This window comes from Ruegeria sp. C10, assembly GCF_056537805.1.
The window spans coordinates 1,364,484-1,420,077 of sequence record NZ_JBQFSC010000001.1 but is presented as its reverse complement, the minus strand read 5'-3'; the positions used below and the strand labels follow the sequence as shown (position 1 = coordinate 1,420,077).

Annotated in this window: 60 protein-coding genes (2 of these 60 only partly in view); 26 read left to right on the top strand and 34 right to left on the bottom strand. The window is 56.9% G+C overall.

Going from position 1 to position 55,594, the window contains the following annotated elements; all coding sequences use genetic code 11:
• The 3 genes in view from ACR0DE_RS06785 to ACR0DE_RS06775 are tightly spaced (at most 10 nt apart) and all read right to left on the bottom strand, a layout consistent with a single transcriptional unit that may run on beyond the window.
• Positions 1-955 carry the beginning of an efflux RND transporter permease subunit gene (locus ACR0DE_RS06785; RefSeq protein WP_480752375.1) on the bottom strand. It extends 2,087 nt beyond the left edge of the window, so 955 of the gene's 3,042 nt are visible here — the first part of the coding sequence; the start codon lies at positions 953-955; the stop codon falls past the left edge of the window.
• 10 nt (positions 956-965) lie between these two features.
• Positions 966-2,003, bottom strand: coding sequence for an efflux RND transporter periplasmic adaptor subunit (locus tag ACR0DE_RS06780; RefSeq protein ID WP_170564087.1), 1,038 nt, complete (start codon positions 2,001-2,003; stop codon positions 966-968).
• The gene (locus ACR0DE_RS06775; RefSeq protein WP_170564090.1) at positions 2,000-2,467 is read right to left on the bottom strand and encodes a MarR family transcriptional regulator; all 468 of its coding nucleotides are present in this window, start codon (positions 2,465-2,467) and stop codon (positions 2,000-2,002) included. The genes ACR0DE_RS06780 and ACR0DE_RS06775 overlap by 4 nt, the downstream gene beginning before the upstream one ends.
• A gap of 154 nt (positions 2,468-2,621) precedes the next feature.
• On the opposite strand from ACR0DE_RS06775, the gene ACR0DE_RS06770 reads away from it, so the two are divergent.
• Positions 2,622-3,746 carry a beta-ketoacyl-ACP synthase III gene (locus tag ACR0DE_RS06770; protein ID WP_480752374.1) on the top strand — a complete coding sequence of 375 codons (1,125 nt, stop codon included), beginning with the start codon at positions 2,622-2,624 and terminating at the stop codon, positions 3,744-3,746.
• 157 nt (positions 3,747-3,903) lie between these two features.
• The gene (locus ACR0DE_RS06765) at positions 3,904-4,638 is read left to right on the top strand and encodes a hypothetical protein (RefSeq protein ID WP_480752373.1); all 735 of its coding nucleotides are present in this window, start codon (positions 3,904-3,906) and stop codon (positions 4,636-4,638) included.
• 94 nt (positions 4,639-4,732) lie between these two features.
• On the opposite strand, the gene ACR0DE_RS06760 is transcribed toward ACR0DE_RS06765, so the two are convergent.
• A complete protein-coding gene (locus ACR0DE_RS06760; protein ID WP_170392365.1) occupies positions 4,733-5,194 on the bottom strand; it encodes a hypothetical protein in 462 nt (153 codons plus the stop codon).
• Positions 5,195-5,549: 355 nt separating this feature from the next.
• Between ACR0DE_RS06760 and ACR0DE_RS06755 the strand changes: the two genes are divergently transcribed.
• Positions 5,550-6,128 carry a thymidine kinase gene (locus ACR0DE_RS06755; protein WP_170401790.1) on the top strand — a complete coding sequence of 193 codons (579 nt, stop codon included), beginning with the start codon at positions 5,550-5,552 and terminating at the stop codon, positions 6,126-6,128.
• Here ACR0DE_RS06755 and ACR0DE_RS06750 read toward each other — a convergent pair.
• From ACR0DE_RS06750 to ACR0DE_RS06730, 5 genes are all read right to left on the bottom strand, one after another.
• Positions 6,125-7,075, bottom strand: a complete 951-nt coding sequence (locus tag ACR0DE_RS06750) for a 2-hydroxyacid dehydrogenase (RefSeq protein WP_480752372.1) — start codon at positions 7,073-7,075, stop codon at positions 6,125-6,127. The two genes, ACR0DE_RS06755 and ACR0DE_RS06750, sit on opposite strands and share 4 nt — an antisense overlap.
• Positions 7,075-7,413: a tRNA-binding protein gene (locus ACR0DE_RS06745; protein ID WP_170661813.1), complete on the bottom strand. Its 339-nt coding sequence runs from the start codon at positions 7,411-7,413 to the stop codon at positions 7,075-7,077. The genes ACR0DE_RS06750 and ACR0DE_RS06745 overlap by 1 nt, the downstream gene beginning before the upstream one ends.
• Positions 7,406-8,221, bottom strand: coding sequence for a pyrroline-5-carboxylate reductase (gene proC / locus ACR0DE_RS06740; protein WP_480752371.1), 816 nt, complete (start codon positions 8,219-8,221; stop codon positions 7,406-7,408). The genes ACR0DE_RS06745 and proC overlap by 8 nt, the downstream gene beginning before the upstream one ends.
• 33 nt (positions 8,222-8,254) lie before the next feature.
• Entirely contained in the window at positions 8,255-8,755 is a 501-nt protein-coding gene (locus ACR0DE_RS06735; protein WP_010441802.1) for a type III secretion system chaperone family protein, read from the bottom strand.
• Positions 8,756-9,069: 314 nt separating this feature from the next.
• Positions 9,070-9,318, bottom strand: coding sequence for an accessory factor UbiK family protein (locus ACR0DE_RS06730; protein WP_170512483.1), 249 nt, complete (start codon positions 9,316-9,318; stop codon positions 9,070-9,072).
• Between the two features lie 97 nt (positions 9,319-9,415).
• Between ACR0DE_RS06730 and lgt the strand changes: the two genes are divergently transcribed.
• The 4 genes from lgt to ACR0DE_RS06710 all read left to right on the top strand — a co-directional run bounded on the left by lgt (position 9,416) and on the right by ACR0DE_RS06710 (position 13,628).
• A complete protein-coding gene (lgt, locus tag ACR0DE_RS06725; protein WP_480752370.1) occupies positions 9,416-10,303 on the top strand; it encodes a prolipoprotein diacylglyceryl transferase in 888 nt (295 codons plus the stop codon).
• Complete coding sequence (locus ACR0DE_RS06720) at positions 10,300-11,367, top strand: class I SAM-dependent methyltransferase (RefSeq protein ID WP_480752369.1); 1,068 nt, start codon at positions 10,300-10,302, stop codon at positions 11,365-11,367. The genes lgt and ACR0DE_RS06720 overlap by 4 nt, the downstream gene beginning before the upstream one ends.
• Positions 11,364-12,122 (top strand): peptidoglycan editing factor PgeF, encoded by a 759-nt coding sequence (gene pgeF, locus ACR0DE_RS06715; RefSeq protein WP_170636063.1) that lies wholly within the window; start codon positions 11,364-11,366, stop codon positions 12,120-12,122. Before ACR0DE_RS06720 ends, pgeF begins: the two co-directional genes overlap by 4 nt.
• A gap of 723 nt (positions 12,123-12,845) precedes the next feature.
• The gene (locus ACR0DE_RS06710) at positions 12,846-13,628 is read left to right on the top strand and encodes a Hint domain-containing protein (protein WP_170392383.1); all 783 of its coding nucleotides are present in this window, start codon (positions 12,846-12,848) and stop codon (positions 13,626-13,628) included.
• 118 nt (positions 13,629-13,746) lie between these two features.
• Here ACR0DE_RS06710 and ACR0DE_RS06705 read toward each other — a convergent pair whose 3' ends face one another.
• Positions 13,747-14,247 (bottom strand): Lrp/AsnC family transcriptional regulator, encoded by a 501-nt coding sequence (locus ACR0DE_RS06705; protein WP_170392385.1) that lies wholly within the window; start codon positions 14,245-14,247, stop codon positions 13,747-13,749.
• 227 nt (positions 14,248-14,474) lie between these two features.
• On the opposite strand from ACR0DE_RS06705, the gene trxB reads away from it, so the two are divergent.
• From trxB to ACR0DE_RS06685, 4 genes are all read left to right on the top strand, one after another.
• Positions 14,475-15,416: a thioredoxin-disulfide reductase gene (trxB, locus tag ACR0DE_RS06700; RefSeq protein WP_170564108.1), complete on the top strand. Its 942-nt coding sequence runs from the start codon at positions 14,475-14,477 to the stop codon at positions 15,414-15,416.
• 1 nt (position 15,417) lies between these two features.
• Positions 15,418-15,876, top strand: coding sequence for an RES family NAD+ phosphorylase (locus tag ACR0DE_RS06695; protein WP_480752368.1), 459 nt, complete (start codon positions 15,418-15,420; stop codon positions 15,874-15,876).
• 102 nt (positions 15,877-15,978) lie between these two features.
• Entirely contained in the window at positions 15,979-17,634 is a 1,656-nt protein-coding gene (locus ACR0DE_RS06690; protein ID WP_480439142.1) for an adenylate/guanylate cyclase domain-containing protein, read from the top strand.
• A 200-nt stretch (positions 17,635-17,834) separates the two neighbouring features.
• A complete protein-coding gene (locus ACR0DE_RS06685; RefSeq protein WP_170801983.1) occupies positions 17,835-19,553 on the top strand; it encodes a bifunctional sulfate adenylyltransferase/adenylylsulfate kinase in 1,719 nt (572 codons plus the stop codon).
• Between the two features lie 72 nt (positions 19,554-19,625).
• On the opposite strand, the gene ACR0DE_RS06680 is transcribed toward ACR0DE_RS06685, so the two are convergent.
• The 3 genes from ACR0DE_RS06680 to ACR0DE_RS06670 all read right to left on the bottom strand — a co-directional run bounded on the left by ACR0DE_RS06680 (position 19,626) and on the right by ACR0DE_RS06670 (position 21,231).
• Positions 19,626-20,504, bottom strand: a complete 879-nt coding sequence (locus ACR0DE_RS06680) for a PhzF family phenazine biosynthesis protein (RefSeq protein WP_480752367.1) — start codon at positions 20,502-20,504, stop codon at positions 19,626-19,628.
• An 83-nt stretch (positions 20,505-20,587) separates the two neighbouring features.
• Entirely contained in the window at positions 20,588-20,812 is a 225-nt protein-coding gene (locus ACR0DE_RS06675) for a DUF1150 family protein (protein WP_170392397.1), read from the bottom strand.
• Between the two features lie 5 nt (positions 20,813-20,817).
• On the bottom strand, positions 20,818-21,231 hold the full coding sequence (locus ACR0DE_RS06670; protein ID WP_010441788.1) for an Hsp20 family protein: 414 nt from the start codon (positions 21,229-21,231) through the stop codon (positions 20,818-20,820).
• 165 nt (positions 21,232-21,396) lie between these two features.
• Between ACR0DE_RS06670 and ACR0DE_RS06665 the strand changes: the two genes are divergently transcribed.
• The 4 genes from ACR0DE_RS06665 (at position 21,397) to ACR0DE_RS06650 (ending at position 24,005) form a co-directional block, all read left to right on the top strand.
• A complete protein-coding gene (locus ACR0DE_RS06665; protein ID WP_010441787.1) occupies positions 21,397-21,621 on the top strand; it encodes a YdcH family protein in 225 nt (74 codons plus the stop codon).
• Positions 21,622-21,697: 76 nt separating this feature from the next.
• The gene (purE, locus tag ACR0DE_RS06660) at positions 21,698-22,183 is read left to right on the top strand and encodes a 5-(carboxyamino)imidazole ribonucleotide mutase (RefSeq protein ID WP_170420576.1); all 486 of its coding nucleotides are present in this window, start codon (positions 21,698-21,700) and stop codon (positions 22,181-22,183) included.
• On the top strand, positions 22,180-22,935 hold the full coding sequence (locus ACR0DE_RS06655; protein ID WP_170564123.1) for an NAD(P)-binding domain-containing protein: 756 nt from the start codon (positions 22,180-22,182) through the stop codon (positions 22,933-22,935). The genes purE and ACR0DE_RS06655 overlap by 4 nt, the downstream gene beginning before the upstream one ends.
• A gap of 2 nt (positions 22,936-22,937) precedes the next feature.
• Positions 22,938-24,005 (top strand): 5-(carboxyamino)imidazole ribonucleotide synthase, encoded by a 1,068-nt coding sequence (locus ACR0DE_RS06650; protein WP_480752366.1) that lies wholly within the window; start codon positions 22,938-22,940, stop codon positions 24,003-24,005.
• Positions 24,006-24,066: 61 nt separating this feature from the next.
• On the opposite strand, the gene ACR0DE_RS06645 is transcribed toward ACR0DE_RS06650, so the two are convergent.
• The 6 genes from ACR0DE_RS06645 to ACR0DE_RS06620 all read right to left on the bottom strand — a co-directional run bounded on the left by ACR0DE_RS06645 (position 24,067) and on the right by ACR0DE_RS06620 (position 29,887).
• Complete coding sequence (locus ACR0DE_RS06645; protein WP_480752365.1) at positions 24,067-25,218, bottom strand: alpha-D-ribose 1-methylphosphonate 5-triphosphate diphosphatase; 1,152 nt, start codon at positions 25,216-25,218, stop codon at positions 24,067-24,069.
• Positions 25,215-25,988, bottom strand: coding sequence for an alpha/beta fold hydrolase (locus ACR0DE_RS06640; RefSeq protein WP_170512508.1), 774 nt, complete (start codon positions 25,986-25,988; stop codon positions 25,215-25,217). Before ACR0DE_RS06640 ends, ACR0DE_RS06645 begins: the two co-directional genes overlap by 4 nt.
• Before the next feature lie 38 nt (positions 25,989-26,026).
• Positions 26,027-26,869 carry a DMT family transporter gene (locus tag ACR0DE_RS06635; protein WP_480752364.1) on the bottom strand — a complete coding sequence of 281 codons (843 nt, stop codon included), beginning with the start codon at positions 26,867-26,869 and terminating at the stop codon, positions 26,027-26,029.
• 182 nt (positions 26,870-27,051) lie between these two features.
• Positions 27,052-28,695 (bottom strand): chaperonin GroEL, encoded by a 1,644-nt coding sequence (gene groL, locus ACR0DE_RS06630; RefSeq protein ID WP_170392413.1) that lies wholly within the window; start codon positions 28,693-28,695, stop codon positions 27,052-27,054.
• A gap of 55 nt (positions 28,696-28,750) precedes the next feature.
• Positions 28,751-29,038: a co-chaperone GroES gene (gene groES / locus ACR0DE_RS06625; protein ID WP_010441779.1), complete on the bottom strand. Its 288-nt coding sequence runs from the start codon at positions 29,036-29,038 to the stop codon at positions 28,751-28,753.
• A gap of 174 nt (positions 29,039-29,212) precedes the next feature.
• The gene (locus tag ACR0DE_RS06620; RefSeq protein ID WP_480752362.1) at positions 29,213-29,887 is read right to left on the bottom strand and encodes a DUF2161 domain-containing phosphodiesterase; all 675 of its coding nucleotides are present in this window, start codon (positions 29,885-29,887) and stop codon (positions 29,213-29,215) included.
• Between the two features lie 121 nt (positions 29,888-30,008).
• On the opposite strand from ACR0DE_RS06620, the gene ACR0DE_RS06615 reads away from it, so the two are divergent.
• From ACR0DE_RS06615 to ACR0DE_RS06585, 7 genes are all read left to right on the top strand, one after another.
• Positions 30,009-30,989 carry a TraB/GumN family protein gene (locus tag ACR0DE_RS06615; protein ID WP_480752361.1) on the top strand — a complete coding sequence of 327 codons (981 nt, stop codon included), beginning with the start codon at positions 30,009-30,011 and terminating at the stop codon, positions 30,987-30,989.
• A 99-nt stretch (positions 30,990-31,088) separates the two neighbouring features.
• On the top strand, positions 31,089-32,009 hold the full coding sequence (locus tag ACR0DE_RS06610; protein WP_480752360.1) for a manganese-dependent inorganic pyrophosphatase: 921 nt from the start codon (positions 31,089-31,091) through the stop codon (positions 32,007-32,009).
• Positions 32,010-32,206: 197 nt separating this feature from the next.
• Entirely contained in the window at positions 32,207-33,082 is an 876-nt protein-coding gene (locus ACR0DE_RS06605) for a TIGR01459 family HAD-type hydrolase (RefSeq protein WP_170392423.1), read from the top strand.
• A 100-nt stretch (positions 33,083-33,182) separates the two neighbouring features.
• Positions 33,183-33,626: a MaoC family dehydratase gene (locus ACR0DE_RS06600; protein WP_074736482.1), complete on the top strand. Its 444-nt coding sequence runs from the start codon at positions 33,183-33,185 to the stop codon at positions 33,624-33,626.
• Between the two features lie 60 nt (positions 33,627-33,686).
• Positions 33,687-34,619, top strand: coding sequence for a bifunctional riboflavin kinase/FAD synthetase (locus ACR0DE_RS06595; RefSeq protein WP_480752358.1), 933 nt, complete (start codon positions 33,687-33,689; stop codon positions 34,617-34,619).
• Positions 34,616-35,089, top strand: a complete 474-nt coding sequence (locus tag ACR0DE_RS06590; protein WP_170609497.1) for a YcgN family cysteine cluster protein — start codon at positions 34,616-34,618, stop codon at positions 35,087-35,089. The genes ACR0DE_RS06595 and ACR0DE_RS06590 overlap by 4 nt, the downstream gene beginning before the upstream one ends.
• A complete protein-coding gene (locus ACR0DE_RS06585; RefSeq protein WP_480752357.1) occupies positions 35,089-36,123 on the top strand; it encodes a threonine aldolase family protein in 1,035 nt (344 codons plus the stop codon). The genes ACR0DE_RS06590 and ACR0DE_RS06585 overlap by 1 nt, the downstream gene beginning before the upstream one ends.
• A gap of 19 nt (positions 36,124-36,142) precedes the next feature.
• On the opposite strand, the gene ACR0DE_RS06580 is transcribed toward ACR0DE_RS06585, so the two are convergent.
• A complete protein-coding gene (locus ACR0DE_RS06580; protein ID WP_480752356.1) occupies positions 36,143-36,742 on the bottom strand; it encodes a DsbA family protein in 600 nt (199 codons plus the stop codon).
• A gap of 108 nt (positions 36,743-36,850) precedes the next feature.
• On the opposite strand from ACR0DE_RS06580, the gene ACR0DE_RS06575 reads away from it, so the two are divergent.
• Complete coding sequence (locus ACR0DE_RS06575) at positions 36,851-37,870, top strand: ribose-phosphate pyrophosphokinase (protein WP_170392433.1); 1,020 nt, start codon at positions 36,851-36,853, stop codon at positions 37,868-37,870.
• Positions 37,871-37,917: 47 nt separating this feature from the next.
• Here the strand turns inward: ACR0DE_RS06575 and ACR0DE_RS06570 are convergent, their stop codons facing one another.
• The 8 genes from ACR0DE_RS06570 to ACR0DE_RS06535 form a co-directional block, all read right to left on the bottom strand.
• Positions 37,918-38,610: a nitroreductase family protein gene (locus tag ACR0DE_RS06570; RefSeq protein ID WP_480752354.1), complete on the bottom strand. Its 693-nt coding sequence runs from the start codon at positions 38,608-38,610 to the stop codon at positions 37,918-37,920.
• A 103-nt stretch (positions 38,611-38,713) separates the two neighbouring features.
• Positions 38,714-39,064, bottom strand: coding sequence for an H-type lectin domain-containing protein (locus tag ACR0DE_RS06565; protein WP_170401869.1), 351 nt, complete (start codon positions 39,062-39,064; stop codon positions 38,714-38,716).
• Positions 39,065-39,181: 117 nt separating this feature from the next.
• Entirely contained in the window at positions 39,182-39,592 is a 411-nt protein-coding gene (locus ACR0DE_RS06560; RefSeq protein WP_170609502.1) for a F0F1 ATP synthase subunit epsilon, read from the bottom strand.
• 12 nt (positions 39,593-39,604) lie between these two features.
• Positions 39,605-41,029, bottom strand: coding sequence for a F0F1 ATP synthase subunit beta (gene atpD, locus ACR0DE_RS06555; protein ID WP_480752353.1), 1,425 nt, complete (start codon positions 41,027-41,029; stop codon positions 39,605-39,607).
• A 20-nt stretch (positions 41,030-41,049) separates the two neighbouring features.
• Positions 41,050-41,928 (bottom strand): F0F1 ATP synthase subunit gamma, encoded by an 879-nt coding sequence (locus ACR0DE_RS06550; protein WP_480752352.1) that lies wholly within the window; start codon positions 41,926-41,928, stop codon positions 41,050-41,052.
• A gap of 15 nt (positions 41,929-41,943) precedes the next feature.
• A complete protein-coding gene (atpA, locus tag ACR0DE_RS06545) occupies positions 41,944-43,482 on the bottom strand; it encodes a F0F1 ATP synthase subunit alpha (RefSeq protein ID WP_170392443.1) in 1,539 nt (512 codons plus the stop codon).
• Complete coding sequence (locus tag ACR0DE_RS06540) at positions 43,483-44,043, bottom strand: F0F1 ATP synthase subunit delta (RefSeq protein WP_170564161.1); 561 nt, start codon at positions 44,041-44,043, stop codon at positions 43,483-43,485.
• Between the two features lie 302 nt (positions 44,044-44,345).
• Positions 44,346-45,080: a methyltransferase domain-containing protein gene (locus ACR0DE_RS06535; RefSeq protein ID WP_170401881.1), complete on the bottom strand. Its 735-nt coding sequence runs from the start codon at positions 45,078-45,080 to the stop codon at positions 44,346-44,348.
• A gap of 61 nt (positions 45,081-45,141) precedes the next feature.
• Between ACR0DE_RS06535 and gloB the strand changes: the two genes are divergently transcribed.
• Both gloB and clpA read left to right on the top strand, forming a co-directional pair.
• Positions 45,142-45,909: a hydroxyacylglutathione hydrolase gene (gene gloB, locus ACR0DE_RS06530; RefSeq protein WP_480752351.1), complete on the top strand. Its 768-nt coding sequence runs from the start codon at positions 45,142-45,144 to the stop codon at positions 45,907-45,909.
• A 174-nt stretch (positions 45,910-46,083) separates the two neighbouring features.
• A complete protein-coding gene (gene clpA, locus ACR0DE_RS06525; RefSeq protein WP_170401887.1) occupies positions 46,084-48,408 on the top strand; it encodes an ATP-dependent Clp protease ATP-binding subunit ClpA in 2,325 nt (774 codons plus the stop codon).
• A gap of 87 nt (positions 48,409-48,495) precedes the next feature.
• Here clpA and ACR0DE_RS06520 read toward each other — a convergent pair whose 3' ends face one another.
• The 3 genes from ACR0DE_RS06520 to ACR0DE_RS06510 all read right to left on the bottom strand — a co-directional run bounded on the left by ACR0DE_RS06520 (position 48,496) and on the right by ACR0DE_RS06510 (position 51,956).
• Positions 48,496-50,175: a peptidoglycan -binding protein gene (locus ACR0DE_RS06520; protein WP_480752350.1), complete on the bottom strand. Its 1,680-nt coding sequence runs from the start codon at positions 50,173-50,175 to the stop codon at positions 48,496-48,498.
• Positions 50,176-50,178: 3 nt separating this feature from the next.
• Entirely contained in the window at positions 50,179-51,357 is a 1,179-nt protein-coding gene (locus tag ACR0DE_RS06515) for a biopolymer transporter ExbB (protein WP_170392455.1), read from the bottom strand.
• A gap of 68 nt (positions 51,358-51,425) precedes the next feature.
• On the bottom strand, positions 51,426-51,956 hold the full coding sequence (locus ACR0DE_RS06510; protein ID WP_170392457.1) for a gamma-glutamylcyclotransferase: 531 nt from the start codon (positions 51,954-51,956) through the stop codon (positions 51,426-51,428).
• A gap of 67 nt (positions 51,957-52,023) precedes the next feature.
• On the opposite strand from ACR0DE_RS06510, the gene ACR0DE_RS06505 reads away from it, so the two are divergent.
• Positions 52,024-53,025, top strand: a complete 1,002-nt coding sequence (locus ACR0DE_RS06505) for a DUF2125 domain-containing protein (RefSeq protein WP_480752348.1) — start codon at positions 52,024-52,026, stop codon at positions 53,023-53,025.
• On the opposite strand, the gene ACR0DE_RS06500 is transcribed toward ACR0DE_RS06505, so the two are convergent.
• The 3 genes in view from ACR0DE_RS06500 to hisC are tightly spaced (each overlapping or abutting the next) and all read right to left on the bottom strand, a layout consistent with a single transcriptional unit that may run on beyond the window.
• A complete protein-coding gene (locus tag ACR0DE_RS06500) occupies positions 53,022-53,843 on the bottom strand; it encodes an extensin family protein (protein WP_170801999.1) in 822 nt (273 codons plus the stop codon). The genes ACR0DE_RS06505 and ACR0DE_RS06500 overlap by 4 nt on opposite strands.
• Positions 53,840-54,760 (bottom strand): prephenate/arogenate dehydrogenase family protein, encoded by a 921-nt coding sequence (locus tag ACR0DE_RS06495; protein ID WP_480752347.1) that lies wholly within the window; start codon positions 54,758-54,760, stop codon positions 53,840-53,842. Before ACR0DE_RS06495 ends, ACR0DE_RS06500 begins: the two co-directional genes overlap by 4 nt.
• Positions 54,757-55,594: the 3' portion of a histidinol-phosphate transaminase gene (gene hisC, locus ACR0DE_RS06490; protein ID WP_170392463.1), read on the bottom strand. It continues 248 nt past the right edge of the window; 838 of the gene's 1,086 nt are visible here — the last part of the coding sequence; the start codon falls outside the window, past its right edge; its stop codon occupies positions 54,757-54,759. The genes ACR0DE_RS06495 and hisC overlap by 4 nt, the downstream gene beginning before the upstream one ends.

The window sequence follows — 55,594 nt, the reverse complement described above, 5'->3', positions numbered from 1 at the left end:
GCAGGATTTCGACACCAAAGGGGATTTCGGAATCCAGTTCGGCCAGTTTGGCATCTGCACGCTGCCCGACTTCGACGATGTTTTCAGTGGCCAGCCCAGCGATACCCAGCGTGAAAGCTTCAGCGCCGTTGAATCGGATCATGATATCGGGATCATTCTGCCGCCCGCGATAGACATCTGACATATCAAACAGGTTGATCACCTGCCCCTGCGATCCAACCGACAGGCCGGCGATCGCCGACACGCTGTCCGAGCCCTCGGCCGTCAAGATCGTGGTGCGGTCACTATTGGATCGCAGCGAACCCGAGGCGTTGACCGAGTCCGCGTTTGCGATAGCTTCGTTGATCGCCTGCAGCGGGACGTTCTGATTGACCGAGATCGACAGGTCCGGCTCAATAAAGATCGCCTCATCCGGCAAGCCCTGAACCTCGACATCTGCAACACCGCTTACCGTCAGCAATTCGCGGCGAAGGAAGGTCGCCAGTTCGTGCTTCTCGGCGTCAGAAAACCCGTCTGCCGTAACGGCATAGAACAGGCCAAACACATCCCCGAACCCGTCATTCACATAAGGCGCACCCACGCCCGAAGGCAGACCGCGTGCTGCATCGCGCACCTTGGCGCGCAGACGGGTCCAGATGTCGGGCAACTCACTGCCGTCATAGGTGGATTTAATCTCAACCTCGATCAGCGACTGTCCTGGCTGGTTGACCGAGGTGATGACATCCACCTCGCCCATCTGCTGAATGGCAGATTCCAACGGTTCTGACACCTCCAGCGCCACCTGTTCGGCAGTCGCACCGGGATATTGCGTGGCGATCACCGCCTGTTTGATGGTGAAGGCCGGGTCTTCAAGGCGACCTAGCGACGTGAAACCCCAAATGCCGCCGAACAGGGCAATCAGGATGAACAGCCACGTATAGAGAGGCCGGTCGATCGAAGCGCGTGCGATGCTCATGAAACCGCCCTCAGTTCGAGAAGCCGACAAAGCGGCGGACAGTTTGACCATCGGACAATGCACCCCCACCGGCAACGACGATTTCGTCTCCATCCGTCAAGCCGGTGAGTACGCGGACATCGCCGCTCTGCGTAGGTTCAACAGTCACGGGAACCCGGCGGACGGTGCCTTCGTCGGCGCCAGCCGGCGAGAAGACCAAAACGCCCAGCGCGCCGCTGGCATCAGCAACTACAGCCGTTGGCGGGATGATGATCCCGGTGCGTTCATCCTGCACCTGCACCGTGACGGTCACGGAGGAACCGGGAAGAATCTGCAATCCCTCGGGCGGTGTCAAACCGAACTGGATGCGAAAGGTCTGCCCCACGCTTGAGGATTCAGCATCGAATTCCCTTATTTCCAGCGGAAAGATCTCATCGCTGACAGGGAACTTGGCAGTAATCGTGATGTCGTCCTGCTGTCCGGACCGCTGAAATAGGATTTCGGGCACATCCACCTCGATACGCAGTTCAGACATATCGTGAATCCGCACGATCGGAGTACCCGCAGAAACAGTTGTAAACGCCTCAACTGCACGGCTTGAAACCAGCGCGTCGAACGGAGCGGTCAGCGTCGCATGCTCCAGTTCATATTCTGCATCTCGAACAGCAATCGCAGCCAATTGCGCAGCTGTTTCCGCATCATCGACGGCAACCTGGCTGGCTGCGGTTCCACGCAGACGCGACAGGCGGGCGAGTGTTCGATCCGCCTGATCTTTTTGCAAGCGCGTCCGGTCGCGCTGCAGTTCGAACGGTTCCTGATCGAGGCGGGCAATCAACTCACCCTTTGGGATTACAAAGCCTTCGGTCACAGGCATCTCAACGATCTGCCCTGCGACCTGAAACGCCAGATCAACGGTCTGACGAGCGGCGATCCGACCAAAGAATTGGCGCGAAAAGCCGGGAGAGGTTTCGCTTACCTGCATCAGTTTCACAGGCTTGGCAGGCTCTTGCGCCATGGCAGGCGCAGTCAACAAGGACAGTGCGAGGCAAACAGAGGTCAGGAGTTTCATTTCGTCAATCCCTCGGGAATTCCGGTTTTCAGAATGTTGTCACGGATTTTGTGAGCCAGCCGTGCGAACTCGGCGGTTTCTTCGGTGTTCAGACCCGATGCGTTGTGGAAAAGCTCACCTGCCACGGCCACCAGCATATTGCGGGCCTCTTCGCCCTGTTCGGTCAGCACCAAAAGCCAGGCGCGACGGTCTTCGGGATCACGCTGTCGGGTCAGGTGCCCCGCCAGTTCAAGTGCATCGGCGGTCGCCGTAATCGTTGACGGCACTGTCAACATATCTGCGGCCAGCACTCCCATACGTTTGGGCACATCGAGCTTGATTAGCATGTGGCATTCCTGATGGCTCAGGTCTGTTTCGATGCTGTCAAAGCTCTCTTCCAGTTTCCAATAAAGCGCGTAGACCCCCATCATCGCCTGAATCTCAGGGCTGAGGCGTCCTAACCGCATGCTGATATCGTCTGACATGAATCTTTTCCGTGCGAGTCGCGGCGAAATATACTTCGAATTTTGAACTATTCAAGTTATGAAGCGAGGGGCGATGCATTCCCTTGGGTCAACACATCTTGATCAATACTAATGGGGACTGCATTTTGTGCAGATCATGAACTCAGGGCCAGCCATGTACACTCCTGCCATCACCGGGACCGGTGTCTATACACCAGAAAACATCATCACCAACGCTGAACTGGTGGAAGCGTTCAATGCCTATGCCGACCGGATGAACGTCGAAAACGCGGATGCGATTGCAGCGGGCGACATAGAACCGATGCAGCATTCCTCGGAAGAGTTCATCCTGAAGGCCTCAGGGATCGAGAACCGGTATGTGATGGACAAGACCGGTGTTTTGAACCCCGAGATCATGCATCCCGCGCTGCGCCAGCGTAGCGACGACGAGCCTGGGATCATGACCGAGATGGCGGTGGATGCGTGCCTTAAGGCGCTAGCACAAGCGGGGCGCAGCGCCGAGGATGTCGATTTGGTGATCTGCGCCGCTTCGAACCATGAACGTGCCTATCCTGCAATTGCCATCGAGATTCAGCAGGCATTGGGGATCAGCGGATTCGGGTTTGACATGAACGTGGCCTGTTCCTCGGCCACATTCGGCATTCAGGCGGCGGCGGATATGGTGCGCTCGGGCTCGGTCCGAGCGGCGCTGGTCGTCAACCCCGAGATCTGCTCGGGTCATCTTGAGTGGCGCGACCGGGATTGCCATTTCATATTTGGCGATGTCGCGACCGCTACTCTGATCGAGCGGATCGAAGACGCCCAAGGCCCACATTTCGAGATAGTATCGACCCGGTGCGCAACTGCGTTTTCCAACAATATCCGCAACAACAACGGCTTCCTCCGCCGTTCGCGCCCCGATGGTCTGGTGGATCGCCGCGACATGCAGTTCATGCAGAATGGTCGCAAGGTGTTCAAAGAGGTCCTGCCCATGGTCAGCAAACATATCAGCGACCACATGGAGGCAGAGGGCATCAGTAGTGATGATCTAAAACGCCTCTGGCTGCATCAGGCCAACAAGACGATGAACGACTTCATCGGTAAGAAGGTTCTGGGGCGTGAGCCAGAACCGGGTGAGCAACCCAACATTCTGCAAGACTACGCCAATACCTCATCCGCCGGGTCGATTATCGCCTTCTCAAAGCATTCCGATGATCTGGATGCGGGCGATGTGGGCCTGATTTGCTCGTTCGGGGCCGGGTATTCGGTGGGTTCTGTGATCGTCAAACGGTATCAATAAGCGCGCGCCTTAACTGCGCTGCTGGAATCGCTGCAAGACCAAACCGCTTTCTCAAGAATTATTCAGACGGGCTCAACCGCTCCTTCATCTCTGACCGACACATCGAAACCCGGATGCCCTGTGCATCCGAGTGATGTAGTTATGGGAGCCCGCTGTTATGGGAAATAATACTCGCGTTGGACTGGCCGCCTTGGTCGCCGCACCTTTCATTGGGGTCATGGCGACCGGCGCGGCAATCGCAGAACCGCAAACCTGTACAGTCAACACCGCGCGTGTTGCCGCCAATGAAGGCGATTTTGACACGCTCTGCAGCTGTTCGCAGGTAACGCGAGGGTTTGTATCACATCTGCAAAATCGTTCTGATTTTGCTTCGATCCTGCAGAACACTTCGGCGCAATGCCCCGGTCTGACTCAGTTGTTGAGCGATCTGCCCACTGCGTCGATTTCCAACACCAATGCCGGTGAAGAGCGCAGCAGAGATCCATCCTCCAATTCCGTTGGCTCGAGTGAAAACCGAAGCTCGGGCAACGGCGGCGGTAGCTCAGGCAACAGCGACGGGAGTTCCGGCGGCAACGGTGATCCGGGTGATGGTGGAAGCAGTCCTGGCGATGGCGGCGGTAAGGGCGGTGGCAAAGGTGGCCACGGCGGAGGTGACAAACCCGGCAAAGGCGGCGGCAAAGGCGGTCACGGCGGTGGTGACAAGCCCGGCAAAGGCGGTGGTAAAGGCGGTCACGGCGGTGGTGACAAGCCCGGCAAAGGCGGTGGTAAAGGTGGCCACGACGGTGGTGACAAGCCAGGCAAAGGCGGTGCCAAAGGCAATAACGGTGGCGGCAACGGACCAGAGGGGGCAAGCCCCGGGCGCGGCAAGAACGCCAACAATGATGAACGCTGAATATTAATCTGCCCGGCAGACAAACAAAAAAGGCGGCACATGGGCCGCCTTTATTTTGCGCATTCACAACAATTCAGTACAGGGACATGACACCTTAACTGACGCTTTCCTCTTCCAGATGCAGCTTCATTTCGATCAGAACCTGTTGCAGCATACTGGTTTCTTTCAGCAGCCGCTTCGCCTCGTTCACCGTGATGATGCCATCTTCTATCGCCGACTGGTATTCCGTCATCAGCATGGCAAAACGTTGGCTCAGCGCAATGACATCGGAATTTACCCCGCCCGTACGTGGGCTGTCCGAGTTTCGTCCATCGTAAGAAAGCGTGATATTCTTCAAATCCGCCAATGCCGCAGTCACGTGCGGATAGGCAGCCGCGTTTTCCAACCGGGCAACAGCATCCACCGGCATGAACCGGTCAGAATGTTCTGCGTTGTCTGAATAGTACCTGCCAAGCGTGGCTTTGGATTTCCCGGTGATCTCGCACGCTGCTTCGATTCCGACATCCTTAACCAATGCTTCGGTATGCTTTTTCAGATAGGCCCCGATATCTGCCATTTTGCTACCCTTGTTACCTGCGCCCTGCCCCCTCTGCCTGTCCATGCTGGGGGAAAGGGTAGGGAAATTTCCCATATTCGATTCATAATTGAAATGGCAATAATTGACTATCCCTCAGATATGCAGGGATTTTGTGAGTGAGTGGCGGCCGTTCGAGCCGGTAAAGAGTGTATGCGGGGCAGGATTTTAGCCTTGCATTGTATAGGCCACTTGTAGGCCGACGACGCCACTGTCGCGAAGGCGAGGTAATCCATCCCCAAGAGCATTTGCTCAACCTCAGCTGTAGCGATGGTGGCGTCGATTTACCCCCATGAGACGGCTTGCCCAGGCATCACATGCGAATTAGACCCACGGCATGGCAAAGCTCTATTTCAACTATTCGACTATGAACGCGGGCAAATCGACCGTGTTGCTGCAGGCCTCGCATAACTATCGCGAACGCGGCATGGATACCTACCTGATGACAGCCGCCATTGACGGACGCGCCGGTGAGGGGCGGATCGCATCAAGAATCGGAATCTCGGAACGAGCGGACATGTTTCGTCCCGACGACAATGTGTTTGCCATGATCGAAAACCGCCTGACACAAGGGGGCATCGCCTGCGTATTCATTGATGAAGCCCAGTTTCTTTCGGAAGAGCAGGTCTGGCAACTTGCGCGCGCCGTAGATGATCTGAAGGTCCCAGTGTTGACCTACGGGTTGCGGGTGGATTTTCAGGGTAAACTGTTCCCCGGGTCGGCAGCATTGTTGGCTCTGGCCGATGAGATGCGCGAAGTACGCACCATCTGCGAATGCGGGCGCAAGGCGACGATGGTGATTCGTCAGGATGAAAACGGAAACGCCATCACTGAAGGTGCGCAGGTCCAGATTGGCGGGAACGAGACTTATGTCTCGCTCTGCCGCAAACACTGGCGCGAGGCGGTGGGTTCCTAAACCGGGTTGGGTAACGTTCGCCCGGCCACGAACGCCGCGACATTGTCCAACGCCATGTGACCCATATCGGTGCGCACCTCTTCGATCGCGGTGCCGAGGTGGGGCAGCAGAGTCACATTTTCCATGTCACACAAGGCCTGCGGCACCTTGGGCTCGAACTCGTAGACATCCAGCCCAGCGCCAGCAATCTGACCCGCATGAAGCGCTTGGATTAAGGCGGCTTCGTCCACAACTTCACCGCGCGCAATGTTTATCACAATGCCCGAGGGCTTCATCGAGGCCAAAATCTGCGCGTTGACCAAGTGTCGTGTTTCAGCTCCTCCGGGGACGGCTATGACAAGAAAATCCACTGCCGCAGCCAATGCATTGAGTTCAGGGATGTACTCTGCTTGGAATTCCAGCTGTTTTGGACTGCGCGATTGATAGGCAACGGTCATGTCGAATCCGAAATGACACCTCCGGGCAATGGCCTGACCTATGCGGCCCATTCCGATGATGCCCACCTTTTTGCCGGTCACATGTTGGCCCAGCATTTGTGTAGGATGCCACCCCTGCCACTGGCCTGACCTGACCAACCTTTCCCCCTCACCTGAACGGCGGGCCGTCGTGAGCAAAAGTGTCATGGCAATATCGGCGGTGGCATCGGTGACGGCACCCGGCGTGTTGGTAACCGCGACTCCGGCAGCATGTGCGGCGTCCACGTCGATATGATTGTAACCAACTCCGAAATTTGCCAGCAGTTTACAGCGAGGCTCTGGCACCTGAGCAAAGATCTCTGCCACGAACTGATCGCCCAACGTCGGGACCACGACGTCAAACTCAGTCAGCGCCCGCAACATTTCTTCATGCGCCAGAGGCGTGGTTTCACTGCGGATTTCCACATCGAATTCGGCACGGGCGCGCGCTTGGACAGCCGCGGTCATCGGTCGGGCAATCAGCAGTTTCATCAATGCATCCTTCCACCGATGGGCACAGCGCCATCGGGGCCTATCAACACGATCTCACCGTTTTCGTCGGGAAGACCCAACACCAAAACCTCGGACATGAATTTACCGATTTGGCGCGGGGGAAAGTTGACCACGGCCATCACCTGCTTGCCCACCAGCGTCGCCGGATCGTAGTGCGCGGTGATCTGGGCTGAAGTTTTGCGCTCACCGATCTCACCGCCAAAATCGACCCACAGCTTGATCGCGGGCTTGCGGGCCTCCGGGTACGGCTCGGCGCGTATCACCTCACCTACACGAATGTCGACTTTGAGAAATTCGTCGAATGAAATCTCACTCACGAGACAACTCCTTAGATCGGTCGGTTGCAGCTTTGACGGCACGATGTAGCAGGTCTGGGAAACCCTCTTCTTCATGCATCAACACCTCCAGTGCGGCCTGAGTGGTGCCGTTGGGAGAGGTGACGTTGACCCGCAATTGAGACGGATGCTCGTCAGCGGCCATCGCCAACGCCCCTGCCCCAGCGACGGTTGATTTGGCTAGCTTCATCGCCAGTTCCGGCGGTAAGCCGTGCGCTTCGCCAGCTTGCGCCAGTGTTTCGATTAGGTGGAATACATAGGCCGGGCCCGAACCGCTGACCCCGGTGACGGCATCCATCTGCGTCTCATCATCCAATCGAACCGTCTCACCAATGGCCGAAAGCAGGTCTTCAGCCAGTAGGATATCCGCGTCCGAGGTGTTGGCATTCCCAATCAGCGCCGTGATCCCCTGCCGAACCGCCGCAGGCGTATTTGGCATCGCACGGATGATCGGTGTGTTCGCGCCGAGGACGTTTTCGAAGGTGGCCAGTGAGGTACCCGCTGCGACCGATATGAAAAGACTGTCACCATTGCCCAGCGCTTGAATGGCTGGCAGGGCTTCGCCCATCATCTGTGGTTTGACCGCTACGAGTACAACTGCGGGTGCCTCGGGGAGAGGAGTGTTGATGTTGACGCCCTGCGCCTTCAGCCAATCCGAGGGAAATGGATCGATCACCCAGACCGATGCGGCAGGAAGGCCATGTTCCAACCAGCCTGCAAGCATCGCCGAGCCCATCTTGCCGCATCCCAGAAGCACAAGCCCCTGTTCCGCAACTCGCGAGATATCCATGATTGCCCCTCCCCTATGGTTCGGGGCAAAGCTTTACGCGCGGCCGTAGGCCTCTGCAATGGCGACTTGCATCGCCTCTTCGGGGTCTCGGTTTCCCCAGGTCACCAGTTGGATCGCGGGGTAATAGCGCTCGGCGCTCAGTACCGCTGCGGTGATCATGGTATCGATCTGTTCTGGGCTGGCCGTCTGACCACCGGCCAGCACCAAGCCATAGCGATAGACCATCAATTTCTGGTTGGCCCAGTAGGTAAACGCCCCGGCCCAACACTGATCATTCATCTTGTTCAGTAGCTCATAAAGCTCGGTTTCGCGCTCGGCCGGAGGCTCCATCTCAAAGGAACACACCATGCGGAGCGTTTCATCGTAATTCGACCAGGCCAAAGTTATCGAATATGTGCGCCACTGTCCTTCGACAGCCATGGCAATCTGATCATCCCCGATCCGGTCAAAATCCCAGTCGTGATGTTCTGCAAGATGTTCAACAATGTCGATCGGATGAAGGTCTTCTTCGAGATACTGCTCGGAAAGGGCCATAATGCCACCTCACTAATCTCTAGCATTTTGGGGCTGGCAGCGCCCCAGCGCTAGTTGCCTGCTCTACAAGCCGGGCTTCCCCAGTCTGCCTGTACTAAATATGGTGCGATGTGAGCACAGCTCTGGCAACCCTATTTATTGGGGATAACAGCAATAAGTTGTGGACAGTTGGCAACGCCGATCAAAATATTGGCGTTGGATGCAGCTTTGTCTTGATAAATTTCTGCAGAGCGGCAAAATGCACAACACCGCACAATCCAAGTTCGGATTGCGCGGCGGATGCTTTTACCCAAAATCTTAAATTCCTGCGGACGTTACTTGTCCAGCTTCGCCTCGAGCGCGGCAATTCGCTGTTCAAGTGCACCGTTCTCTTCGCGCGCTTTCTGCGCCATGGCACGCACAGCATCAAATTCTTCACGGGTTACGAAATCCCGGTCGGCCAGCCAGCGGTCCATCATGGATTTCATCGCATTCTCGGCCTCTTCTCGTGCCCCCTGCGCCACACCCATGGCATTGGTCATCAATTGAGACATATCGTCCAGAATCTTGTTACGGGTTTGCATGGGCTTTCTCCGATTTCGCGATTGCTCTCTATATGGGTAAAGATTGGCCCGGGCTCAAGGTTGACTTGCCACGCAAACCCCGGGCAATGAGACGCACATGCAGGCTGTTTTGAATTTCCCCGATCTGTCACGCGAAATTTTCTCGATCTCTCTGTTCGGGATGGAGTTTGCGCTCAGGTGGTACGCGCTGGCCTATATCGTCGGCATCCTGATTGCTTGGCGCATGGCACTGATGGCGCTTAGGCGGCCTGTGCTTTGGGCTGATGACACACCACCGATGCAACCCGATCAGCTTGAGGATTTGGTCACCTGGATCATACTGGGTGTAATTCTTGGTGGTCGATTGGGGTTCGTCCTTTTCTATCAACCCGCATATTATTTTGCGTATCCACTGGAAATTCTGATGGTTTGGCAGGGTGGCATGGCATTCCATGGCGGCCTGTTGGGCGTGGTGATCGCCACGTATCTGTTCGGCAGGCGCCACGCTATACCGATTCTTTCGCTGGGTGATCTGGTTGCCTACACAGTGCCGCCCGGGTTGTTGCTGGGACGATTGGCGAATTTCACCAATGCCGAGCTTTGGGGTCGACCCAGCGAATTGCCATGGGCGGTGATCTTTCCCGGAACTGCGGCCCAGGATTGCCCCGGCGTTGTTGCGGGGATGTGCGCCCGCCACCCTTCGCAACTGTATGAGGCAGCACTCGAGGGTCTGGCCCTCGGGGCGATTCTGATATGGCTGGCCTACCGGCGCGGCGCGTTTCAAAAACCAGGTCTGGTTATGGGCGTATTTCTGGCTGGCTACGGCGCATCGCGGTTTTTTGTCGAATTCTTCCGTCAACCCGATGCGCAATTTGTATCGCCGGGGAATCCGCTAGGGCTGGCGTGGCATGTTGGCGGATATGGATTGACGATGGGGCAACTCTTGTCGCTACCAATGATTGCACTTGGCCTTTGGTTGGCATTTCGGGCAAGACGCAGATCATGAACCTGAAGGATCGTCTGCTCCTGCGCATCCAGAATGATGGCCCTATGACCATCGCTGACTACATGACCGAGTGTCTGATGCATCCGGAACATGGATACTACACAACCCGCGATCCGCTGGGCGCTCAAGGCGATTTCATTACAGCGCCTGAAATCAGTCAGATGTTCGGAGAGCTTATAGGACTGTGTCTGGCGCAATGCTGGCTGGTACAGGGCAAACCCGAAAAGTTTGTTCTGGCCGAGCTTGGCCCTGGTCGTGGCACCCTGATGGCAGACATCCTGCGCGCCACTCAGAGTGTGCCTGGCTTTCACAAAGCAGCCAAGATCGCATTGCTCGAAGCTTCACCTGTTTTGCGCGACGTACAAGCCAAGGCACTGCAAGGGTATGAACCTCAGTGGATCGAGGCAATTTCTGATTTTGAAGATCTTCCTCTGTTTCTGGTGGCAAACGAGTTCTTTGATGCCCTGCCCATCCGCCAGTTCCTGCGCGAAGGCGAAAGTTGGCGCGAGAGGTTAGTTGGCAAAAATGGTGCATCGCTTGCGTTCGGTCTTGGTGCGCAATCGGCACAAGCTGCGCTCAGCGAACGTGTCGAGGATACGCAAGACGGAGATCTGGTAGAACTGTGCGCTGCTGCCAGTTCCATTATGTACTCTGTTGCCGGGCAGATCGCTCGTAACGGCGGAGCCGCGCTGATCATCGATTATGGTGACTGGCGCTCGCTTGGCAACACATTGCAGGCGTTGCAAGCGCATGAACGTGTCGATCCCCTGGATCAGCCCGGTCAGGCGGATCTGACCACACATGTCGACTTTGAGCTCTTGGCGAAGGCGTCTCATGCTTCGGGCTGCGCATATACAAAACTGACCCCGCAGGGGGTGTTTCTTGAACGGCTCGGGATCACCGCGCGTGCGCAATCGCTTGCCACCCCTCTCAGCGGGTCACAGCTTGAGACGCTGGTCACTGCACATCGACGGTTGACGCATCCCGACGAAATGGGAAACCTGTTCAAAGTACTGGGCCTTTATCCGCCAAACGCCACGCCGCCACCGGGACTGGAACCATGACACTGGAAATCATTACCTCAGACATGCTGTCCCCCGTACGACACGGGTTCTTCAGCCGCCGCGGTGGCGCATCTTCTGGTATCTTCGAAGGACTCAACTGCGGAACCGGGTCGACAGATTTGACTGAGGCCGTAGCTTTGAACCGTCGGCGCGTCGCCGACGCGATGGAAGTGGCACCTGAGGCGATGATCGGTGTGCATCAAGTGCATTCGCCGACCGTGATTGCAGTCGATGGTCCGATGACTGGTGACAAACCCAAAGCTGACGCGGTTGTCACATCAACGCCGGGTTTGGCGCTTACAATCTTAACCGCTGATTGTCAGCCAGTGCTGTTCGCCGATCCTGGCGCAAATGTGATCGGGGCCGCACATGCCGGTTGGCGCGGCGCGTTGGACGGTGTGCTGGAATCAACACTCGACGCGATGGAAGCGCTGGGAGCCAGCCGGGATAACACAGTTGCCGTAATCGGCCCCACGATTTCACAACGCGCTTACGAGGTCGGCTCAGAGTTTCTGGACGACTTCCTTGCTGACACGCCAGAGAACGCGCGTTTTTTTGCAAATGGCAAAGGTGACCGGATGCATTTCGACCTGCCCGCCTTTGGCCTGCATCGTCTGCGCGAAGCTGGTATCGGCAAGGCCGAGTGGGTCCGTCACTGCACCTATTCCGACCCCGACAGGTTTTATTCATACCGGAGATCGACCCATGCCAACGAGGCCGACTACGGCAGATTGATTTCCGCTATCAGGTTGTAAATCTGGCCCAGATTAAGGCAGCTTTGCCCAGTTTCTGCCACATTTCTTGTGTTTATCAGAGTCAGAATCGTCTCAAATTTTCGCCAATGCACAGACGGTTACCCCAAGTGGGGTCGTCATGGCATGGGCGGAAGCAACTAAGAGGTACCTGAAACCTTCAATTTGTCCTCAATTCAACCCGGATCAGCCTTATAGGCGCCGCAAATCAGCGTCACATTGGCTTCATAAACGGGAACAGGGCGACCGCCCTATCGAAGCAGGACAATGGATATGAAATCGAAATCACGCTTTCTCAGCGCCGTTTTTGCGGCTGTCAGGGATCAAGAACCAGAAATGCCCTGGAAGCGGGTTTCAAGTCACTCAGTCAGAGTTGTACGCCGTCTGGCGGCGCGACGCTGACACAGCAACCCCAAGAGACCAGCTGCCGGTCTCGGAGGGCAAACGCATACCGGATGAAGCTCCGGTCCGGTGTGTGGGGTCGCAATCAGGACTGCGACCAGGGTTCGGAGCGTGTGTGTGCAGGCAATTGCAGCCTGCGGTTTACGAGTTTGTCTGGGGGGTCAAGAACTTGACCAAAACACTGGTGTTTTCTGATGCGGCGCTGTGCATTCGCGGCGACCGGCCTGTGTTTACCCATCTGATTACAGACAAAGAACAAGGTCGTCCGGCGATATTGCACGGGGGTTCAAGCCGTCGGACGGAATTTAGAGGGGACGGAATACCATGACTATTCCAAATTCTCTGGCCCGCGCTGCCAGAAACGCGGTCGAGACGTCAGCGCTATTGCGCGATGCGCCTCGTCCCGCGACAAAGCAAAAAGCACAGCTTCGACGTTATGAAGTGTGCAGTCTGTTGAAAAACGGGGATATTTCACAGACGCGCCATATCGCACCAGCCTTGCCGATGTTTGAAGATGCGTTCTGCGCGTTCACACGCGGATCGTTGGTCGAGACGCCGCAAGGCCAGATGGCGATCGAAGATCTGCTGCCGGGTGATGACGTCCTCACTCAGGATGGATCATCGGAAACCGTGCTTTGGAAAGGGTCTGTCACACTGATTCCCGGACGCGAGGATACGCGCGGGCGAACCCGGCCACTGACGCGGATCATGGCCGACACGTTCGGGATGCAAAAACCGATGTCGGGCGTCATCACGGGCCCCGCCGCACGTCTGCTGGGTACGCCTACGCACATGCGTCATTTGAACGGCGGGCAGCCCATGCTGACACCCGTCAGTGAGTTTCAGGATGGAATGGGTATCATTGAAACGCTGCCGCCGACTCCGGTCGAGCTGTTTCATATCTGTGTGGCCCGACATTCCGTGATTCGGGTCGATGGCCTGCAATTCGAGACCTATCATCCGGGCATCAACGCAGTCCGAATGATCAGTCACTCTTTGCGTTCGATCTATTTGAATCTATTCTCACATATCGAATCATTGAATGATTTTGGGCCGTTGCTCTTGCCAAGAGCCGGAGATGGTGAAATTGACGCTATGACAGCGTGAACTGGTTAACTATTACTGCAAGCGTGGGGCATTATGCAGATTTTACTGAGTTGGGTTTTAACCCTTGCACTGGCAGCGATGCTGCCACCCTGTCCTGTGGATCAAACAAGAGGTAGGTTCAGGCCGTCCGGTTCATCCGGTCTTCCAGTACGTCAAATGGTACGCCTGGCTCGTCTTTTGCGCCTCGGATAACAAGCGAAGTCTTGACGCTGGCCACGTTTGGCGTGGTCAGCAACTCGCCTGTCAGAAATTGCTGAAAACTGCTGAGATCCGGTGCGACGCATTTCAGGATGAAATCAACCTCGCCATTCAGCATGTGGCATTCGCGAACCAAGGGCCATTCCCGACACCGGTCTTCAAAAGCGCTGAGTTCGGATTCAGCCTGACTTTCAAGTCCGACCATGGCAAAGACCTGCACTTCGAACCCAAGCTCGCGGGCGTTCACCTCGGCATGATAGCCGCGAATGTACCCCGAATCTTCCAGCGTCCGCACCCGTCGCAGGCAAGGAGGAGCGGATATTCCTACGCGCTTGGCAAGCTCAACATTGGTCATACGGCCATCGGCCTGCAGTTCCGCAAGAATTTTGCGGTCGATTTCATCCAACCGGGTCGTGACCATCGAATGCTCCTGAGTTTTTCAGTTGTTATATCAGCAGCCCCGGGAGGCGCAATAATATTTCACAGCCACGCAATTTTCGTTATTTCAGATACATAATTGGCCGCAAAGCCAATCATTAGGCACATCACGGACCTGCAATATGAAGGGGCTTTAAGCCCTGCCCTGCGGTCGCTATATCGATCCGCACCGGACAACACGTCCGCCGAGGCAGTTTGAGTGAGGATACCATGGCCGAAACACGACACACCAAGGTTCTGATCATCGGGTCGGGACCTGCAGGATACACCGCGGGCGTTTATGCAAGCCGGGCCATGTTGGAACCGATCCTGGTGCAGGGTATCGAACCCGGTGGACAACTGACCACCACAACTGAGGTGGAAAACTGGCCGGGTGACACCGAGGTTCAGGGGCCAGACCTGATGGTTCGGATGCAGGATCACGCCAAGGCAATGGGATGCGAAGTGATCGGCGATATCATCAGCGATCTCGATCTAAGCCAGCGTCCCTTCACAGCCAAAGGCGACGGTGGCACCGTCTACACCGCCGACGCGGTGATTCTGGCAACGGGCGCACGAGCCAAGTGGTTAGGCATTCCCTCGGAAGAGAAATTTAAAGGGTTTGGCGTATCAGCCTGTGCCACCTGTGACGGCTTCTTCTATCGCGGTCAGGAAATCGTTGTGATCGGCGGCGGAAATACTGCCGTAGAAGAAGCGCTGTTCCTGACCAACTTCGCAAGCAAAGTCACTCTGATCCACCGCCGCGATGAGTTGCGAGCTGAAAAGATCCTTCAGGATCGGCTGTTCAAGAACGAAAAGATCGAGCCGCTTTGGTTTCACGAACTGGATGAGGTGATCGGAACCGATGCCCCACTGGGTGTGGAAGGCGTCAAGGTCAAGAATGTAAAGACCGGCGAAATCACGGAGATTCCGTGCAAAGGCGTATTTGTCGCTATCGGCCACGCTCCGGCAAATGAGCTGGTCAAAGATACGCTGGAAACCCACATGGGTGGCTACGTCGTGACCAAGCCGGGCACGACGCAAACTTCGGTTCCGGGAGTTTTCGCTGCCGGAGACCTGACCGACCACGTATACCGTCAGGCTGTGACAAGCGCCGGTATGGGCTGCATGGCCGCGCTGGATGCAGAACGATTCTTGGCGGAGAACGACTAAGATGATCACAGAATTCTCCGGCCTCGTCTGGAGAATTCTGCTCCACACCCAATCGGGTGACCCGCTCTCATCGGCCCGTGCCCCCGAAGGACGGTTTCATCATTCTGGCCAATTCGCGCTTTATGCGTCGCTAAGTGCTGAAGGGGCCGGGATCGCCATTCGGCGCTATGTCTCGCAGTGCGACCCTCCACGGACGATCCATCGCTTGAAAATATCCAAGGCGCAAGTATTGGATTTGCGGGGGCAACCTTCTGCCTCGATCGTCTGGCAAGACATGCGGGCAACCGGCATACCCTCTCCAACATGGCGATTTTCGGACAAGGCCCGCACATACGGCGCGGATGGGCTGCTATACAGTTCGCGCTCGCGTCCTGAACTGAGCCATCTGGTGTTGTTCAACGCAGAACACCAGATGATACAAACCGCAAGCGCCCCCTGCGACTGGTTCCCCGAAAGGTGACCGCGCCTATCTTGACCGGCACCCGGCACCGTATCAGGATCAACCATAGTAACGCGAAGAACAGGTGAGCTTTTGGAAAACGTTCTTTGGCGCGGCGGATGGATGAGCCGGCTCAGAATCGCAAGCGGCCTCGTGCTGTTTGTCTTTGCGTTCTTTCATTTCATCAATATCGGCCTTGGCTTGTTTCACACTGATCTGCTGCACGGGATGCAGGGCGGACGTAAAGCTGTCAGCCGGAATGAGATCGGCAGCGTCGTGATATATGGCGCATTGCTGATGCACATGGGACTGGCGCTTATCTCACTCGCGCAGCGCCGGACGCTCAGAATGCCTTTCAGCGTCGCGCTTCAGGTTATTCTTGGACTGTTGATCCCGCTGCAGCTTATCTCACATTTGGTTCAGACCCGATACGCGCATGAGATTTTTGGGGTGAATGATGAAATGGGTTACATCATCATTCTGATGTGGCCCAGCACCGCGATCTGGTTCCAAAGCCTATTACTTCTGCTGGTGTGGGTCCACGGATGTATTGGGCTACACATGTGGTTACGGTTGACCACATGGTGGCGCGCGATGGTTCCATATCTGATCGGTCTCGCCGTCTTTGTACCGGGCTTCGCCTTCGCAGGCCTTCTGACCGAGGGGCGGCGAATCTGGGCCGATTTTGCCGACCCCGATCTGCGAGAACAGTATGTCGAATACTATAACTGGCCTTCGCAAGAAGAGTTTCAGTCCTTGTTTTCCGTCACAGACTATACGCAGTGGGTTTTCTGGGCCGCGCTTGCACTAACAGGCTTGGTCTATCTCGGGCGCAAGCTTTGGCGGCGGCGGCATTCGGTGCGGGTGCGCTATGTCAACGGTCCAGAAGTTGTGTCGGAGAAAGGCATGACCCTTTTGGAGATGTCACGCGCAAATGGCATCCCACATACCGCGCTGTGTGGTGGCAAGGGGCGCTGCACGACCTGTCGCGTAGTGGTTGAAGATGGTGCCGATCAGTTGCACCCGCCAACCGAAGTTGAGGCCCGCAGTCTGAAAGCGATCAGCGCGCCAGAAGGAACCCGCCTGGCCTGCCAGATGCGGCCGTCCGATCCGCTCACGGTGTTTCGTGTTTTCCGCCCCGACGGCGCGCGTGATCGTGCGCATGCGAGCCAAGGGCAAGAACGGCAACTGGCGGTTCTGTTTCTGGACATGCGCGGGTTCACCGCCCGCACAACCGGGCAATTGCCGTATGATATCGTGTTTCTGTTGAATCGTTTCTTCGACGCAATTGTCCCAGCAATCACGGCGCAAGGCGGGGTTGTCGACAAATACATGGGCGATGGGTTGCTGGCGATGTTCGAAACAGCCAACGCCGCAAGTTCGGCAAGTGCCGGTCTGAGGGCAGCGGCCGGGATCGGACACGCATTGGAGCGTTTCAACCAGCAGCTCCAAGCAGAAGGCAGCCAACCTGTGCGCATTGGTATGGGTCTACATCTTGGTGATCTTGTGCTGGGCGAAATCGGAGCGGCTAAACACGCGCCACGCACCATCATTGGAGACGCTGTAAACGTTGCCAGCCGTTTGGAGGCTGAAACCAAAGCACTGGGGGTCGAACTCCTTGTATCGGACAAGGTTTTGGACGCGGCTGGATTACAATGTGATCCCCGCGATCTGCGGGAATTCAGCCTGCGCGGTGTCTCTGAACCTGTCCCCGCCCTGCCCGTCAGGCACGCAGCCGACCTTGAGTCGCAAACCTCACCACTGGAACAGATTGCCTGAGAATGCGCCTAATGAGCCTGAGCGGCGGGATTTTTTCAATAACCTGAAACAAAAAACAGAAAACCGTTCCATTTCGAGAAAAAACCACGCATTTCATCCTTAGTTTTTGCAAGTCTATGGACTTCACCCTCAGGCCGAGGCACATGCCCTGCAAACACCCTTGAAACAAATGCCAACAGAACTGCGATAAGAGTTTTCCGATGACGATGTTAAGCAATCTGGCCCCTATCTCCGAACTGTATGTTTCCTACGAGTCTGCGCAGAAACTCAAGATAGAAGCCGCTGATCTGACCAGCTGGGATCTTAAGCCCCGGCAGATTTGCGATCTGGAACTGCTTATGAACGGCGGGTTCAATCCGCTCAAAGGTTTCCTGAGCGAAGCGGACTATGACAACGTGGTCGAAAACATGCGCCTCGCCGATGGAACACTTTGGCCAATGCCGATCACCTTGGATGTTGATGAGGATTTTGCCGCATCGATCGAGCTGGGCCAGGATATTGCCCTGCGCGATCAGGAAGGCGTGATCCTCGGCACCATGACCGTGACCGACCGCTGGACACCAGACAAGGCGCGTGAGGCGGAAAAGGTCTTTGGCGCTGATGATGATGCGCACCCGGCTGTGAATTACCTGCACAATGTAGCGGGCAAAGTTTATCTGGGCGGCCCGGTCACTGGCATCCAGCAGCCCGTGCATTACGATTTCAAAGCCCGCCGCGACACGCCGAACGAGCTACGCGCCTATTTCCGCAAAGTGGGCTGGCGCCGGATCGTTGCGTTCCAGACCCGTAACCCTTTGCACCGTGCGCATCAGGAATTGACCTTCCGTGCTGCAAAAGAAGCACAGGCCAACTTGCTAATTCATCCCGTGGTTGGCATGACCAAACCGGGCGATGTGGATCATTTCACCCGCGTGCGTTGCTACGAAGCCGTGTTGGATAAATATCCGGCCTCGACTACGTCGATGTCGCTGCTGAACCTTGCGATGCGCATGGCTGGCCCGCGCGAGGCAGTCTGGCACGGGTTGATCCGCGCAAACCACGGCTGCACCCATTTCATCGTCGGTCGTGACCACGCAGGTCCAGGCAAAAACTCTGCCGGTGAGGATTTCTACGGCCCCTATGATGCACAAGACTTGTTCCGAAAATATCAGGACGAGATCGGCGTCGAGATGGTCGATTTCAAACATATGGTCTATGTGCAGGAACGCGCGCAATACGAGCCGAATGACGAGATCCTGGACAAGGACAACGTCACGATCCTCAACATCTCGGGCACTGAACTGCGCCGCCGTCTGCGCGAAGGGCTGGAGATTCCGGATTGGTTTTCGTTCCCCGAAGTTGTTCAGGAACTGCGCAACCGCTTCCCGCCGCGCTCGCAACAGGGATTCACCGTATTTTTCACCGGTTTTTCAGGCTCGGGCAAATCCACCATTGCCAACGCCTTGATGGTCAAGCTGATGGAGACCGGGGATCGTCCGGTTACCTTGCTGGACGGGGATATCGTGCGTAAGAACCTGTCCTCGGAACTGGGCTTTTCGAAGGAACATCGCGATCTGAACATCCGCCGCATCGGTTATGTCGCGTCTGAGATAACCAAGAACGGCGGTATTGCCATCTGTGCTCCTATCGCGCCTTACGCAACTACCCGTCGTGCTGTGCGTGAAGAGATCGAACAATTCGGTGCATTTTGCGAGGTGCATGTCGCGACCAGCATTGAAGAATGCGAGCGCCGAGACCGCAAGGGTCTGTACAAACTGGCACGTGAGGGCAAGATCAAAGAGTTCACGGGGATTTCCGACCCTTACGACGCCCCTGAAGACCCAGAGCTGCGCGTCGAGACCGAGAATGTCGAGGTTGACAACTGCGCACATCAGGTTCTGCTTAAACTGGAAAGCATGGGGCTGATTGCAGCATCCTGATCACTTAAGACGAAAAAATACATCAAAGGCCCTCAGATTTCTGAGGGCCTTTTTCGCAGGTGCGGGTCTGGTTCAGTCGGGCAAATCCACCTGCCCGCGCATCAGGACATGGCCGCGCCCGGCAACTTTGATCCCCGTCATCGCATCCGAAGGTCCAACGCGCGTCACGGTCGCCTGACCTGGGCGGCCCATGTCATGGCCCTGTTCGGCGGTGAATGTCTCTTTGTCCATCAGTCCGTGTTTCCAGAGATAGGCCGCCATCGCACCGGTGGCCGATCCGGTGAACGGGTCCTCGGGCGGGCTGGGGGGCGCCATCATCAGGCGCGAGAATGTGTCGCCCGTAGTCGTTGCGCCTTTCAGTGTTACAAGAAAAGGTTCAGCCATGTCCGACCCCGAGAAACCGGCCTTTTCGGTAATATGACTGAGCAAAGCAACATCCAGCTTGGCAGTGCGCAGCGCCTCGTGATCGCGCAGGACCGTAATGCAAAAGGGCAGACCGGTTGAAACGAACTGCGGTGGAGAAATTACCACCTCTTCCGGCAGGCTGATGGCGGCGGCAACCAGATCTGCGGGCACATGATCGCCGAATTGCGGGGCAACCTGCGTCATTTCGATGTCATCACCATTCAGTTTGATCGATACAATCCCTGCTCCGGTCTCAAGCGTCAGAGCATCACCCTGAACCAACCCCCGTGATCGCATCGCTGCAACGGTTGCTATGGTCGGGTGCCCGGCAAATGGGATTTCCCGGCTGGCCAGGAAGTACCGGACCCGGATATCAGCGATATCGGATGGCCCGGTAAAAGTGCATTCAACCAGAGAAGTCTCGCGCACATATGCCATGCAAACCGCGTTCGACAGCCCTGCACCCTCATGCACAACTGCGCAGCCGTTGCCACCAAAGGCCTGATCGCTGAACGCATCCACCCAATCGAAATCATACCAGCTCATCGCGCACTCCTGCGTTTCATTCAGCGGCACGATCACCGCTGAGGCAGAAAATGTCACGTCAATTCGGCGGAATGTTTGGTGGCCTAGTGAACGGCCACCGGGGACAGGTCATGTTCGCGTGCCAGTACAAAGGCCAGCTTGCGATCGGCCACCAATGCCAGTTGCTGCCCATCGGAATCGTGGACAGCATACAGCTGATCCAGATCGCCTGCCTGCTCGCGCAGATCTTGCGGCAGGTCGGCCACATCAACGGCCTTTACATAGACAATCCGATTGCCTTCGGCGTTGATCTCAATCGGTGTATTCATTGCTCTTACCCCTTCTTGATGTTGATTGTCTGAACCACGGTTTCAGGCACGGCGCGGGTCAGGTCCACATGCAGCAGACCGTTTTCCATGATCGCCTCGCCCACCTCGACCCCGTCAGCCAGCACAAACATGCGCTGGAATTGACGCGCCGCGATGCCACGGTGCAGGAATATGCGCCCCTCGCTGTCGTCGCGCTGACGGCCCCGGATCACCAACTGGCGATCCTCGATGGTAATCGACAGGTCCTCTTCCGCGAACCCGGCCACCGCCAAGGTGATGCGATAGGAAAAATCCGAGGTCTGCTCGATATTATAGGGCGGGTATCCTTCATTTCCGGCCTTTGCAGACCGTTCCAGAAGGCGTTCCAACTGCTCGAACCCCAAAAGATGCGGGTATGAGCCTAAGGTAAGTTTCGACACGTATTTTCGTCCTTCATTGTCAAAGCGACGTATTCTGCGGTCCCGATGTCGGCAACCGCGTGATATAGAATATGGGAAGATACAGGGATGTCCACAAGGTCTGGCCGGATAAACCCTGACACACTATCTTGTGTTAGAAGCACCACTTGAAACACTGAGTCGTCCATGAACGCACCCACCGATCTTTCGATGAAAACCGATGAAGTCCTGCGGGTGGAATTAGAGGTCTTTCGACGCCAGCACCGTGATTTGGACGAAGCGATCGAGGCCTTGCAGGCCAAGGGGACCTCGGACCAATTGACGATCAAGCGGCTAAAAAAGCAGAAACTGCGCCTGAAAGACATCATCCGTCTGATCGAAGACAGATTGACCCCCGATATCATCGCCTGAGACGCGCGTACCGCATTGCCACATATGCGGATTTGGCTATAGTGCGCGCTCTTTCCGATGGCAGGGGCGTAAGCGGATGAGCGATGTGAAAGTAGGGATCATCATGGGCAGCCAATCGGACTGGCCTACGATGAAAGAGGCCGCCGATATTCTGGATGAGCTGGGCATCGCATATGAGGCGCGGATCGTCTCGGCCCACCGCACGCCGGATCGCCTCTGGGATTATGGTAAAACCGCCGTGTCGCGCGGCTTGCAGGTCATTATCGCGGGCGCGGGTGGCGCGGCGCATTTGCCGGGCATGATGGCTTCGAAAACCCGCGTGCCGGTAGTTGGCGTTCCGGTGCAGACCCGCGCGTTGTCGGGTGTGGATTCGCTCTATTCCATCGTGCAGATGCCCAAAGGTTTTCCGGTTGCAACCATGGCTATCGGTTCCGCCGGCGGGGCCAATGCGGGCCTGATGGCCGCGGGCATTCTGGCGCTGCAGGATGCCGCGCTTGCGGAACGGCTGGATGCGTGGCGCGAGGCCCTCTCTGCTTCGATCCCGGAAGAGCCTCAGCAATGAGCCGTATCGGTTTCATCGGCACAGGCCACATCGCTGCGCCAATCGCGCGGCTGATGGCTGCCAAAGGTCATGATCTTTATGTCACCGAGCGCAATGCCCAAGTCTCCTCGGCTCTGCAGGCCGAGCTTGGGGTCCGAGTTGGCACTCCGCAAGGCGTGATTGATGCGTCCGAGATCGTGTTTCTCTGCCTGCGCCCCCATGTGGCCGAGGACGTTCTGGCCCCGCTAAGCTTTCGCGCAGGTCAGCAAATCGTTTCAGTGATGGCCGCCGTCTCTGAGGAGCAGCTATCCTGCCTGTGCGCGCCGGCATCGGATTTTGTGCAAACGATTCCGCTGGGTTTCCTTCAGACAGGAGGTTGCCCGTTGGCCGCTTACGGCAACGATCGCCTCTTGGCAGATTTGTTCGAGCCCGAAAATCCTGTGGTCAAGGTTGCCAATGAGGCCGCGTTGAACGCCCACTTCGCCATCTGCGCCATGGTGCCAGGTATCCTGGACCTTATGGCAACAGGCACCGAATGGTTGGCTGATCAGACCGGCGACAAAGACCGGGCCGAATTCTACACTACGCAGCTTGTGTCAGGGTTTCTGACATCAATGCAAAAAGAGCATGCGGGCCAACTGGCAGCCGAGCGTGACGCGCTTGCGACCGAGGGCACACTGAGCCTTCAGATGACGGATATTTTGCAATCCGAGGGCGCGCATGATGCCTTGCGTGCTGCACTGAGTGCGATTGGCAAGAGATTGGAGACATGACGATGTCAGATATGCTTACGCCCGGTGCGACAATCGGGATATTGGGGGGCGGTCAGCTGGGCAGGATGCTCTCGATCGCGGCTGCACGGTTGGGGTTCAAGTCCCACATATTCGAGCCGGGCGCAAATCCTCCGGCCGGTCAAGTTGCAAATCAGGTCACGACCGCCGCCTATGATGACGCCGACGCATTGAAGGCCTTTGCGGAGTCGGCGGACGTGATCACCTACGAGTTTGAAAACATCCCCACCCAGGCGCTGGATCTGCTTGAGGCACACCGCCCCATTCACCCGGGTCGAGAGGCGTTGCGGGTCAGTCAGGACCGCTTGACCGAAAAGACATTTCTACAAGGCTTAGGCCTGCAAACCGCGCCCTTTGCAGACATCTCCGATTTGGACAGCTTGCGCGCCGCAATTGATGACATTGGCACCCCCGCCATCCTGAAAACCCGCCGCTTCGGCTATGACGGTAAAGGTCAGGCCCGGCTGCGCGCACCCGAAGATGCCGGGGCGGCACTGGCCGATATGGCGGGCGCGCCGTCCATACTGGAAGGGTTTGTGGACTTCAGCCACGAGGTTTCGGTCATCGCAGCACGCGGTCTGGACGGGCAAGTTGCCTGTTTCGATCCTGGAGAGAATGTCCATCGCGATGGCATCCTGCACACGACCACAATACCGGCACGCCTGTCTCCGGCGCAGCGGACAGATGCGGTATTGCTGGCCGCCAACATTCTCAACGCGCTGGATTATGTCGGCGTCATGGGTGTCGAATTGTTTGTGACGCCACAAGGATTGATCGTGAATGAAATCGCGCCGCGCGTTCATAACTCGGGTCACTGGACCCAGAACGGCTGCGCCGTGGATCAGTTTGAACAACATATTCGCGCAGTGGCCGGTTGGCCTTTGGGCGACGGTCAGCGCCACTCGGACGTCGTGATGGAGAATTTGATCGGGCATGACATGGACCGCGTACCCGAGCTTTCACGCGAACGGGACGTAGCACTGCATCTCTATGGCAAGGCCGAGGTCAAGGCCGGCCGCAAGATGGGGCATTTCAACCGGATTTCGCGATGAGGTAATCGCGCTTACGCGCGATGCCTCCGGCGGAGGTATTTTTAGCCAGATGAAGCCGGGATCAGCTCAAGAAACGTGTTGCGATACTACCGGACATATAGCTGACACACCCGCCTGACAGTGTGGCAGCCACTTTGTGGGTTGTCGCATCGAGTATCACCAGATCAGCACGATATCCGGGCTGTAGCGTTCCGCGATCCTTCAGGCCTAAAACCCGCGCGGGACCGGACGAGACAAGCGCCCAGGCGCCCGCAATATCCAGCAGGCCAGATTTTACCAACATCAGCGCAGCGCGGCGCGGGCTGGGGTAGTGGTAATCCGATGCCAATGCATCACACAAACCCATCGAGATCAGATCCACCGCGCTGGCATTTCCCTTATGTGAGCCGCCCCGCACAACATTGGGTGAGCCGAGGATGATGTGATCTCCGCCCGCCCGGGCACATTCGGCGGCTTCCAGCGTTTCCGGAAATTCCGAGATCATCACCCCGCGCTCGCGCCACTCAGCACGATCCTGCGGCGTTGTATCATCATGGCTGCCGAGCCGAATTCCTCGGTTCGCAAGGACAGTGCAAAGGCTGTCCAGTGCTGCTGGCACCTCGGCGCTGCGGTTGTGCATTGCCTTCAGCATCTCAAAATGCACTTCGGGATTCCGTCCCGCCTTCAGTGCCTGCCCTGTCAAGCGGGGTGGTTTTCGCCCCTCAGCCAGCCGGTCATGAGGTAGATGATCATTCAGAACCACATAAGGCACCTGCCAATCCGCGATACGTTCGGGCAGCCCGTCATAGTCGTCCAGCATATGGGTTTCGAAGCGCAGTTGAGGGATCAGTTGGGTTACAACATCATCCCGAACCGCAGCGATGGCGTCAAAAACCTGACCAGCAAACTCGGGCCCGCGCACGCCGCCTTCCCAACTGTGGAACTGCGCCAGAACAGCTGTGGTTATTCCATTCGCGGCTAGTTCCGCTTCAACCGATAAAATGCCCTCTGCCATCTGCTTCATGGCACCGCGCCGGGGCGCGATGTGACGTTCAAAACCGTCGCCATGCAAATCAATGATGCCAGGCAGGATGAGGTATCCTGACAAATCAATCTGCCGCCCTGCCCTATCGGATTGAATGGTACCTTCGGCGATCGTCAGTTCAGCACGCGACACCCCTTCGCCGGGCAACAGAACATTCGCGCCGGTCAATGTCAGTTCCAATGAGTTCATTGAGTGGGCTCCGAGTCCGGTTCCGAGCAATCTTCCCCAAGACAGATCTGGTCGATGATATCCATCACCCCGTCAAGCCAGGTGATTTGTGGATCGAACTGTCCGAATTCGATGAAATGCAGGGTCTGCGCCATGACCCGCGGGTTGTTCATCATGAACGTATGCGTCACCGGCAAGACGATGTGATCAGCCATGCCCTCAACCTTTGTGGTTTCGATCGATACCTTGCCGTCATCTGGACCATCGATCAGAGACGAGAACACTGGGTTCAATGAGTTCTCGCCTGCAATCACCCCCAAATCGAAGTCCACGGGCGGCAGGCGGCGTGGAATACCCTCTGGTCCGGTTCCCAACGCAAGCCCTGCAGGGCCATTCAGAAAGCCGAAAACCTCCCAGGCGCCAAGCTCGTCCACCAGTTGGCTGCCCTGATTAGGAGGTCCGAGCATGACAACGCGTCCCAGATTCTCAGGGTCGTTGTCCTGCAACCAATAGCGCAGCAGAATGCCCCCCATCGAATGCGCTACAACGTTAACCGTATCCTCCCCGCAGGCGGCGAACGCAGCTGGTAAAGTCTGGTTGGCGAGGTCTGGTATTGGTAGGTCTGTCGAAGGGTAACCGGGACGAACCACAGTGTAACCATGCGCATGAAATAGCTGTTCCATGACGGTAAACGAGGCCTCTGTGCGCGCGAGGCCGTGCAGAAGGACCACGCATTTCGCATTGGCCACCGCAGGCATAAGGCACAAGAGGAGAACAGCAAGAAATTTCATACACGCCAGATAAGGCCTAACCCAGGCCGAGGGAACCCCTAGCCACGGTTCCGGCGCAGCACCGCCAGTGCGATGCCGCCGAGTACAAATCCGGCGCCGAGCAGAAGCCTTAGACTTGCCATCTCGGCTAACAGGATGACCCCGGCAGCAATTGCGATAACTGGAACGCTGAGTTGCACGATCGCGGCCACCGCCGGTGAAAGCTGTGGCACGACACGGTACCATAGCGCATAGCCGAGACCGGACGTGACGCCTCCGGAAAGCGCAGCCAGCCCATAGCCAAGCGGAGACATTTGCCAATTGCTTCCCAGCAGGAACAGGGCAAATCCCGTGACGGGCAACGCCATGATGAAATTTGCTGCAGTTCCCGACAATGCATCTGGTTCGGACCGGCCCGCGATGGAATATATGGCCCATCCGACCCCGGCAGCCGTCATTAAGCCGGCTCCTGTCGGGTCGACCTGAACCGTCCCAGCAGGCCAAAGAACAAAGGCCAGTCCACCAAGCGCAATACTGGCACCCAATATCTGTCTCAAAGTGGGTGCAGAACCGGTCATAGCACCAATCGCAAACATGGTAATTTGCACAACCCCAAACAGGATCAGCGCACCGAGCCCTGCATCAAGCGTCAGATACGCTACTGAAAACCCGATCATATAAAGCGACAGTGACCCGGCCCCAACAACACGTCGACGATTAAAAACAGGGATCGAGCCGCCCAGAAGCGCCACCAATACAGTTAAAACCAAGGCACCAGCCAAAACCCGGATGATGGCAAATCCCGCCGGATCACTTGCGCCACTGTCGATAGCAAGGCGGTTCAGGATCGAATTCGCAGCGAAGGCGCACATGGTCAAAGCGGTCAGAAGAAACAGTCGCATATCAACCGCATAGCCGTTTCAAAGGGATTTGCACACTCACATTCCCGATTGCCGAGCCAATCCCGACCCTCCTCTGACCAGAGCCTACCAGCGCCAATGATACGAATGCACAACAGACATTCCAAACAAAACCGGGGCCGCCCAAAGGCGACCCCGTAAATAAGCACTAAGGCTTAAGCAGCTTACATCATGCCGCCCATGCCGCCCATGTCGGGCATGCCGCCGGCAGGTGCCGCGCCTTCTTTGGCGGGCTTATCGGCAACCATTGCTTCGGTGGTGACCAGCAGGCCAGCAACCGATGCCGCATCTTCCAGAGCGGTACGAACAACTTTGGCCGGGTCGATGACGCCGAACGAGAACATGTCACCATATTCTTCGGTCTGAGCGTTGAAGCCGAATGCTGCGTCGTCGCTTTCGCGAACTTTGCCAGCAACAACCGCACCGTCGACACCTGCGTTCTCGGCGATCTGACGCAGAGGCGCTTCGATTGCCTTACGAACGATGTTGATACCTGCGTTCTGGTCAGCGTTTGCACCTTCCAGAGTTTCCAGTGCTTTACCGGCCTGAACCAGAGCAACACCACCGCCCACAACAACGCCTTCTTGTACAGCAGCGCGGGTTGCGTTCAGAGCATCGTCCACACGGTCCTTACGCTCTTTCACTTCAACTTCGGTCATGCCGCCAACGCGGATAACGGCAACACCGCCTGCCAGTTTGGCAACGCGCTCTTGCAGCTTCTCACGGTCGTAATCCGACGAGGTTTCTTCGATCTGAGTGCGGATCTGAGCAACACGTGCTTCGATCTCGGCTTTCTCGCCAGCACCGTCGACGATGGTGGTTTCGTCTTTGGTGATCTCGATCTTCTTGGCGGTGCCCAGCATGTCCATGGTGACGGACTCGAGCTTCATGCCCAGATCTTCGCTGATGACCTGACCACCGGTCAGGATCGCGATGTCCTGCAGCATGGCCTTGCGGCGATCGCCGAAGCCCGGTGCTTTGACAGCAGCAATTTTCAGGCCGCCGCGCAGTTTGTTAACAACCAGAGTTGCCAGCGCTTCGCCTTCAACGTCTTCCGCGATGATCAGCAGAGGCTTCTGCGACTGGATCACCTGCTCGAGCAGTGGAACCATCGGCTGCAGCGAGGACAGTTTCTTTTCGTGCAGCAGGATCATGCAGTCGTCGAGTTCTGCGATCATCTTGTCTGCGTTGGTGACGAAGTAAGGCGACAGGTAGCCACGGTCGAACTGCATACCTTCGACAACATCGGTCTCGGTTTCCAGACCTTTGTTTTCTTCGACGGTGATAACGCCTTCGTTGCCAACCTTCTGCATCGCGTCTGCGATCTGCTGGCCGATTTCGGCTTCGCCGTTGGCCGAGATGGTGCCAACCTGAGCAACTTCTGCCGAGTCTTTAACTTCACGCGAGGCGTCTTTGATGCCTTCGACAACCTTGGCAGTTGCCAGGTCGATGCCGCGCTTCAGGTCCATCGGGTTCAGGCCAGCAGCAACTTGCTTCAGACCTTCGCGAACGATGGCTTGGGCTAGAACGGTTGCAGTGGTGGTGCCGTCGCCGGCTTCGTCATTGGTGCGGCTGGCGACTTCTTTCACCATCTGCGCGCCCATGTTTTCGAACTTGTCTTCCAGTTCGATTTCTTTGGCAACCGAAACACCGTCTTTGGTGATGCGCGGCGCGCCGAAGGATTTGTCCAGAACCACGTTGCGGCCTTTGGGGCCCAGGGTCACTTTAACAGCATCGGCCAGAACATTTACACCGGCCAGCATGCGGTTACGGGCATCGGTGTCAAACTTGACGTCCTTTGCAGACATGTCGTCTCTCCTTGAGAAAATCTGTTGTGATGAAGATCAGAGAAAGCAGGTGCGCTTACTCGATGATCCCCATGATGTCGCTTTCTTTCATCATCAGCAGCTCTTCGCCGTTGACCTGAACCTCGGTGCCCGACCATTTGCCGAACAGGATCTTGTCGCCAGCTTTCACAGCCATCGCGATCAGTTCGCCGCTGTCCTTGCGCGCGCCTTCGCCGGTTGCAACGACTTCGCCTTCGCTGGGCTTTTCTTTTGCGCTGTCGGGAATGATCAGTCCGCCTGCGGTTTTCTCTTCGCTTTCTACGCGACGAACCAGCACACGGTCATGAAGCGGTTTCAATGCCATCTTTGCAGCTCCTTGGGCTCAAAGTTTATTATCCTCCCCTCGCCGACTGACGAGGCGTTAGCACTCGGGTCTCATGAGTGATAACGACGCATAGCTAGGGAGTTGCAGGAAGCGAGTCAACAATATGTGAAAGATTTTTTTGCCCGGCGCGATAGGCAGGCTGGATCAAGGCACCTAATCCGGCTGATCCCAGCTGTACGCCCAGTGTTTCAGACCTTCTTGCCCTGCCTCAGACAGCGCGTAGACGCCCTTTTCCACTTTTTTGAACCAGCCGTAATGATTGTCGTACATCAAACGTGTCGCCGCACTTACGCCAGTGGCCTTTGCGACATCGGCCCCCTTGCCCGCTCCGTTTTCCGCCAGATGGGCCGCGCATTTTAGCGCATCTTGCCGATAGGCCGTTACGATCCCATGGCGGGTTGCACCACCCGAATTGGGATCACCTTGCAACCGTTCAAACTCGCGCAGCAACCGCTTGGCCCTGACCTTATCCTTGCGCGGCGCATATGGGCCGGGATCGCATTGAACCTCGACCGTCCCATCAGAGCGCACGGTGATCAGACCCAACCCCAGGCGACGGCACAACGCCAGATTATCCTTCAACGCCCGTCTCGCTGCCCGGCCTTTTGGTTTACAGACCCCAATGTAGACCTGATCGGTTATTTTCAGACGAGTGATGGCCTGGTGAAACAGCGCGAGGCTGAAGCGAAGCTTGAGTTCAACGATCACCGGCTCCTGCCCGTCTCGCAGAGCAACAATGTCGGCGGCGCCAACTTCACCTTTCACGGTATATCCCTGACGTTCCAACAAGGCTTTGATGGGTGGATAGAGATCCTGCTCGAGCTTCATGACGCCATGCTATGCAGTTTCGCGCGGATTGCCAGCCACGGTTTGGAGACAAACCACATTGCACCTTGCAAGAAGGCAAGCGTATGTCTTGGTCATATTCGCCATTTCCGGAAGGTTCCATATGCGCTTGATCAGCTTTTGTCTCGGCCTTTTGCTTCCGATTACCGCCCATGCGGCCTGCGAAGGGAGAGATCTTAGGCTTGACCTGTCGGCCGAAAGTCAAGCTGATCTCGAGAAGACAATCAGTGACATTCCGTTTCCGGAGGGCAACCACTGGATCGCGACAAAAGACGGGACCGTCTTGCACCTGATCGGCACCCTCCACACCAGCGACCCCCGCATGGCACCCGTGGTCGAGCGCTTGGAGCCAGTTCTGAGTCAGGCCGACGCGTTTTTCTTCGAGGTCACACAGGACGAAATGGACGCATTCGAAAAAGATCTGGCCGATGATTTCAGCCCGGTCCTGATTACGTCTGGCCCCACTTTGATTGACCTGATGTCGGAAGAAGATTGGACAGCGCTGTCCGCGACTCTGGCCGAGCGTGGCATTCCTGGCTGGATGGCGGCCAAGATGCGCCCCTGGTTTCTCAGTATGATGTTGGGTATTCCGCCTTGCCTGATGAATACCCCTGATTTTGATCGCGGCATGGACACGCGCCTGACGGAACTGGCCGAACAACACGGGATACCCCAGTACTCGCTAGAGCGGATCGAGGATTTGATCGCGATGTTCGACAGCCATCCGCTGGAGGAACAAGTGGCCTCTCTGACCCGGCTGTCCGGGGCGCTGCAGGCTGGGGACGACCAGATGATCACAATGGCCAACGCCTATATCGAAGAGCAGCACGCCGCGATCATTGAGCTTGCGAAAATTCAGGGACTTGAAGCTTCAGGGATGACACCAGAAGAGTTTAACGCCGAATGGAAAGGGTTCGAGGATCAGCTTCTGGTGCAACGCAACGCCAACTGGATGGAAAAGATTCTGGACCTGAAGGATCAGACCGCGGTGATCGCTGTCGGGGCCGGACATCTGAGCAACGACTACGGCTTACTGAACCAGCTACATCAAGCCGGATATACACTGGAACGCGCTGAATTCTAGGTTTTCAAACCAAGGGTCGCAGCAAGTTTGCTTCCGGGTGACAACCGTGTTTGACCACCCTATAAGGCGCGCAAATCCATATTCTTCAGGACACGAGACATGACAACGCTAGTTTTTGGCCACAAATCTCCCGACACCGATTCCACCGGCTCTCCAATCCTGTGGTCGTGGTATCTGAACGAAGTGAAAGGTGAACAGGCACAGCCCGTTTTGCTAGGCGAACCCAACACCGAAGCCGCCTTTATGCTTGAGCGTTGGGACCTGCCCAAGCCGCAAATCATCGATGAAGTGGCCGAGGATGCACCGGTTGTCATCGTCGACACCAACAATCCGGCCGAGCTGCCCGCCAGCATCAACAGCGCCGATATCCGCGCCATAATCGACCACCACAAACTGGTTGGCGGGCTTGAAACCAAAGGCCCCATCGACATCACTGTGCGCCCGCTGGCCTGCACGGCAACCATCATGGTCGACCTGATGGGTGACGACGCCGCCAAGATGCCCGACGCGATCAAAGGTGCCGCGCTGACCTGCATCCTGTCGGACACACTGGAATTCCGCTCACCCACAACCACCGCGCACGACCGCGCCGTGGCTGAGAAACTGGCGGCTGAACTTGGTCTGGATGTCTCGGCCTACGCCGCCGACATGTTTGCAGCAAAATCGGATGTATCGTCATTCTCGGACGCCGAACTGATCCGCATGGACAGCAAAGAATACGAAGTCGACGGCACCAAGTTCCGGGTCTCGGTTCTGGAAACCACTGCCCCCGGTGTCGTGCTGGATCGCAAGGACAGCATCGTAAGCTCGATGGCTGATGTGGCCAAGGAAGACGGCGTTGATCAGGTGTTGTTGTTCGTGGTCGACATTCTGAACGAAGAGGCAACGCTGCTGGTTCCAAATGATCTGGTGAAAAGCGTCGCTGAGAAGAGCTTTGGCGCAACCGTGGACGGTGACGCGGTTGTGTTGCCCGGCGTGATGAGCCGGAAAAAGCAGATCATTCCGAACCTCAAGGTTTGAATTTAGATCATCAAAGGTGCCCGAAACCGGGCGCTTTTTTTTGCGAGGCTCTGCCTCGTGCTCCGAGATATTTTTGGCCAGATGAACAAGGAGGGGTTGATTTCGGCCGCTCCGCCTTGGGCTGCACCTCTGGCCAATTGCGCCACGCTCTGCCATAGGCTTTGACATCTCGCATTCCCTGCTGCACGAGGCGCGCCATGACCCAGATCGTTTCTTCACTCGCTGAAATCTCTGACCGCTACAAAGCGCTGTTTGTTGATTTGTGGGGTTGCGTTCATAATGGGATAACTGCCTACCCAGAGGCTGTCGCGGCACTGCAAGCTTATCGTCAACGTGGTGGCACGGTGGTTCTTGTAACCAATTCCCCCAAGCCTCGGGCCGGGGTTGCCGAGCAGCTTTTACATTTCAATGTGCCGGCAGATTCCTATGACACGATTGCAACCAGCGGTGATTCGGCGCGTTCAGCGATGTTTCGCGGGGCGATTGGCGAAAAAGTCTACTTCATGGGGGAATGGCAGCGGGATGCCGGTTTTTTTGAACCCCTGAAACTGCTGGATCATCCGATCCACATTGAACGCGTTCCGCTGGACGCGGCCGAAGGCATCGTGTGTTGCGGCCCGTTCGACCCGATGGCGGACCCAGATGTGAACCGGCCCGACTTTCTTTATGCCAAGCAGAAAGGGATGAAACTGCTCTGCGCAAATCCGGACATCGTGGTGGACCGAGGCGAAACGCGCGAATGGTGCGCAGGTGCTTTGGCCCGACTTTATACCGAGATGGGTGGTGAAAGCCTATATTTCGGTAAGCCACACCCGCCGATCTACGATCTGGCCCGGCGCAGGTTGCAGGCGATTGGGGTTGATGTGTCGGATTCTGAAATACTTGCCATAGGGGACGGGCCGCAAACAGATATCGCTGGAGGCATGGGGGAAGGCATTGATACCCTCTTCATCACCGGCGGTTTGGCAGCCGCAGAAACCAAAACATCACATCATCCAGACGAAGACGCGTTGAAAGCTCATAACGAGAAGGAACAGATCAATCCAACCTATTCGATTGGTCGCCTGAGATAGCAAAAAAGACTTGATTTTCTGCAACTGCGAAGTAATAAAGTTGCCGACGAGCGGCAGATGATGGTCTTTTGTTGCTTTTTCGATCTCGAATGAGGGCAGCATGTTGGACAACCTTCCACGCGGAACGATTTGCATCGAAGACATCGAAATGGGCATGTCACGGCACTTGCGCAAAGTCGTGACCGATGAAGATATCGAGATGTTCGCTCAAGTATCGACCGACCGGAATCCGGTTCATCTGGATGATGACTATGCCCGCGATACGATTTTCGAAGGACGTATTGCGCATGGCATGCTGACCGCTGGCCTGATCTCTGCGGTTATCGGAGAGCAGCTGCCCGGACATGGAACCGTGTACATGGGACAATCGCTTAAATTTCTGGCGCCGGTGCGTCCGGGCGACATGGTTTATGCCGAGGTCAAGGTGATCGATATCGATTTCGCCAAACGCCGGGTTAAGCTGGATTGCCACTGCGCAGTTGACGGAAAGAAAGTGCTGGTGGGTGAGGCCATGGTGCTGGCTCCGAGCCGCAAGTTCGACTGATAATCCACCTTAACCGAACTGCGGCTTGAACCTGACGGGCAGTCCCGCTAGGCAAGCCGCATGCATATCATCCGGGACTTCCAGTTTGTTGAACCAGAAGACCGAGGCGCAAGTGTCGCCATCGGGAACTTTGACGGTGTTCATCTTGGCCATCAATCCGTCATCGAGTTGGCGCGCAATGCTGAATTGAACGCGCCGCTGGGGGTCATGACATTTGAGCCGCATCCACGAGAGTATTTTTCCCCAGAGGCACCGCCCTTTCGTCTGATGCGCGGCAATGCACGCGCGCACCGGCTGGAAAAACTCGGCGTGCAGAAGCTTTATGAACTGCCTTTTAATTCAACGCTCGCGGGTATGACGCCCGAAGCTTTTGCGAGGAATGTCATATGCGATGGTCTGGGGCTTTCTCATGTTGTCGTGGGTGCCGATTTTTGTTTTGGCAAAGGGCGCAGCGGTAACCCTCAGGACCTGGTTCGCTTTGGCGAAGAGATGGGGTTCGGTGTGACCATCGCGCCCCTGTTGGAGCGCACCGAGAATGTGGTTTCGTCGACTGCGATCCGGACAGCTCTGTCAGAGGGGCGCCCGCGCGATGCGGCAACAATGCTGGGGCACTGGCACCGGATTGAGGGTGAGGTCGTCGGAGGCGAGCAACGCGGACGAGAGTTGGGGTACCCGACAGCCAATATGTCGATCGAAGGACTGCACCCTCCAAGATTTGGCGTTTATGCAGTTTTGGTCGACGTCCTGGATGGCCCGCATCAGGGCAGCTATCACGGGGCGGCATCGGTCGGGACCCGGCCCATGTTCCAAGGCGAGGTTCCTAACATTGAGACATTTCTGTTCAATTTCTCAGGTGATCTTTACGGTGCCACGCTGTCCGTTGGTCTGGTCGACTATCTGCGGTCCGAAATGACATTCGACGGCCTTGACGGGTTGATCTCGCAGATGGACGCCGATTGCGCGCGCGCCCGAGAGATACTGGCCAGTACATGACTACGGATCCAATCGATCGAGCTGGCCTCGCGCCCCGTTTCTGGGAACGCAAGCCGCTGCGCAAGATGAACCAGCGTGAGTGGGAGGCCCTGTGCGATGGTTGCGGCAAATGCTGTCTGAACAAGCTGGAAGACGAAGATACGGGCGAGGTCGCATTGACCTGTGTTGCCTGTCGCCTGCTGGATGACGAAACTTGCCGGTGCACCCAATATGATATCCGCCACCAATTCGTGCCCGAATGCATCGTCATGACACCCGATAACATCGACAACCATGCCTATTGGCTGCCCCAGACTTGCGCCTATCGACTGCTCTGGGAAGGCAAACCGCTTTACGACTGGCACCCATTGCTATCAGGTACGCCTGAAAGCGTTCACACCGCCGGCGTTTCCGTTCAGCGGCGAACCGTATCTGAATTCGAAACGCCCATGGAAGAGTGGGAAGACTACATCATCGAGGAGCCGAGTTAATGCATTTTGCCTCTGATAATTCCGGGCCCGTTCATCCCGAAGTTCTGGCCGCATTGGCCGAAGCCAATCAGGGCTATCAGATGGCTTATGGCGCCGACACCTTGATGAACGAAGTGCGCGACCAAATCCGCGGCATTTTCGAAGCACCGGGTGCGGCAGTTTATCTGGTCGCTACGGGAACGGCAGCGAATTCACTGGCGTTGGCAACGCTGAGCAAGCCATGGGAAACCGTGTTCTGTTCACCCGTCGCTCATATCCACGAAGATGAGTGCAATGCCCCCGAATTCTACACCGGCGCGAAACTGACTCTGGTGCCGGGTGGCGACAAGATAACCCCCGAAGCGTTGACCAAGTCCATTGAGGGGGAAGAAACCCGCGGCGTGCATGGTCCGCAGCGCGGGCCTGTCTCGATCACTCAGGTGACCGAGCGTGGCTCGGTTTACTCGCTTGCCGAACTTCAAGCCTTGTGTGGCGTTGCCAAGAAGTATGGGTTGCCGGTGCATATGGATGGTGCACGTTTCACTAACGCTCTGGTCGCTTTGAATTGCTCACCGGCAGAGATGACGTGGAAATCTGGTGTTGACGCAGTCAGCTTTGGCGGCACCAAAAACGGGCTGATGGGTGTCGAGGCCGTAATCTTCTTCGACGAAAGCAAAGCTTGGGAGTTCGAGCTGCGGCGCAAGCGCGGGGCGCACCTGTTTTCCAAGCACCGTTACCTGTCTGCCCAGATGGCTGCTTATCTGCAGGATGACCTGTGGCTGAAATCAGCTCGCAAAGCGAATGCCAATTGCGCGCGATTGGCGGATGGTCTGCGGGCAGTCGGGGCAGAATTCCTGCATGAACCCCAGGCAAACATGATTTTCGCAAGCTTTCCCCGCAGCCAACACAAGCGCCTGCACGAGGCCGGCGCCGTCTATCACTTGTGGGGCGATACGTTGGACGGTGAGGACGAAGACGAGATGCTGGCCTGCCGCCTTGTCTGTGACTGGTCCATCAGAACCGAGCAGATCGATCGGTTTCTGAACCTCTTGTAGCCGTGCCTCCCTGCCCCGGCTATTTCATCTCAGCCAGATGCTTGTCCAGATCATCAAGACGGTCCTGTCCCCAGAACCTCTGATCGTCCAGTGTGATGTAAAACGGTGCCCCGAAAACACCCCGGTCCACGGCTTCTTCCAGATTTGCGGCGTAGGTTTCCGCACCTACCAACAGGCCACTATCAGCTAGATTTGGATTAAATCCTGCCTGTTCCAGGCAATCCCGGATCACGCCGTCATCAGAGATGTCCTTTTCTTCTGCCCAGCAGGCACGCAAGAAGGAATGGCAAAGTTTACCCACATCACCTGATCCATCCTGTACTGCTGCGATCACAGCGTAAGAGGACGGTGCCATGTTCGTCGGCCAGTGCGCAGGCTGCAGGTTCAACGGCATATCCAGACTGCGCGCTTGGCGCACCAATTCCTGCGCGCGGTATTCGATGCGAGATATATGTCGGTCTTTTGGTGGCGTTCCACCTGTCCGGCCGAACAGGGCAACAATATCCAGTGGTTTATAGTTGATCGTCGCACCGTGTTTTGCCGCGATCTCTTCAAGGCGCATTCCCGCCAGATAGGAATAGGGCGAGAGTGTCGCAAAAAAGTAGTCAATCTGGGCCATGTTCACTTTCTCCGCTGCGTTATCTTTGCGGGACGGTAGACCCATGCTAAGCGGTGTCAACATCACGAATCTGTCACATTGCCACTGCTGCCCGGGGAAAATCAGCCGATGCCGACACTTCACGAACCCAAGCTTATCGCTGGGAACGCCAATCTTCCGCTTGCCGAAACCATTGCACGTCGCATGAGCCTGCATCGCGGCGTTGACCAGGGGCTGGTCGATGCTCGGGTCGAACGGTTCAACGACGGAGAGATTTTCGTCGAGGTTTTCGAGAATGTGCGTGGTGAGGATATGTTTATCGTTCAACCAACCTCGAACCCCGCCAATGACAATCTGATGGAGCTGCTGATCATCGCAGATGCGCTGCGCCGTTCATCCGCAGCCCGGATCACCGCTGTCATTCCGTATTTCGGATACGCCCGTCAGGACCGCCGCACCAAGGCGCGCACACCAATCAGCGCCAAGCTGGTGGCAAACATGCTGACTGGTGCGGGTATCGAACGGATTCTAACCATGGATCTGCACGCAGCCCAGATTCAGGGCTTTTTCGACATGCCGGTGGACAACCTATATGCCTCTCCGATCTTTGCCCTGGATGTGAAGAAACAATTCAAGGATCAGATGGACGACCTGATGGTGGTCTCGCCGGATGTCGGCGGTGTTGCACGTGCCCGTGAATTGGCCAAACGCATCAATGCGCCCCTTTCGATCGTTGACAAACGCCGCGAAAAGGCAGGCGAAGTGGCCGAGATGACGGTCATTGGTGACGTGAAAGACAAAATCTGCCTGATTGTCGATGACATTTGCGATACCGCTGGCACTCTGTGCAAAGCTGCCCAGGTGCTGATGGATAACGGCGCCAAGGAAGTACACTCTTACATCACCCACGGTGTCATGAGTGGACCGGCGGTTGAACGTGTGACCAATTCGGTGATGAAATCTCTGGTCCTATCGGACACGATCCAGCCTACGGCTGAGATCAACAAGGCCGCCAACATCCGCATCGTGCCCACCGCGCCGATCTTTACGCAGGCGATCCTGAACATTTGGAACGGCACAAGTGTATCATCGCTGTTCGAAGACAAGACACTTACGCCGATCTACGAGTCACTTTATCATATGGATTGATCGAAAAACTGCTGACTACCATAGATTCTGAATTCATGACGGCCTGCCTATTCGGCGACCGTCATGATTTCTTCCAACGGTTTTTTCATCTTTGCAACTTTTGGCACCTTCGCGTCGTCTTGCGGGTGGCCTACAGCTACGATCATAATAGGTTTTTCATGATCAGGGCGGTTTAGCAGTTTATTCAGGAATTTCATCGGGTTGGGTGTGTGGGTCAGCGATACCAGCCCTGCATGGTGCAGCGCCGTCAACAAAAAGCCCGTGGCAATGCCCGTGCTTTCAGGCACGTAGTAGTTTTTGAACCGATCTCCATCATCGAATTGACCCCAACGTTGGGCGAAAATCACTATCAGCCACGGTGCGTCTTCCAGATGCGGCTTCTGATCGTTAGTCCCGATTGGTTCAAGCGCCTTCAGCCATTCATCCCCGGCACCGCCTTCATAAAACCTGCGCTCTTCAGCTTCCGCTTCTTCCCGAATACGGCGCTTCATCTCAGGGTTCGAGATTGCCACAAAGTGCCAGGGCTGATGATTGGCTCCTGAGGGCGCTGTTCCGGCTGCGCGAATGCACTCTTCGATGACCGTGCGCTCGACGGGCCGGTCCGAATAGTCACGCACGGTATGGCGGCGTTTCATCTTGTTGTAGAACGCTCGCGCTTCGGCCAGCATTTCTTCATCAGACAAGTCCATACGATCCGGAAGATCCAGGGCCTCGTATTCGATATGATCTCGTGCAAACACCTGTAAGATCCTCCGGTTGCGTTAGCCGCTATTTGGGGTGGACAGTCTTCTTTATGGGACGACGCGCGAAGGTGCGCAATCTTATCTCACGAACAGGCCTGCTTCACGAGATATCCCAATCGTCTTCATGCGAAACATCTCCAATTGCGGTCCAATTCACCCGAATTCTGGCGATACGCGTATCAGACCAGGTGCGAAACACCGCATTGAATCCTTCCGGCGTTATATCTTCGGCCTGAACTTCAGCCCGTAAAGCGGAAGACGTATCCACATCCCAAAGCACCACGCCTATCTGGACGATTGGCACAGAGCGGAACACTTCTGAAAAACGGACGCTTACGCGACGCTCACGCGGGCCCTCACCAGTCCACATCACGCCACCATCGGCGAAATCGGAAAACAAGACCTCCTCGCCCTGATCAATGCCGATGGGATGGGTTTGAAACTTTTTCATCTATCGTCTTTTATTGTTCAATTCCTGCAGCTTAACTTCAGCGAATGGCAAAATCACGACAAAAAAACGGCCCCGCGTATACGGGGCCGTTCCAAGTGATCAGAATGTCATGAACCCTTACAGGCTCATATGCGTTCCTAGAGCTTCCATGTCAGCCAGCAACTTTGCAGCATCGTCGACGATGGTCTGATCGTCACCGGCCTTGGCTGCCTCGTGCGAGGCGCGGGCGTCAGCGATCAGATCGTCCAGATGCGAGCGTGTTACTTCAGCAACCGGAATGGCCTTTTCGGCCAGAACCGACAGGCCATCGCCATTGATCTGAGCAAACCCGCCGGTGACCAGGTATTCACTGGCCCCTTCGGGTGCTTCGACCTTCAGGATGCCCGGGCGCAGCGTGGTGATAGTGGGGGCATGATCGGGCATTGCCGTCATATCCCCGTCCGCGCCGGGAATCTGGACCGCCGTCGCGCTAAGCGAAGCAAGGCTCCGCTCAGGGCTGACGAGGTCGAATTGCATCGTGTTTGCCATCAGGGATACTCCTTAGGCGGCTTCTGCGGCCATCTTCTCCGCTTTGGCGATCACTTCTTCGATGCCGCCAACCATTAGGAAGGCCGCTTCGGGCAGGTGATCGTATTCGCCAGCGACAACCGCTTTGAACGACGCGATGGTCACATCCAGAGGAACCTGAACGCCCGGCGAACCGGTGAAGACTTCGGCCACGTCGAACGGCTGCGACAGGAAGCGCTCGATCTTACGGGCACGTGCCACGGTCAGTTTGTCTTCTTCCGACAGTTCGTCCATGCCGAGGATGGCGATGATGTCCTGCAGTGACTTGTAGCGCTGGAGGATCTGCTGAACGTCGGTCGCAACCTTGTAGTGCTCTTCACCAACGATGGCCGGGTCGAGCAGACGCGATGTCGAGTCGAGCGGGTCAACCGCAGGGTAGATACCCTTTTCCGAGATCGCACGGTTAAGAACGGTGGTCGCGTCCAAGTGCGCAAACGAGGTTGCCGGCGCAGGGTCGGTAAGGTCGTCCGCAGGCACGTAGATCGCCTGCACGGACGTGATCGAGCCCGACTTGGTCGAGGTGATGCGTTCCTGCAGGGCACCCATGTCGGTTGCCAGGGTCGGCTGGTAGCCCACCGCCGAAGGAATACGACCCAGCAGAGCCGAAACCTCGGAACCCGCCTGCGTGAAGCGGAAGATGTTGTCGACGAAGAACAGAACGTCAGTACCGGACTGGTCGCGGAACTGCTCGGCCAGGGTCAGACCGGTCAGAGCAACACGCGCACGCGCACCCGGAGGTTCGTTCATCTGACCGTAAACCAGGGCCACCTGCGATTCCGACAGGTTGTCCGGTTTAATAACGTTCGATTCGATCATCTCGTGGTACAGGTCGTTGCCTTCACGGGTCCGTTCACCAACACCCGCGAACACCGAGAAGCCCGAGTGCACTTTTGCGATGTTGTTGATCAGTTCCATGATCAGAACGGTTTTACCAACGCCGGCGCCGCCGAAGAGGCCAATTTTACCGCCTTTGGCGTATGGGGCCAGCAGGTCAACAACCTTGATGCCGGTTACCAGAACTTCCGACTCGGTCGACTGTTCGTCAAAAGTCGGTGCGGGCTGGTGGATCGCACGGGCTTCGGTTGCTTCAACCGGGCCTTTTTCGTCGATCGGCTCACCAACCACGTTCAGGATGCGGCCCAGGGTGGCGTTGCCAACCGGAACCGAGATCGGTGCGCCGGTGTCGGTGACTGCCTCGCCACGAACCAGACCTTCGGTCGCGTCCATCGCGATGGTACGGACGGTGTTTTCACCCAGGTGCTGAGCAACTTCCAACACCAGGCGCTTGCTGTTGTTGGTGGTTTCCAGCGCGTTCAGAATTTCAGGCAGCTGATCTTCGAAGTGCACGTCGACGACGGCCCCGATGATCTGTGTGACTTTGCCTTTTGCATTCGCCATGTTTCGTCTCCGGTATGTCTCTACAGCGCTTCGGCGCCGGAAATAATTTCAATCAGCTCGTTGGTGATCACGGCCTGACGCGAGCGGTTGAACTGGATCGTCAGCTTGTCGATCATCTCACCCGCGTTGCGTGTCGCGTTGTCCATTGCGGACATCCGTGCACCCTGTTCAGACGCTCCGTTTTCGAGCAGAGCCGAGAAGATCGCGGTGGCAACCCCCTTGGGCAGCAGGTCGGCCAGGATGGCCTCTTCGCTGGGCTCGTAGTCGAATACCGCACCGCTGTCGTCACCCGTCGCATCGTCTTCGAACGAGGCGGGGATGACCTGCTGTGCCGTCGGGATCTGGGTCACAACGTTGACGAACTTCGAGTAGAAGATCGTGGCAACGTCGAACTCACCCCCGTCGAAACGAGACAGGACGTCCTTGGCGATGTCTTGCGCGTTGGAATACCCCAGACGCTTGACCTCGCTCAGGTCGATATGTCCAACGAACAGATCGCTAAATTCACGCTTGAGCGCGTCGCGGCCTTTTTTGCCGACGGTCAAAACCTTGACCGTCTTGCCTTTGGCGCGCAACTCGTCCGCCTTTTGGCGAGCGAGCTTGGCGATGTTCGAGTTGAAGCCGCCACACAGGCCGCGTTCAGCTGTCATGACAACCAGCAGATGGACATCATCACTGCCCGTGCCACGGAGCAGCTTGGGGGCGCTGTCGCTGCCCCCGACCGAAGCCGCCAGCCCCGCCATCACGGCATTGAACCGCTCGGCATAGGGACGCGAGGCTTCGGCAGATTCCTGGGCGCGACGCAGTTTTGCAGCCGCGACCATCTGCATGGCCTTGGTGATCTTGCGGGTCGATTTGACCGACTCGATCCTGTTTTTAAGGTCCTTAAGATTTGGCATATGCCCGCCTCTCCCTTAAGCGAAGGTTGCGGCGTATTCGTCCAGCGCAGCCTTGATCTTGTCGGAAGCGTCACCCTTGATCTTGGGATCTTCGTCCGTGATCCACTGAAGCAGATCCGCGTGCTTGCCGCGCAGGTGCGCCAGCAGGCCAGCTTCGTAACGGCCAACATCGGACACGTCGATCTTATCGAGGTAACCATTGGTACCGGCGAAGATTACGCAGACGATTTCAGCGTTGGTCAGCGGCGAGTACTGCGGCTGTTTCATCAGCTCGGTCAGACGCGCACCACGGTTCAGCAGCTGCTGGGTCGCGGCGTCGAGGTCAGAACCAAACTGCGCAAAGGCAGCCATTTCGCGGTACTGAGCCAGCTCCAGCTTAACTGGACCGGCAACCGACTTCATCGAGTTGGTCTGAGCCGAGGAGCCCACACGCGAAACCGACAGACCGGTGTTCACGGCGGGGCGGATGCCTTGGTAGAACAGTTCGGTTTCCAGGAAGATCTGGCCGTCGGTGATCGAGATCACGTTGGTCGGAATAAACGCCGAAACGTCACCACCTTGAGTTTCGATAACCGGCAGAGCGGTCAGCGAGCCCGCACCGAAGTCTTCGTTCAGCTTTGCCGAACGTTCCAACAGACGCGAGTGGAGGTAGAAAACGTCGCCAGGATAGGCTTCACGTCCGGGCGGACGGCGCAGCAGCAGCGACATCTGACGATAGGACACAGCCTGCTTCGACAGGTCATCATAGATGATCAGCGCGTGGCGGCCGTTGTCACGGAAGTATTCGGCCATCGCGGTCGCGGCGTAAGGTGCCAGGAACTGCATCGGAGCCGGGTCGGACGCGGTTGCCGCCACAACGATCGAGTAGTCGATCGCACCGGACTCTTCCAGTTTCTTCACAAGCTGAGCAACGGTCGAACGCTTTTGACCGATCGCAACGTACACGCAGTACAGCTTCTTCGACTCGTCGTCGCCTGCTGCGTCGTTGTAAACTTTCTGGTTCAGGATCGCGTCCAGAGCAACGGCGGTTTTACCGGTCTGACGGTCACCAATGATCAGCTCACGCTGGCCACGGCCGATTGGGATCATTGCGTCAACCGATTTCAGGCCGGTTGCCATCGGCTCGTGAACCGATTTACGCGGAATGATGCCCGGCGCTTTAACGTCTGCAACGCCACGCTTGGTCGCGTTGATCGGGCCTTTGCCGTCCAGCGGGTTGCCCAGACCGTCAACAACGCGGCCCAGCAGCTCGTCACCGATCGGAACGTCCACGATCGAGTTGGTGCGCTTAACAGTGTCACCTTCTTTGATGTCACGGTCGGAACCGAAGATAACAACACCGACGTTGTCGCTTTCCAGGTTCAGCGCCATACCCATGATGCCGCCGGGGAATTCGACCATCTCACCGGCTTGCACATTGTCCAGGCCGTATACACGGGCAATCCCGTCACCGACGCTCAGCACGCGGCCGATCTCGGCCACTTCGGCTTCCTGACCAAAATTCTTGATCTGGTCCTTCAGGATTGCAGAAATCTCTGCAGCTTGGATTCCCATTTATCCGACCTCTTTCATTGCATTCTGTAGGGAGTTCAGCTTCGAACGGATCGAGCTATCGATCATTTTCGAGCCCACTTTAACGACAAGACCGCCGATGAGGCTTTCATCAACGGTCGCATTGATTGTCACGGTCTTGCCCACACGCTCGGACAGCGTCTTGGACAGTTTATCCATTTGGGTCTTGGTGAGCGCCTTGGCCGAGGCGACATCGGCGGTCACCTCGCCACGCTCGTCAGCCAGCATGTCGCGCAGAACCTGCACCAGTTGCGGTACAACGAACAGACGACGTTTCTGCGCCATCAGACCCAACGTATTGCGCAGGATGGCATGTAGGCCCATCTTGTCAGCAACAGCAGTGATTGCGCTTTCCTGTTCGGCGCGCGAAACCAAAGGCGATGCGATCAGGTCGCGCAATTCTGCGCTATCACCCAATGCGGCTGCCAGATCGTTGATTCCGCTTTCCAGACCTGCAAGGTCATTATTCTCTTTGGCGATCTCGAAGATCGCGGTGGCATAGCGCTCGGCGATGCCAGTGGAAATCGAAGCTGGTTCGGACACGTCCACCCTTCCGATATTTGAGGCCCCGATTTTGAGTAGCGGCCGCTACCTTGGGGCGTGAGGAAACCCCGTCCATTTAGGGCGGGGATCAAAATCACCGGGGATGTAGCAGAGGTGTTCCAACCAAGCAATACGCTATAGCGGTAACAGTTTTATCCACAAATTATTATTTTTCATACACTTAACCCAAGTGCGACCCTTTGGACCGATTGGGGCAGTTGAAAAATGTTACGAATATGCAGGTTTTTGCGATTCCTGTGACCTTTTTCCCGCATTTTTTCCGTTCAAAATGCGCCGGACTGTCACGCAGGCTTTAACAAACCATCCAACGCTTTGATCGGGCGCTTCGCTGTGTCTTTGGTAACGCTTCCGCTAGGTGGGCGAATGAGTTTACTGGCCTCAACCATAAGCACGCCTCCGGCCATGACGGTTGGGATGCGTTGTCCAGTCTTCTCGATCAGGCTACCTGATTTTAGCCAGAACCGACGGAACGAAGGCGGCAGGTAAAGCGCCGAGCAATGGTTTTCAGGGACGAAGTGGTGCGCGCGCAATTGGTTTTCCAACTGGGTTGTTGAATAGGGCTGCCCAAAGCCAAACGGCGTCCGGTCTGAGCGCGACCAAAGCCCGGCCCGGTTCGGTACGACAAATAGCACACGCCCTCCGGGCCCCAGAACGCGCCAGCATTCTTCCAGCAATTGACTGGGTCGGTTTGAAGTTTCCAAACCATGCATCACCACGAGTTTATCCACATGGCCTGTTTCGATTGGCCACATCGTCTCTTCGGTCAGAACGGAAACATTGGGCATCCCCGCAGGCCATGGCATTACACCCTGCGGACCAGGCATAAGACCAATCACACGGCGCGCATCTTTGAGGTAAGGCCGCAATAAAGGTACGGCAAAACCAAATCCGACCACAGTTTGCCCCTTGGCTTCGGGCCAAAGATCCACCAACCGACCACGGATCGCTGCCTGGGCCGCGCGACCCAGGGTGCTGCGATAGTAGAAATTCCTCAGATCCTGCACATCAAGATGCATTGCGGACACCCGGTCAATCGGCTTAGCTGGGCGCAGTCTAGCAATGAAAGGGCAAAAGGCCATGCCTCTTGAGATCGTTACCATTCCTTGCCTCAGCGATAATTACGCCTTTCTCGCCCATGATCCGGCCAGCGGTGAGACTGCCTTGATCGATGCGCCAGAGGCAGCTCCGATTCTGGCCGAACTGGATTCGCGCGGCTGGCAGCTAAGCCATGTGTTGTTGACACATCATCATTGGGATCATGTGGACGGGCTGAGCGGCATTCTAGCGAAACAGCCCGCGCGTGTGATCGGCGCAAAAGCAGATGAGCATCGCTTGCCAAAACTTGATCAGGCGGTGGTTGAAGGTGACACTTTTTATATCGGCGGTGAGCCGGTCGAGGTTCTTGATGTGTCCGGTCATACAATTGGGCACATTGCATTCTACATGCCCCAAACTGGCGTTGTATTCACCGCTGACAGCCTGATGGCGCTGGGATGTGGGCGATTGTTCGAGGGCACGCCTGCGCAAATGTGGGCCTCTCTCAGCAAGTTGGCGGCCCTGCCCGATGAAACAATCGTGTGCTCAGGCCACGAATACACACAGGCAAACGCCAAGTTCGCCCTGACCATCGATCCCGACAACCCAGCCTTGCTTGACCGCGTGGCCGATATTAATCGCACCCGCGCTGCCGGAGAAACCACTGTGCCTTCGCTTTTAGGCCTGGAAAAGGCGACAAATCCGTTTCTAAGGGCCACTGATCCGGCGATTCAGGTCCATCTGGGCATGGAAAACTCTGATCCCGTGTCCGTATTCGCCGAAATTCGAGCCCAAAAAGACAGCTTTTAACCCGTTTCAAGCCCCAATCACGGCCACGGTCACAACAAATGTGACTGTCAAGTGAAAGAAAACCCTTGAAGCCGGGGCGGGATCAACCAAACTCTAATAGTATGAGGACATGGTTGGGATGGGGATCCGGCCTGCAGCCCGCCCCCTTCCGGCCCAATACAGAGGAGCACCCGCGTGCCTTCATTCTCGAGCACACTTGAACAAGCCATCCACGCGGCCCTTGCGGCGGCGAATGAACGGCGACATGAATTCGCAACGCTAGAGCATCTGCTGCTGGCGCTTTTGGAAGAACCCGATGCGGTGCGCGTCATGAAAGCGTGCAGCGTCGATCTGGACGAGTTACGCAGCACCTTGGTCGAATTCATCGACGAAGATCTGTCAAACCTCGTCACTGATATCGACGGGTCAGAAGCAGTACCGACTGCAGCCTTCCAGCGTGTCATTCAGCGCGCCGCGATCCACGTTCAAAGCTCTGGCCGCACAGAGGTGACCGGGGCCAATGTACTGGTGGCCATCTTCGCCGAACGTGAAAGCAACGCAGCCTATTTCCTGCAAGAGCAGGACATGACCCGTTATGACGCGGTAAACTTCATCGCACATGGTGTGGCCAAAGACCCGGCCTATGGAGAGAATCGTCCTGTTACGGGTGCTGATGAAGCCGAAGAAGAGGCTCAGACGACCTCTGGTGACGCCGAGCAGAAAGAAAGCGCGCTTGGCAAATATTGCGTTGATCTGAACGCCAAATCACGCGCCGGTGATGTAGATCCGCTGATCGGACGCTCGGACGAGGTTGAACGCTGTATTCAGGTGCTGTGTCGCCGACGCAAGAACAACCCGCTGCTGGTAGGTGACCCCGGTGTCGGCAAAACCGCCATCGCCGAAGGTCTGGCGCATAAGATCGTTGCAGGCGAGGCCCCGGACGTGTTGTCGGAAACCACCATCTACTCGCTTGATATGGGCGCCCTGCTTGCAGGAACTCGCTATCGCGGCGATTTCGAAGAGCGTCTGAAAGCGGTTGTGACCGAATTGGAAGAGCACCCTGATGCGGTTCTCTTCATCGACGAGATTCACACTGTGATCGGAGCGGGTGCAACCTCGGGCGGTGCGATGGATGCGTCGAACCTGCTGAAGCCAGCGCTTCAGGGTGGCAAACTGCGCACCATGGGCTCGACCACGTATAAAGAGTTCCGTCAGCATTTCGAAAAAGACCGCGCGCTGAGCCGCCGATTCCAGAAAATCGACGTGAACGAGCCGTCGGTCGAGGACAGTGTCAAAATTCTGCGCGGTCTGAAACCGTATTTCGAAGAGCATCACTCGATCAAATATACTGCCGACGCGATCAAGACAGCTGTCGAATTGTCGGCGCGCTATATCAACGACCGCAAACTGCCCGACAAGGCCATCGACGTGATCGATGAGGCCGGGGCAGCGCAGCACCTGCTGGCCGAAAGCAAACGTCGCAAGACCATCGGCGTCAAAGAGATCGAGGCGGTGGTTGCCAAGATTGCGCGTATCCCACCCAAGAACGTCACCAAGGATGATGCCGAGGTTCTCAAAGATCTCGAAACCTCGCTGAAACGCGTGGTGTTTGGTCAAGATGAAGCGATCGAAGCGCTATCCAGTGCGATCAAACTGGCGCGCGCCGGTCTGCGTGAGCCCGAAAAACCCATCGGCAACTATCTGTTCGCTGGCCCCACCGGTGTTGGCAAAACAGAGGTGGCGAAACAGTTGGCTGACACGCTTGGTGTTGAACTGCTGCGTTTCGACATGTCGGAATACATGGAGAAGCACGCGGTCAGCCGTCTGATCGGTGCGCCTCCGGGTTATGTCGGGTTTGATCAGGGTGGTTTGCTGACCGACGGTGTCGACCAGCACCCACATTGCGTCTTGTTGCTTGATGAGATCGAAAAAGCGCACCCGGACGTATTCAATATCCTGTTGCAGGTGATGGATCACGGCGAATTGACCGACCACAATGGCCGGACGGTGAATTTCCGCAACGTGGTCCTGATCATGACTTCGAACGCAGGTGCGCAGGAGCAGGCGAAAGCCGCCATCGGCTTTGGCCGCGACCGGCGCGAAGGTGAGGATACCGCAGCGATCGAACGTATGTTCACGCCGGAGTTCCGCAACCGCCTGGACGCTGTAATCTCATTTGCACCACTACCGAAAGAGGTCATTTTGCAGGTCGTTGAGAAGTTTGTCCTGCAGCTGGAAGCACAGTTGCTGGATCGTGGCGTGACCATCGATCTGACACCGCGTGCCGCCGAATGGCTGGCCGACAAGGGCTATGATGACAAGATGGGTGCGCGTCCTCTGGGGCGTGTCATTCAGGAGCACATCAAGAAACCTCTGGCCGAAGAACTGCTATTCGGCAAACTGGCCAAAGGCGGCGTGGTCCGTGTCTCGATGAAGAAGGGCGAGCTGAACCTGGAAATCCTGGGCCCCGATCAGCCCCGCATTCCGGGCGACAAGCCCCCGCTTTTGACAGCGGACTAACCCACGGCTTCTATAACGAAAAACGCCCACCTTTTCGGTGGGCGTTTTTCATTTTTGGCAGGTAATCCAAGTTGGTTCGTACCAGCCTTATCGCTCTGTCAGCTTCAACTCGATCCGACGATTCTGGGCGCGCGCTTCGGTTGTGTCGGCGGGATTAACAGGCTGGAATTCTCCGAACCCGTTTGCCGCCAAACGATCAGGTGGAATGCCCAGTGCGTCAACCATGTAGCGCACCACAGAAAGGGCACGACCCTGGCTGAGCTCCCAGTTGTCGCGATATCGTCCGCTGCCTGCAAGTGGCACATTATCGGTGTGACCATCGACACGGATGACCCAGTTCAACCCTTCGGGTATTTCTGCGGCAACGCTTCGCAGAATATTGGCAACTTTGGCAACCTCCTGACGACCTTCCGCAGACAGGTTTGCGGACCCGGTGGCAAACAACACCTCAGACGAGAACACGAAACGGTCACCTTCAATGCGCACGCCATCCTGATCGCCCAGCACATCGCGCAGTCGCCCGAAGAATTCCGAGCGATAGCGCTGCAAATCCTCGGCCTGTGCGGCTAGTTCCTGATTTTGGCCCGCCAGTTTCTCGGCCTCGGCTTCCAGCCGAATACGTTCAGCCTCTTCCAGCAGTCGGCGACGGCGTTCTTCCGAGGCTGCGCGCGCTAGAGCGGCATTCAGATCCTGGCCCAGCGTCTGTATCTGGATCTCGGCGGCGGTATTACGTTCTTCGTAATCGTCTAACAAAGCCTGCAGCGACCCCAACTGGCTGCGCAGGGCTGCCATCTGCTGATTAAGCAGCGCGGTCTGACGTTGCGCTTCGGTCGAGATTTCCTGTTCCGATGCAAGCGCCTCTCGGGCGAGCGCCAGCAGCGCCGCGCGCTCCTCGGCCAGCGACCTTTGTTCAGCTTCATTTGCTAGTGCTTGGGTTTGGGCATCCAGTGCCGCCTGCAGTTGTTCCCTCAGTTCTTCGGCATTGATCTCACCGAACTGACGCTCAAGCTCTGCCTTGGCAGCCTGTGCCGCAGCTAGCAAAGTCAGGGTATCCTCGGCTTCCTTTCGCTGCGCTTCCAGCGCCAAGGTCATCGCTGTCAGTTCAGCATCTGCATTCTGCAATCGATCACGCAACGCCTCAGCAGCGGCGGCTTCGGCCAGACGCGCGGCCTCTTCCTCGGTCAGTTGCTGTTCTAGCTCGGATATCTGAGCTGCCTGTGCATCTTCGCTGGTTTCAAGTTCGGCGACGAGAGCTTCAAGTGCTTCGCGTCGAGCCGCGGCAAGGCGGGCGGCTTCGGCCTGTGCGTCGATTTCTTGTCTGCTTTGAGCAAGTGCCAAATTCAAGGCATCTTGTTCATTTAGCAACTCATCGCGTTGCGTTTCTAGCGCGGCGATATCCCCCTGCGCACGCGCCTGATCAGCCAGCAAAGCCGCGACCTGTGCTTCAAAGTCGGTTATGCGGGTTTGTGCCTGCGCCAGATCGTCTTCGACCTGATTAAGCGTTGCATTCAAGTTCCCAAGACGCGCTTGAAGACGGCTGTTTTCCCGCTCTTCCAGCCCCAGCGCCCCGGCCAGAGCGGCGATTTCGTCGGACAGCGCAGTCAGTTCATCCTCTTGCCCTGAAATGGTTTCGCGCAGCACAAATTGCACGACCATGAAGATGGTCAGCACAAAGGTCAGCACCATCAACAATCCCGTCATCGCATCCACGAAGCCGGGCCAGACCGAGCCCGAAAACCGTTGACCTGTGCGGCGGGACAGCGCCATGGGTTACTCTCCTTCCGGGGGGGTACGTACGGCGCCCCGTGGCAAAGTCAACGCTTTGACCAGCAGCTCAAAATCCTTGCGGAGTTCGTTCATGCTGTCCTGACGACCAGCGGAGATTTCTTCGAGTATACGCAGCAACTGAACATCCATTGACCGCAGGCGCATGCGGCTTTCCGCATCAATCCCCTCGCCCGCGCCATGTTCGCGCATGTGATCCAACAAAGCGTCCTGCCCCAGCGCCACACGTTCAAGCGCAGCCGTAACACCTTCGGTCTGGGCCTGACGCTGGTTCATTTCCCCGATGACATCGACCAAATGTCCCAGTTTGGTCGAGACGTTCGTACGATCAACTTCTTGCGCCGAGAACATGTCCTGCAGTGCATCCATTTGTTCAGACATGGCGTCCAGTACTGGGGTCAGCACGGCCAGTTCCGCGCCGCCCTCATCGCCCGCAGCAAAGCCAACGCGGGTGATTGAGGACAACCATTCTTCCAATTCGCGATAGAACCGGTTCTGGCCATGGCCCGCGAATAGTTCCAGCAAACCGACGATCAAGGATCCGGCCAGACCCAGCAATGACGACCCAAAAGCAACGCCCATGCCCTGCAGCTGCGCTTCCAATCCTGTCATCAGACGGTTGAAGACGGCCAGACCTTCTTCACCTTCCTGCGGGTTCAGGCTGCGGATCGTATCAACGATGGCGGGGACAGTGGTGGCCAAACCAAAAAATGTCCCCAGTAGGCCAAGGTAGATCAGCACGTTGGTGATGTAGCGGGTGATCTCGCGCTCTTCTTCGACCCGTTCGGCGACGGAATCGAGGATCGATCGGGTAGAGCTAGAGCTGATCTGAGACCGCGCCCCGCGTTCCCTCAACAACGACGCCAGTGGGGCAAGCAGTTGCGGCGGGCGCACATCGTCACGTTCGACCCCTCCGGCAAAGGCTTCGATCCAACGAACCGATCCGATCAACTGTGTGACCTGCAGAAAACAGGCAGCGACACCGATGACAAAGACCAGCAAAATGAACCCGTTAAGATACAGATTGGCCTGAATAACCGGCAGCACATATGGCAACGCCATGAACACGCCAAGTCCTGACAGCCCTATTGCGATCAGCATCATCAAAATCTGACGGATCGGTTGTGAGAAATGTGGTCTCACGCCCTGTTGTGCCTGCGCCATGCGCGTGGCTCCTGGTATTGTCTGCTCTGGGCTGAACCTATCGAAGTTCGCCCCGTGACGCCAAGAGTTTATGCGCTGATTGTCCGCACCCGTTGCGACAACCACTCAAGATCAGGGTCGTGCAGTCCGATCTCGGTCAAGTGCGAGGCAGTATTGTAGAGATATTCGGTATTTGGCCCACGTCCGCCAACCGCGTGGGCGATGATCTGAGCCTGCTCTTCCAATGGAAGACCGCCGCAATACTGAACGTGGTGAGCATCGATGACGTAAGTCACTGCATTTACGATCTGCCCGCAGTCCAGATGCACGTCCAGCATCCGCTCCAGATAGGCTGACGAGATCAGCTCACGCTCACGCAATTCAGCCAAAGTGCGCTCTTCGTGACCTGCCTCGACAGCAAGCGCCAATCCAGTGCAATGCGCGTCTGGCTGTTCGTCCAGCGCCAATACCAAACCGGGGTCTTCTTCCGTGCCGCGATGGTGGATAGAGCGCATGCAAAACGACCGCGCATATCCGTGCAATTTAGCGCGTTCGCTGCGTGCCACCGGAAAGCCCGGGTTCCACAGCAGCGATCCATATCCGAATACCCACATCGTCATTGCACTGGTCCTTGCCCGTTTGGCCCTATAAACATCAAATCCGAGGCAGGAAAAAGGGCCATTCATCATGCGCCGTCTGATACGCGTTTTCGTATTTATCGCCCTCGCGTGGAGCGCCTACTGGTTTGTCGCCGGTTATGGTCTGCGAAACGCCCTGACCGGTTGGTTTGACCGGCAGCAAGAACTGGGCTGGCAGGCCGAATTCTCCGACGTGTCGACGGCAGGATATCCATTTCAGCACATCACACGCCTGAATAATCCCGCTTTGGCCGATCCGGTCAACGGAACGGCGTGGAGTGCGGACTGGGTCGAGTTCCAAAGCCCAGCAATCTGGCCCGGCCGCCAGATGCTGCGCTTTGCCAGTACGCCGCAGCGCCTTTCCTATTTCGACCAGACCACGACCGTTCAGGCCGAAGCGCTACAAGCCGAATTGCAGCTCCAACCCGGTGTCGCGCTGGTGCTCGAGAAAATGGCGCTGACCTCAAAGCGCTGGCTGCTGACAACCGAAGGTAATCCGCAAGCCGGAGGCCAGTCGCTGAGCCTTGTGATGGAGCAATCTGGAGCGCCCGAAAGCTATGGGATTACCGCGAAGATCGACGGATTTACCCCCGGCGATGATCTGAGACGCCTGATGCGTTCAGCATCGACCCTGCCGCAATCGTTCGAAACGCTGGAAATGGAAATGTTTGTCACTTTCGACAAACCCTGGGACCGCACCGCACTTGAGCAGCGTCGCCCCCAACCCGTTGCGATTGATCTGCGTTTGACAGAAATGAAATGGGGTGAGCTGCGTCTGTTCGCCACCGGCGAACTGGAAATTGACGAACAGGGCATTCCAACAGGTGAAATTGCGATGAAAGCCGAAAACTGGCGCGACATGATCGCGATGGCAAACGCCGCAGGTGCGCTGCCGGATCAGGCAGTCGATCCTGTGACCCGCGCATTGGGCTTCATGGCTGGACTGGGTGGCAACCCAAATGCGCTGGATTTACAGCTGAATTTCAGAGATGGGTTCGTCGCCTTGGGTCCGTTGCCCCTTGCTCCTGCCCCGAGACTGGTACTGCGTTAACGGCAATAGGTGCCGCTGCGGTAGCGCGCGGTGTCTAGGTGGAAATGATCCCGATGGAAGCGATCAGAGTTTGGTCCGAGAACCGTGCCAAATGGCCCACACGCGCCGCGCCATACCTTGGTCAGTTGCTTCTTGGACGGATTTTTGCGCCAGCCATTTAGAACCGTCACCACCTCACCATCGGCCATCTTGAAGCCCGAAATGTCGATGGCGCGCCCTTTACCATGCTCAGAGATCCGCGCCCCTTTACGGTTGTTACGTGTTCTGCAGGCGTAATGCGCGGCGACCTGTAGCTCGACCACCGGACCTCGGCGTTTGAACGTGGGCTTTACAGTTTTGTCGACCCAATTATTCAGCGCCTGTGCAGTGCCGCAATCCATCGTCGCTGGGCGGCTCAGCCCGACCCCCGATACTGAGGTGATTTGCACTGCATCCTTAATCCCGCAGGCTTTGATCTTGCCCTTCACACGTCCAACCGGCTTACCCTGAATATCGATATCGCCACAGACTGAACCCTTACGCAGCTTGCGTTTCTTAAGAAAGACGCGTTGTTCCAATTCTTCCGGGCGCACAAACGGGCGGATCGAATTCTCGGGCCCGAGCAATGGTAATTCAGCGGGACGGGCTGCAGCGGCCGTTACCTGCGGCGAAGCGGGCCGTAGCACCGGCCGGATGTTGGGGGTGACGATTGCCACCATCGCTTGGGTGGTTTCCGGGCGCGTCAACGGCACAATAGAAGTTTCAGGCGCCGCCGCATTTGCAGTCGTTGCCGCCAAAGCAACGCAGAAAATCAAATGGCTGCAACCGATCTTTCTCATGTCGATGTTTTTCCCCGCCCGAAATCTGGCGCATCCGTATCCTGGCCCGCATCAATGATGCCGCGGCGGATCGCCCGTGTGCGCGTAAAGTAGTCGAACAATTGCTCTCCGTCACCTGTTCGGATGGCCCGCTGTAGCGCAAAGAGCTCTTCCGTAAACCGGCCCAGAATCTCCAGCGTTGCGTCTTTGTTGGTCAGAAACACATCACGCCACATCGTCGGGTCCGAAGCCGCGATGCGGGTGAAATCGCGGAAACCAGCTGCCGAATACTTGATGACTTCGGTGTCTGTAACCCGCCGGAGATCATCCGCAACACCCACCATCGTATAGGCAATCAGGTGAGGTGCGTGCGAGGTGACCGCCAGCACCAAATCATGATGCGCGGCGTCCATCTCATCGACATTCGATCCCATACCCTCCCACAAAGCCCGCAGGCGAGCGATCGCATCCGGGTCGGAATCTTCGACCGGCACCAACAGGCACCAACGATTGTCGAACAGTTCGGCGAATCCCGATTCAGGCCCGGAATGCTCGGTCCCGGCCAGAGGGTGTGCCGGAATGAAATGAACGCTATCGGGTATGTGGGGTGAGACGGCGTCAATCACGTGACGCTTTACCGACCCCACGTCTGAAACGGTGGCACCGGATTTCAGAACCGGCGCAATCTGCTGCGCCACAGGTCCCATTGCACCAACGGGGACACACAAAACCACTAGATCAGCACCTTCGACCGCCTCTTCCGCGGTCTCGCAAACCCGGTCACAAAGGCCGATCTGGCGCGCCGTCTCGCGGGTTGCCTCGGATCGCGCATAGCCCGTCACTTCCCCCGCAAGCCCAGCCCGTTTGATCGCCCAGAACATGGACGATGCAATCAGGCCCAACCCGATCAGCGCAACACGGTCGTAAATCTGGCTCATACAGCGCCCCCTTTGAACGCAGTAATCGCTGCAACCACGCGACCGCAGGCGATTTCGTCGCCTACGGTGATCCGCAGCGCGTTTGGCAGGTTGTAGCCCGCGACCCGCCGCACGATCAAACCCTGCGTTTTCAAATAGTCATCGCAGGCTTCCGCCTCGGCCCTGTCAGCAAAACGGGCGAGGATGAAATTCGTGCATGACACATCGGATGAAACGCCGACCTTCGCCAGTTCATCAGACAACCAAATCCGGAGGCGTGCGTTTTCAGACAGGCAGAACCGCAGATATTCCTCATCCCGCACGGCGGCCTCGGCCGCCGCGAGAGCCGTCAGCGATAGGTTGAACGGCTGACGAACGCGGTTCAGCACATCAATAATCTCTTTCGCCGCATAGCCCCAGCCAACGCGCATCCCACCTAGACCGTACACTTTCGAAAACGTCCGGGTCATGATGACATTGCTAAACCGGTCCACCAGCCCTGCGCCTCCATCGAAACCATCGACAAATTCGGCATACGCACCATCCAGCACCATCAGGCAATTGGCTGGCAATGCATCCGCCAACCTCTGCAATTCGGCGTCAGAGACCATGGTTGAAGTAGGATTTCCCGGATTGGTCACAAAGACAATCCGTGTCTGCCCAGTGACCGCGGCAAGGATGCTATCTACGTCTACACGGCGATCCCTCTCGGGCACCATGACCGGGGTCGCGCCCGCCATTCGCGCGATGATCGGATACATGGAGAATCCATGCTCGGTATAAATCACCTCATCACCCGGACCAGCATAGGCCTGCGCTACGAACTGCAACACTTCATCACTGCCGACACCGCAG

Bases quoted from the DNA above. Each gene is read 5' to 3' on its own strand.
- ACR0DE_RS06775 (WP_170564090.1), bottom strand. From the start codon at position 2,467: ATGTCAGACGATATCAGCATGCGGTTAGGACGCCTCAGCCCTGAGATT.
- ACR0DE_RS06500 (WP_170801999.1), bottom strand. From the start codon at position 53,843: ATGAGAAAGATCGGTTGCAGCCATTTGATTTTCTGCGTTGCTTTGGCG.
- ACR0DE_RS06565 (WP_170401869.1), bottom strand. From the start codon at position 39,064: ATGAAAAAGTTTCAAACCCATCCCATCGGCATTGATCAGGGCGAGGAG.
- ACR0DE_RS06535 (WP_170401881.1), bottom strand. From the start codon at position 45,080: ATGCATCTTGATGTGCAGGATCTGAGGAATTTCTACTATCGCAGCACC.
- trxB (WP_170564108.1), top strand. From the start codon at position 14,475: ATGGCCGAAACACGACACACCAAGGTTCTGATCATCGGGTCGGGACCT.
- ACR0DE_RS06770 (WP_480752374.1), top strand. From the start codon at position 2,622: ATGTACACTCCTGCCATCACCGGGACCGGTGTCTATACACCAGAAAAC.
- proC (WP_480752371.1), bottom strand. From the start codon at position 8,221: ATGGATATCTCGCGAGTTGCGGAACAGGGGCTTGTGCTTCTGGGATGC.
- gloB (WP_480752351.1), top strand. From the start codon at position 45,142: ATGCCTCTTGAGATCGTTACCATTCCTTGCCTCAGCGATAATTACGCC.
- ACR0DE_RS06615 (WP_480752361.1), top strand. From the start codon at position 30,009: ATGCGCTTGATCAGCTTTTGTCTCGGCCTTTTGCTTCCGATTACCGCC.
- purE (WP_170420576.1), top strand. From the start codon at position 21,698: ATGAGCGATGTGAAAGTAGGGATCATCATGGGCAGCCAATCGGACTGG.
- ACR0DE_RS06515 (WP_170392455.1), bottom strand. From the start codon at position 51,357: ATGGCGCAGGCACAACAGGGCGTGAGACCACATTTCTCACAACCGATC.
- ACR0DE_RS06765 (WP_480752373.1), top strand. From the start codon at position 3,904: ATGGGAAATAATACTCGCGTTGGACTGGCCGCCTTGGTCGCCGCACCT.
- ACR0DE_RS06635 (WP_480752364.1), bottom strand. From the start codon at position 26,869: ATGCGACTGTTTCTTCTGACCGCTTTGACCATGTGCGCCTTCGCTGCG.
- ACR0DE_RS06505 (WP_480752348.1), top strand. From the start codon at position 52,024: ATGCGCCGTCTGATACGCGTTTTCGTATTTATCGCCCTCGCGTGGAGC.
- ACR0DE_RS06495 (WP_480752347.1), bottom strand. From the start codon at position 54,760: ATGAGCCAGATTTACGACCGTGTTGCGCTGATCGGGTTGGGCCTGATT.
- ACR0DE_RS06680 (WP_480752367.1), bottom strand. From the start codon at position 20,504: ATGAGCTGGTATGATTTCGATTGGGTGGATGCGTTCAGCGATCAGGCC.
- ACR0DE_RS06755 (WP_170401790.1), top strand. From the start codon at position 5,550: ATGGCAAAGCTCTATTTCAACTATTCGACTATGAACGCGGGCAAATCG.
- ACR0DE_RS06620 (WP_480752362.1), bottom strand. From the start codon at position 29,887: ATGAAGCTCGAGCAGGATCTCTATCCACCCATCAAAGCCTTGTTGGAA.
- ACR0DE_RS06665 (WP_010441787.1), top strand. From the start codon at position 21,397: ATGAACGCACCCACCGATCTTTCGATGAAAACCGATGAAGTCCTGCGG.
- ACR0DE_RS06655 (WP_170564123.1), top strand. From the start codon at position 22,180: ATGAGCCGTATCGGTTTCATCGGCACAGGCCACATCGCTGCGCCAATC.
- ACR0DE_RS06720 (WP_480752369.1), top strand. From the start codon at position 10,300: ATGAACCTGAAGGATCGTCTGCTCCTGCGCATCCAGAATGATGGCCCT.
- pgeF (WP_170636063.1), top strand. From the start codon at position 11,364: ATGACACTGGAAATCATTACCTCAGACATGCTGTCCCCCGTACGACAC.
- ACR0DE_RS06600 (WP_074736482.1), top strand. From the start codon at position 33,183: ATGTTGGACAACCTTCCACGCGGAACGATTTGCATCGAAGACATCGAA.
- ACR0DE_RS06510 (WP_170392457.1), bottom strand. From the start codon at position 51,956: ATGACGATGTGGGTATTCGGATATGGATCGCTGCTGTGGAACCCGGGC.
- ACR0DE_RS06695 (WP_480752368.1), top strand. From the start codon at position 15,418: ATGATCACAGAATTCTCCGGCCTCGTCTGGAGAATTCTGCTCCACACC.
- ACR0DE_RS06560 (WP_170609502.1), bottom strand. From the start codon at position 39,592: ATGGCAAACACGATGCAATTCGACCTCGTCAGCCCTGAGCGGAGCCTT.
- ACR0DE_RS06685 (WP_170801983.1), top strand. From the start codon at position 17,835: ATGACGATGTTAAGCAATCTGGCCCCTATCTCCGAACTGTATGTTTCC.
- groES (WP_010441779.1), bottom strand. From the start codon at position 29,038: ATGGCATTGAAACCGCTTCATGACCGTGTGCTGGTTCGTCGCGTAGAA.
- ACR0DE_RS06520 (WP_480752350.1), bottom strand. From the start codon at position 50,175: ATGGCGCTGTCCCGCCGCACAGGTCAACGGTTTTCGGGCTCGGTCTGG.
- ACR0DE_RS06705 (WP_170392385.1), bottom strand. From the start codon at position 14,247: ATGGTCACGACCCGGTTGGATGAAATCGACCGCAAAATTCTTGCGGAA.
- atpD (WP_480752353.1), bottom strand. From the start codon at position 41,029: ATGGCGAATGCAAAAGGCAAAGTCACACAGATCATCGGGGCCGTCGTC.
- ACR0DE_RS06605 (WP_170392423.1), top strand. From the start codon at position 32,207: ATGACCCAGATCGTTTCTTCACTCGCTGAAATCTCTGACCGCTACAAA.
- ACR0DE_RS06595 (WP_480752358.1), top strand. From the start codon at position 33,687: ATGCATATCATCCGGGACTTCCAGTTTGTTGAACCAGAAGACCGAGGC.
- ACR0DE_RS06730 (WP_170512483.1), bottom strand. From the start codon at position 9,318: ATGCAAACCCGTAACAAGATTCTGGACGATATGTCTCAATTGATGACC.
- ACR0DE_RS06675 (WP_170392397.1), bottom strand. From the start codon at position 20,812: ATGAATACACCGATTGAGATCAACGCCGAAGGCAATCGGATTGTCTAT.
- ACR0DE_RS06585 (WP_480752357.1), top strand. From the start codon at position 35,089: ATGCATTTTGCCTCTGATAATTCCGGGCCCGTTCATCCCGAAGTTCTG.
- lgt (WP_480752370.1), top strand. From the start codon at position 9,416: ATGCAGGCTGTTTTGAATTTCCCCGATCTGTCACGCGAAATTTTCTCG.
- groL (WP_170392413.1), bottom strand. From the start codon at position 28,695: ATGTCTGCAAAGGACGTCAAGTTTGACACCGATGCCCGTAACCGCATG.
- ACR0DE_RS06760 (WP_170392365.1), bottom strand. From the start codon at position 5,194: ATGGCAGATATCGGGGCCTATCTGAAAAAGCATACCGAAGCATTGGTT.
- ACR0DE_RS06550 (WP_480752352.1), bottom strand. From the start codon at position 41,928: ATGCCAAATCTTAAGGACCTTAAAAACAGGATCGAGTCGGTCAAATCG.
- ACR0DE_RS06645 (WP_480752365.1), bottom strand. From the start codon at position 25,218: ATGAACTCATTGGAACTGACATTGACCGGCGCGAATGTTCTGTTGCCC.
- ACR0DE_RS06710 (WP_170392383.1), top strand. From the start codon at position 12,846: ATGACTATTCCAAATTCTCTGGCCCGCGCTGCCAGAAACGCGGTCGAG.
- ACR0DE_RS06690 (WP_480439142.1), top strand. From the start codon at position 15,979: ATGAGCCGGCTCAGAATCGCAAGCGGCCTCGTGCTGTTTGTCTTTGCG.
- ACR0DE_RS06640 (WP_170512508.1), bottom strand. From the start codon at position 25,988: ATGAAATTTCTTGCTGTTCTCCTCTTGTGCCTTATGCCTGCGGTGGCC.
- ACR0DE_RS06750 (WP_480752372.1), bottom strand. From the start codon at position 7,075: ATGAAACTGCTGATTGCCCGACCGATGACCGCGGCTGTCCAAGCGCGC.
- ACR0DE_RS06650 (WP_480752366.1), top strand. From the start codon at position 22,938: ATGTCAGATATGCTTACGCCCGGTGCGACAATCGGGATATTGGGGGGC.
- ACR0DE_RS06575 (WP_170392433.1), top strand. From the start codon at position 36,851: ATGCCGACACTTCACGAACCCAAGCTTATCGCTGGGAACGCCAATCTT.
- ACR0DE_RS06610 (WP_480752360.1), top strand. From the start codon at position 31,089: ATGACAACGCTAGTTTTTGGCCACAAATCTCCCGACACCGATTCCACC.
- ACR0DE_RS06735 (WP_010441802.1), bottom strand. From the start codon at position 8,755: ATGGCCCTTTCCGAGCAGTATCTCGAAGAAGACCTTCATCCGATCGAC.
- ACR0DE_RS06780 (WP_170564087.1), bottom strand. From the start codon at position 2,003: ATGAAACTCCTGACCTCTGTTTGCCTCGCACTGTCCTTGTTGACTGCG.
- atpA (WP_170392443.1), bottom strand. From the start codon at position 43,482: ATGGGAATCCAAGCTGCAGAGATTTCTGCAATCCTGAAGGACCAGATC.
- ACR0DE_RS06590 (WP_170609497.1), top strand. From the start codon at position 34,616: ATGACTACGGATCCAATCGATCGAGCTGGCCTCGCGCCCCGTTTCTGG.
- ACR0DE_RS06580 (WP_480752356.1), bottom strand. From the start codon at position 36,742: ATGGCCCAGATTGACTACTTTTTTGCGACACTCTCGCCCTATTCCTAT.